At 68.3% G+C, this 56,262-nt stretch carries 51 protein-coding genes, 1 tRNA gene and 1 riboswitch (1 of these 53 only partly in view); of the genes, 34 read left to right on the top strand and 18 right to left on the bottom strand.

From position 1 onward, the window contains the following. Positions 1-19 carry the 5' portion of a YjiS-like domain-containing protein gene (locus AC1DSC_RS03325; protein WP_018906665.1) on the bottom strand. It extends 173 nt beyond the left edge of the window, so the window shows 19 of its 192 coding nt (coding positions 1-19); it begins with the start codon at positions 17-19; its stop codon lies beyond the left edge, outside the window. A gap of 90 nt (positions 20-109) precedes the next feature. Between AC1DSC_RS03325 and AC1DSC_RS03320 the strand changes: the two genes are divergently transcribed. After that, the gene (locus AC1DSC_RS03320) at positions 110-1,000 is read left to right on the top strand and encodes a LysR family transcriptional regulator (RefSeq protein ID WP_369663923.1); all 891 of its coding nucleotides are present in this window, start codon (positions 110-112) and stop codon (positions 998-1,000) included. 2 nt (positions 1,001-1,002) lie between these two features. Here AC1DSC_RS03320 and AC1DSC_RS03315 read toward each other — a convergent pair whose 3' ends face one another. The 7 genes from AC1DSC_RS03315 to AC1DSC_RS03285 all read right to left on the bottom strand — a co-directional run bounded on the left by AC1DSC_RS03315 (position 1,003) and on the right by AC1DSC_RS03285 (position 6,973). Next, complete coding sequence (locus AC1DSC_RS03315; RefSeq protein WP_436287082.1) at positions 1,003-2,037, bottom strand: aliphatic amidase; 1,035 nt, start codon at positions 2,035-2,037, stop codon at positions 1,003-1,005. Between the two features lie 164 nt (positions 2,038-2,201). Continuing rightward, entirely contained in the window at positions 2,202-2,702 is a 501-nt protein-coding gene (locus AC1DSC_RS03310; RefSeq protein ID WP_436287083.1) for a hypothetical protein, read from the bottom strand. 53 nt (positions 2,703-2,755) lie between these two features. Next, the gene (locus tag AC1DSC_RS03305; RefSeq protein ID WP_436287084.1) at positions 2,756-3,694 is read right to left on the bottom strand and encodes a glutaminase; all 939 of its coding nucleotides are present in this window, start codon (positions 3,692-3,694) and stop codon (positions 2,756-2,758) included. Beyond that, positions 3,691-4,590 (bottom strand): DMT family transporter, encoded by a 900-nt coding sequence (locus tag AC1DSC_RS03300; protein ID WP_012745303.1) that lies wholly within the window; start codon positions 4,588-4,590, stop codon positions 3,691-3,693. Before AC1DSC_RS03300 ends, AC1DSC_RS03305 begins: the two co-directional genes overlap by 4 nt. Positions 4,591-4,624: 34 nt before the next feature. Further along, positions 4,625-5,131: a BON domain-containing protein gene (locus tag AC1DSC_RS03295; RefSeq protein ID WP_436287085.1), complete on the bottom strand. Its 507-nt coding sequence runs from the start codon at positions 5,129-5,131 to the stop codon at positions 4,625-4,627. Then, positions 5,128-5,637, bottom strand: a complete 510-nt coding sequence (locus AC1DSC_RS03290; RefSeq protein WP_124961319.1) for a flavin reductase family protein — start codon at positions 5,635-5,637, stop codon at positions 5,128-5,130. The genes AC1DSC_RS03295 and AC1DSC_RS03290 overlap by 4 nt, the downstream gene beginning before the upstream one ends. A 106-nt stretch (positions 5,638-5,743) precedes the next feature. Next, positions 5,744-6,973, bottom strand: a complete 1,230-nt coding sequence (locus AC1DSC_RS03285; RefSeq protein ID WP_436287086.1) for a nucleoside recognition domain-containing protein — start codon at positions 6,971-6,973, stop codon at positions 5,744-5,746. 77 nt (positions 6,974-7,050) lie between these two features. On the opposite strand from AC1DSC_RS03285, the gene AC1DSC_RS03280 reads away from it, so the two are divergent. Further along, positions 7,051-8,634: a phospholipase D family protein gene (locus tag AC1DSC_RS03280; RefSeq protein WP_436287087.1), complete on the top strand. Its 1,584-nt coding sequence runs from the start codon at positions 7,051-7,053 to the stop codon at positions 8,632-8,634. A 272-nt stretch (positions 8,635-8,906) separates the two neighbouring features. On the opposite strand, the gene AC1DSC_RS03275 is transcribed toward AC1DSC_RS03280, so the two are convergent. Then, a tRNA-Gly gene (locus AC1DSC_RS03275) sits at positions 8,907-8,985 on the bottom strand. Here AC1DSC_RS03275 and AC1DSC_RS03270 point away from each other — a divergent pair. Together AC1DSC_RS03270 and AC1DSC_RS03265 are read left to right on the top strand one after the other, a co-directional pair. Then, on the top strand, positions 8,950-9,522 hold the full coding sequence (locus AC1DSC_RS03270) for a hypothetical protein (protein WP_478131773.1): 573 nt from the start codon (positions 8,950-8,952) through the stop codon (positions 9,520-9,522). The genes AC1DSC_RS03275 and AC1DSC_RS03270 overlap by 36 nt on opposite strands. Positions 9,523-9,582: 60 nt before the next feature. Continuing rightward, positions 9,583-9,756, top strand: a complete 174-nt coding sequence (locus tag AC1DSC_RS03265; protein ID WP_436287089.1) for a hypothetical protein — start codon at positions 9,583-9,585, stop codon at positions 9,754-9,756. Between the two features lie 10 nt (positions 9,757-9,766). Here the strand turns inward: AC1DSC_RS03265 and AC1DSC_RS03260 are convergent, their stop codons facing one another. After that, positions 9,767-10,747: a LysR family transcriptional regulator gene (locus AC1DSC_RS03260; protein ID WP_012745310.1), complete on the bottom strand. Its 981-nt coding sequence runs from the start codon at positions 10,745-10,747 to the stop codon at positions 9,767-9,769. Between the two features lie 107 nt (positions 10,748-10,854). On the opposite strand from AC1DSC_RS03260, the gene AC1DSC_RS03255 reads away from it, so the two are divergent. Continuing rightward, positions 10,855-11,403 (top strand): hypothetical protein, encoded by a 549-nt coding sequence (locus AC1DSC_RS03255; protein ID WP_436287090.1) that lies wholly within the window; start codon positions 10,855-10,857, stop codon positions 11,401-11,403. A 99-nt stretch (positions 11,404-11,502) separates the two neighbouring features. On the opposite strand, the gene AC1DSC_RS03250 is transcribed toward AC1DSC_RS03255, so the two are convergent. The 3 genes from AC1DSC_RS03250 to AC1DSC_RS03240 all read right to left on the bottom strand — a co-directional run bounded on the left by AC1DSC_RS03250 (position 11,503) and on the right by AC1DSC_RS03240 (position 14,973). After that, complete coding sequence (locus tag AC1DSC_RS03250) at positions 11,503-13,365, bottom strand: phosphoenolpyruvate carboxykinase (GTP) (RefSeq protein ID WP_018906657.1); 1,863 nt, start codon at positions 13,363-13,365, stop codon at positions 11,503-11,505. A gap of 146 nt (positions 13,366-13,511) precedes the next feature. Beyond that, positions 13,512-13,664 (bottom strand): hypothetical protein, encoded by a 153-nt coding sequence (locus AC1DSC_RS03245; protein WP_012745313.1) that lies wholly within the window; start codon positions 13,662-13,664, stop codon positions 13,512-13,514. An 88-nt stretch (positions 13,665-13,752) separates the two neighbouring features. Further along, positions 13,753-14,973 (bottom strand): threonine ammonia-lyase, encoded by a 1,221-nt coding sequence (locus AC1DSC_RS03240; RefSeq protein WP_027730607.1) that lies wholly within the window; start codon positions 14,971-14,973, stop codon positions 13,753-13,755. 116 nt (positions 14,974-15,089) lie between these two features. Between AC1DSC_RS03240 and AC1DSC_RS03235 the strand changes: the two genes are divergently transcribed. From AC1DSC_RS03235 to AC1DSC_RS03225, 3 genes are all read left to right on the top strand, one after another. Further along, positions 15,090-17,417: an ATP-binding protein gene (locus AC1DSC_RS03235; protein ID WP_012745315.1), complete on the top strand. Its 2,328-nt coding sequence runs from the start codon at positions 15,090-15,092 to the stop codon at positions 17,415-17,417. Between the two features lie 82 nt (positions 17,418-17,499). Then, positions 17,500-19,095 carry a S41 family peptidase gene (locus AC1DSC_RS03230; RefSeq protein ID WP_436287091.1) on the top strand — a complete coding sequence of 532 codons (1,596 nt, stop codon included), beginning with the start codon at positions 17,500-17,502 and terminating at the stop codon, positions 19,093-19,095. Positions 19,096-19,239: 144 nt separating this feature from the next. Beyond that, positions 19,240-20,424 carry a nucleoside hydrolase gene (locus tag AC1DSC_RS03225; RefSeq protein ID WP_436287092.1) on the top strand — a complete coding sequence of 395 codons (1,185 nt, stop codon included), beginning with the start codon at positions 19,240-19,242 and terminating at the stop codon, positions 20,422-20,424. A gap of 7 nt (positions 20,425-20,431) precedes the next feature. Here the strand turns inward: AC1DSC_RS03225 and recQ are convergent, their stop codons facing one another. Continuing rightward, positions 20,432-22,333: a DNA helicase RecQ gene (recQ, locus tag AC1DSC_RS03220; protein WP_436287093.1), complete on the bottom strand. Its 1,902-nt coding sequence runs from the start codon at positions 22,331-22,333 to the stop codon at positions 20,432-20,434. Between the two features lie 287 nt (positions 22,334-22,620). Between recQ and AC1DSC_RS03215 the strand changes: the two genes are divergently transcribed. The 15 genes from AC1DSC_RS03215 to AC1DSC_RS03145 all read left to right on the top strand — a co-directional run bounded on the left by AC1DSC_RS03215 (position 22,621) and on the right by AC1DSC_RS03145 (position 37,988). Continuing rightward, positions 22,621-23,592: an ABC transporter substrate-binding protein gene (locus tag AC1DSC_RS03215; RefSeq protein ID WP_436287094.1), complete on the top strand. Its 972-nt coding sequence runs from the start codon at positions 22,621-22,623 to the stop codon at positions 23,590-23,592. Further along, on the top strand, positions 23,573-24,451 hold the full coding sequence (locus tag AC1DSC_RS03210; RefSeq protein ID WP_278877433.1) for an ABC transporter permease: 879 nt from the start codon (positions 23,573-23,575) through the stop codon (positions 24,449-24,451). The genes AC1DSC_RS03215 and AC1DSC_RS03210 overlap by 20 nt, the downstream gene beginning before the upstream one ends. After that, positions 24,451-25,233: an ABC transporter ATP-binding protein gene (locus AC1DSC_RS03205; protein WP_307656119.1), complete on the top strand. Its 783-nt coding sequence runs from the start codon at positions 24,451-24,453 to the stop codon at positions 25,231-25,233. The genes AC1DSC_RS03210 and AC1DSC_RS03205 overlap by 1 nt, the downstream gene beginning before the upstream one ends. A 19-nt stretch (positions 25,234-25,252) precedes the next feature. Further along, a complete protein-coding gene (gene hutC / locus AC1DSC_RS03200; RefSeq protein ID WP_436287095.1) occupies positions 25,253-25,990 on the top strand; it encodes a histidine utilization repressor in 738 nt (245 codons plus the stop codon). 60 nt (positions 25,991-26,050) lie between these two features. Beyond that, positions 26,051-27,604 (top strand): histidine ammonia-lyase, encoded by a 1,554-nt coding sequence (gene hutH, locus AC1DSC_RS03195; protein ID WP_436287096.1) that lies wholly within the window; start codon positions 26,051-26,053, stop codon positions 27,602-27,604. Positions 27,605-27,628: 24 nt separating this feature from the next. Continuing rightward, the gene (gene hutU / locus AC1DSC_RS03190; protein ID WP_436287097.1) at positions 27,629-29,347 is read left to right on the top strand and encodes a urocanate hydratase; all 1,719 of its coding nucleotides are present in this window, start codon (positions 27,629-27,631) and stop codon (positions 29,345-29,347) included. A gap of 144 nt (positions 29,348-29,491) precedes the next feature. Continuing rightward, entirely contained in the window at positions 29,492-30,226 is a 735-nt protein-coding gene (locus AC1DSC_RS03185; RefSeq protein WP_436287098.1) for an IclR family transcriptional regulator, read from the top strand. A 54-nt stretch (positions 30,227-30,280) separates the two neighbouring features. Beyond that, the gene (locus AC1DSC_RS03180; protein ID WP_012745326.1) at positions 30,281-31,021 is read left to right on the top strand and encodes a transporter substrate-binding domain-containing protein; all 741 of its coding nucleotides are present in this window, start codon (positions 30,281-30,283) and stop codon (positions 31,019-31,021) included. A 110-nt stretch (positions 31,022-31,131) separates the two neighbouring features. Then, positions 31,132-31,800 (top strand): amino acid ABC transporter permease, encoded by a 669-nt coding sequence (locus tag AC1DSC_RS03175; protein ID WP_028256542.1) that lies wholly within the window; start codon positions 31,132-31,134, stop codon positions 31,798-31,800. Between the two features lie 151 nt (positions 31,801-31,951). Continuing rightward, positions 31,952-32,524 carry a HutD/Ves family protein gene (locus tag AC1DSC_RS03170; protein WP_018906645.1) on the top strand — a complete coding sequence of 191 codons (573 nt, stop codon included), beginning with the start codon at positions 31,952-31,954 and terminating at the stop codon, positions 32,522-32,524. Between the two features lie 23 nt (positions 32,525-32,547). Further along, positions 32,548-33,798 (top strand): imidazolonepropionase, encoded by a 1,251-nt coding sequence (gene hutI, locus AC1DSC_RS03165; RefSeq protein ID WP_436287099.1) that lies wholly within the window; start codon positions 32,548-32,550, stop codon positions 33,796-33,798. Further along, positions 33,795-35,204, top strand: coding sequence for a formimidoylglutamate deiminase (locus AC1DSC_RS03160; protein WP_436041991.1), 1,410 nt, complete (start codon positions 33,795-33,797; stop codon positions 35,202-35,204). The genes hutI and AC1DSC_RS03160 overlap by 4 nt, the downstream gene beginning before the upstream one ends. Positions 35,205-35,210: 6 nt before the next feature. Then, a complete protein-coding gene (gene hutG, locus AC1DSC_RS03155) occupies positions 35,211-36,026 on the top strand; it encodes an N-formylglutamate deformylase (protein WP_436287100.1) in 816 nt (271 codons plus the stop codon). A gap of 48 nt (positions 36,027-36,074) precedes the next feature. Then, entirely contained in the window at positions 36,075-37,121 is a 1,047-nt protein-coding gene (locus AC1DSC_RS03150; protein ID WP_436287101.1) for a homocysteine S-methyltransferase family protein, read from the top strand. Positions 37,122-37,205: 84 nt separating this feature from the next. Then, a complete protein-coding gene (locus AC1DSC_RS03145) occupies positions 37,206-37,988 on the top strand; it encodes an SH3 domain-containing protein (protein WP_436287102.1) in 783 nt (260 codons plus the stop codon). Here the strand turns inward: AC1DSC_RS03145 and AC1DSC_RS03140 are convergent, their stop codons facing one another. Continuing rightward, the gene (locus AC1DSC_RS03140; RefSeq protein WP_012745334.1) at positions 37,989-38,918 is read right to left on the bottom strand and encodes a LysR family transcriptional regulator; all 930 of its coding nucleotides are present in this window, start codon (positions 38,916-38,918) and stop codon (positions 37,989-37,991) included. Between the two features lie 98 nt (positions 38,919-39,016). On the opposite strand from AC1DSC_RS03140, the gene AC1DSC_RS03135 reads away from it, so the two are divergent. The 5 genes from AC1DSC_RS03135 (at position 39,017) to AC1DSC_RS03115 (ending at position 45,651) form a co-directional block, all read left to right on the top strand. Further along, entirely contained in the window at positions 39,017-39,478 is a 462-nt protein-coding gene (locus AC1DSC_RS03135; protein WP_436287103.1) for a PACE efflux transporter, read from the top strand. A gap of 48 nt (positions 39,479-39,526) precedes the next feature. Next, positions 39,527-39,635, top strand: a riboswitch (S-adenosyl-L-homocysteine riboswitch). A gap of 62 nt (positions 39,636-39,697) precedes the next feature. Continuing rightward, on the top strand, positions 39,698-42,412 hold the full coding sequence (metH, locus tag AC1DSC_RS03130) for a methionine synthase (RefSeq protein ID WP_436045201.1): 2,715 nt from the start codon (positions 39,698-39,700) through the stop codon (positions 42,410-42,412). Between the two features lie 52 nt (positions 42,413-42,464). Further along, on the top strand, positions 42,465-44,273 hold the full coding sequence (locus tag AC1DSC_RS03125; RefSeq protein ID WP_436287104.1) for an ArnT family glycosyltransferase: 1,809 nt from the start codon (positions 42,465-42,467) through the stop codon (positions 44,271-44,273). Beyond that, a complete protein-coding gene (locus tag AC1DSC_RS03120) occupies positions 44,270-45,247 on the top strand; it encodes a glycosyltransferase family 2 protein (RefSeq protein ID WP_012745338.1) in 978 nt (325 codons plus the stop codon). Before AC1DSC_RS03125 ends, AC1DSC_RS03120 begins: the two co-directional genes overlap by 4 nt. After that, positions 45,244-45,651, top strand: coding sequence for a GtrA family protein (locus AC1DSC_RS03115; RefSeq protein WP_012745339.1), 408 nt, complete (start codon positions 45,244-45,246; stop codon positions 45,649-45,651). Before AC1DSC_RS03120 ends, AC1DSC_RS03115 begins: the two co-directional genes overlap by 4 nt. A gap of 12 nt (positions 45,652-45,663) precedes the next feature. Here the strand turns inward: AC1DSC_RS03115 and AC1DSC_RS03110 are convergent, their stop codons facing one another. From AC1DSC_RS03110 to AC1DSC_RS03100, 3 genes are read right to left on the bottom strand one after another with little or no spacing between them, the layout of a single operon-like run. Further along, on the bottom strand, positions 45,664-46,863 hold the full coding sequence (locus AC1DSC_RS03110; protein ID WP_028256314.1) for an amidohydrolase family protein: 1,200 nt from the start codon (positions 46,861-46,863) through the stop codon (positions 45,664-45,666). Between the two features lie 4 nt (positions 46,864-46,867). Continuing rightward, positions 46,868-47,659, bottom strand: coding sequence for a TetR/AcrR family transcriptional regulator (locus tag AC1DSC_RS03105; RefSeq protein WP_012745341.1), 792 nt, complete (start codon positions 47,657-47,659; stop codon positions 46,868-46,870). A 17-nt stretch (positions 47,660-47,676) separates the two neighbouring features. Beyond that, positions 47,677-48,450: a ferredoxin--NADP reductase gene (locus tag AC1DSC_RS03100; protein ID WP_028256313.1), complete on the bottom strand. Its 774-nt coding sequence runs from the start codon at positions 48,448-48,450 to the stop codon at positions 47,677-47,679. Between the two features lie 324 nt (positions 48,451-48,774). Here AC1DSC_RS03100 and AC1DSC_RS03095 point away from each other — a divergent pair, with 324 nt between their 5' ends. The 6 genes from AC1DSC_RS03095 to AC1DSC_RS03070 all read left to right on the top strand — a co-directional run bounded on the left by AC1DSC_RS03095 (position 48,775) and on the right by AC1DSC_RS03070 (position 55,993). Next, positions 48,775-50,391 carry a 6-hydroxynicotinate reductase gene (locus AC1DSC_RS03095; protein WP_307593096.1) on the top strand — a complete coding sequence of 539 codons (1,617 nt, stop codon included), beginning with the start codon at positions 48,775-48,777 and terminating at the stop codon, positions 50,389-50,391. A 167-nt stretch (positions 50,392-50,558) separates the two neighbouring features. Continuing rightward, a complete protein-coding gene (locus tag AC1DSC_RS03090; protein WP_436287105.1) occupies positions 50,559-51,476 on the top strand; it encodes a UPF0280 family protein in 918 nt (305 codons plus the stop codon). A gap of 21 nt (positions 51,477-51,497) precedes the next feature. Beyond that, positions 51,498-52,139, top strand: a complete 642-nt coding sequence (locus AC1DSC_RS03085) for an amino acid synthesis family protein (RefSeq protein ID WP_012745345.1) — start codon at positions 51,498-51,500, stop codon at positions 52,137-52,139. 37 nt (positions 52,140-52,176) lie between these two features. After that, positions 52,177-52,761, top strand: coding sequence for an amino acid synthesis family protein (locus AC1DSC_RS03080; protein ID WP_012745346.1), 585 nt, complete (start codon positions 52,177-52,179; stop codon positions 52,759-52,761). A gap of 73 nt (positions 52,762-52,834) precedes the next feature. Next, the gene (locus AC1DSC_RS03075) at positions 52,835-54,040 is read left to right on the top strand and encodes an ABC transporter substrate-binding protein (RefSeq protein WP_436287106.1); all 1,206 of its coding nucleotides are present in this window, start codon (positions 52,835-52,837) and stop codon (positions 54,038-54,040) included. Positions 54,041-54,064: 24 nt separating this feature from the next. Then, a complete protein-coding gene (locus AC1DSC_RS03070; protein ID WP_436287107.1) occupies positions 54,065-55,993 on the top strand; it encodes an ABC transporter permease in 1,929 nt (642 codons plus the stop codon). Positions 55,994-56,262 lie beyond the last annotated feature (269 nt).

Here is a 56,262-nt window from a genome sequence, read left to right as displayed (position 1 = left end):
AGTGCGTCGGCGCTGTCACGATGGGTCTCCTTGTGGGGAGCGCTCATCTTGCGGCGGTGCGTGCTATTGTGGAAGTTGAGATTTCTGACACCTTCAATCAGCATTCCTGATGCGACAGCTCAACCTCGACCAACTCCGCACGCTCATCGCCATCGCCGATCTCGGCACCTTCTCGGCGGCGGCCAAGGCGCTGCACCTTGCGCAGCCCACGGTGAGCCTGCACATCAGCGAACTCGAATCGCGCCTCGATGCGCAGCTGGTGGTGCGCGGCAATCGCCGCGTCACGCCCACGGCGGCCGGCGCGGCGCTGGTCGAGCGCGGGCGCAAGCTGCTGCGCGACACCGACGATGCCGTCGAGGCCGTCAAGCGCCAGGCCGAAGGCCGCACGGGCCGCGTGCGGCTCGGCACGTCCACCGGCGTGGTGGTCGACCTGCTGCCGCAGGTGCTCGAAGCACTCGGCGCCCGGCATGCGGGCATCGACGTGGAGGTCAGCATCCTGGGCTCGTACGAGGCGATGGCGCGGCTGGCCGCCGGCACGCTCGACATCGGGCTGGTCGCCATGCCGCAGCCGCCGCTGCGCGAACTGGTCGTCACGCCCTGGTGCGACCAGGCCATGATGGCCTTCGTGCCGCAGCGCTGGAAGGCGCCCAGGCGCGTCACGCCGGCCTGGCTGGCCGCGCAGCCGCTGATCTTCAACGACGCCACCACCCACATGTACCGGCTCTCGATGGAGTGGTTCGCCGCGGCCGGCTTCGCGCCGCGTGCGCGCATCGAGCTCAACTACGACGCCGCGATCCGCAGCCTGGTGGCGGCCGGCTACGGCGCCGCACTGCTGCCGCTGCAGCAGACCACCGATGCGGCGCTGAACGAGCGCATGCAGGTCCTGCCGATCACGCCCAGGCTCACGCGCCGCTTGGGCATTGCGCACCGCCAGCGCGCCCTGCTCGACGGCGCCACGCAAAGCGTGCTGCAGGTGCTGACGGCCTTTCGCCAGGTCTGATTTCAGCTGCGGGCAGCTTCGTTCGGCAGGCCCTCGATCGGGCATTCCGCCGTGCCGATGGTGCTGCGCGTGAACGACTCCACCTGCTCGCGCGCGCCCTCGGGGTCGTTGATCCACTGCTTGTAGAAGTCGAACGGGCAGGCCGCCACGCCCTTGTCGCCGTCGCCCGAATGGATGACGCCGGTGTAGCCGCGGTGCATCAGCTTGAACAGGTGGTTCTGCGACTGGCCGTTCCTGCGCGCATCGCGGATCAGGCCCATCGAGAGTTCGGCGTAGTTGATGCCCATTTCCTCCTCGCCGCATTCGCCGAGCGTGCGGCCGTCGAAGCCAATGATGGCCGAGTGCCCGAAGTACGAGTACACGCCGTCGAAGCCCGCCGCATTGGCCACCGCCACGTAAGTGTTGTTCATGAAGGCCATGGCCTTGGACACCAGGATCTGCTGCTCCTTGGCCGGGTACATGTAGCCCTGGCAGCGGATGATGAGTTCGGCTCCGCGCATCGCGCAGTCGCGCCAGATCTCGGGGTAGTTGCCGTCGTCGCAGACGATCAGGCTGATCTTCATGCCCTTGGGGCCATCGCTCACATAGGTGCGGTCGCCCGGATACCAGCCCTCGATGGGCACCCACGGCATGATCTTGCGGTACTTCTGCACGATCTCGCCCTGGTTGTTCATGAGGATCAGCGTGTTGTAGGGCGCCTTGTCGGGATGCGCCTCGTGGCGCTCGCCGGTCAGCGAGAACACGCCCCACACGTTGGCGCGGCGGCAGGCGTCGGCAAAGATCGCGGTCTCCTCGCCGGGCACCGTCGCCGCGGTGTCGTACATCTCCTTCGTGTCGTACATGATCCCGTGCGTGGAATATTCGGGGAAGATCACCAGGTCCATGCCCGGCAGGCCCCTTTTCATGCCGACCAGCATCTCGCCGATCTTGCGCGCGTTGTCGAGCACCTCGGCCTTGGTGTGCAGGCGGGGCATCTTGTAGTTGACGACCGCGACGCCGACGCAATCGCTGCTGCTCGAAATATCACCATGTCTCATGACGCTGCTCCTGGAGGGTGGTTGAGAAAAAACAAGAAAGCCCGAGCCGGTGGTCGACCGGTTCGGGCTTGTTCCTGGGGGCAGCGGCGGGTGTCGTCGAAGCCGATTGTTCTCAATTCAACACGGGCTGCACATACGTCATTTCGCTGATTGCGAACGCGCGCTCAGCGCGGCCGCACGTAATCGGATTCGATCCAGGCGGCGGCGCTGCTTGCCGTGAGCCTGAAGGCGGGCGAGACATTGACGCTGGCGAGTTCCGAGTCGTCGGCATCGTCGTAGGCCGTGAGCGTGGCCGAGGGGCTGTCCTCGTCGGGCACGATGGCAAGGGCCACGCGCACGCGCTGGTCATTGCGCGCCGTCACGGTCACGCTCTTGTTGAGCGTGGCGTGCAGCTGCTGCTCATGGCGGCGGATCACCTCGGCGGCGGTCTTCACCAGCGTGGAGAAGGCGGGTCCGTCGAGCGGCTTCGGGTTCTTCTTGTCGCGGCCCATGGTCCAGGGGCCGACCAGCGCCGGCTCGGGGTCGCCGTGGCGCGTCATCTCGACGGCCCAGCCGTCGTCTTCCTCGTTCTTGATGACGCGGGCGGTCCATTGGCCGTCGCGCCAGAGGCGGGGTTCGTGCAGGGGGAGGGTGTCGGAGTCGGTGGAGTCTGTGGCTTCGGTCATTCGGATGCTCGGGTTCGTGCGTGGTCCATTTTCGCCTGCGCTGCACGCGCCGCTCAGAACACCGACAGCCCGGTCCGCGCCACGAACAGTTCGAGCGCCTTCATGCCGAGCAGCGAGTTGCCCGTCGCATCCAGCGCGGGCGACCACACGCACAGCGTGAGCCGGTCGGGCACCACGGCCACGATACCGCCGCCCACGCCGCTCTTGCAGGGCAGGCCGATCGAGAACGCCACGTCGCCCGCGGCGTCGTAGGTGCCGCAGGTGAGCATCAGCGCGTTGATGCGGCGCGTCTGGCGCTCGCCGGTCACCTCGGCCTGGCCGTCGATCGGATGCGCGCCGTCGCGGCACAGGAAGGCCGCCGCGCGCGCGAGCTGGCGGCAGCTCATGCGCAGCGCGCACTGGTGGAAGTAGGTGTCGAGCACCACGGCCACGTCGTTGTCGATCTTGCCGAAGCTCTTCATGAAGTTGGCGAGCGCGATGTTGCGAAAGCCGGTCGCGGCCTCGGAGCGCGCCACTTCGTCGTCGAACGCAATCGGCTCGCCGCACAGGCTCCCCATCAGCGCAAGGATGTCGGCCTTGGCGCTGCCGCCGGCCTGCAATGCCTGGCTCACGAGCCGGTCGGCCACTGCGATGGCGCCCGCATTGATGAAGGGATTGCGCGGCTTGCCCTGCTCGTTCTCCAGCTGCACCAGCGAGTTGAAGGGGTTGCCCGAAGGCTCGCGGCCGATGCGCTCCCACAGCGCGTCGCCCATGCGCTGCATGGCCAGCGTCAGCGTGAAGAGCTTGGACACGCTCTGGATCGAGAACGGCGTTTCGGCATCGCCCGCGAAGGCCTCGGCGCCGTCGCAGGTGCGCAGCGCAACGCCGAGCTGGCGCGCATCGATGCAGGCCAGCGCCGGGATGTAGCTGGCCACCGTGCCGGCGGTGCCCAGCAGCGGCCGCAGGGCGGCGACGATGTCGTCGAGCACCGGCTGGAAGTCCGCGTCCTTCATGCCCGTGCCTTTCGCCGGTTGACCATCACGATGCCCAGGCCCACGCCTGCCAGCGCAAGCATCAATTGCAGCGTGAGCGGTTCGCCGAGCAGCACCACGCCGAACACCAGCGCGAACAGCGGCGTCAAAAAGCTGAACGACGACATCTGCGTGGCCGGGTAGTGCCTCAGCAGCCACATCCAGGTGAGATAGCTCGCGAAGGCGCCGATCACGGTCTGCAGGCCGATCGAGGTCCAGGCCCAGGCCGAATACGAGAAGCCCCAGCTTTCGCCGAGCGCCAGCGACAGCAGCGGGCACACGGCCGCGGTCACGGCCACCTGGTAGAACAGGGCCTTCTCGGCGCTCGCGGTGGCGAGCCGCGTGGTGCGCAGCGCCAGCGTGGTCAGGCCCCAGAGCATGCCGCCGACGATCGCCATCGCATCGCCGAGCAGCTGGCCCGAGCTCGAGTGCCCGAAGCCTTCGCTGAACGCGAACAGCACTGCCGCAAAGGCGATGCCCAGGCCCAGCCACTGCAGGCCGCGCAGGCGCTCGGCGGGCACCCAGCGCGGCAGCAGCAGCGAGACCCAGAACGGTGCGGTGTAGAGAAACACCGTGAGCCTGGAGGCCGAGGTGTGCTGCAGCCCCAGGTAGATGCAGGCGAACTCGCCCGCGAACAACAGGCCCACGAGCAGCCCGCCCGGCAGCGTGCCGTCGCGCTCGAACAGCGGCACGCGGCGCCACAGGCACCAGAGCCACAGCAGCGCCACGGCGCCCGCCATGCGCACCGAGGCCTGCCAGAGCGGCGGCACTTCGGCGACGGTGGTCTTGATGAGGATCTGCTGCAGGCCCCAGAACGCGCAGCATGCGATCAGAAGGCCGATGGCGAGGGAGTCGAGATGGGTCTTGCGCTGGATCATTCGTCGCGTTGTTGTTGTTGATGCTGCTTGTTGCTCACCGGCCGGCCACCGGATACGGCGGCTTGCCCCGCGTGCCGACCATCAGGTCGCTCACCACGGTCTCGACATCGGGCACCGCGCGCGCGGCGCGTTCGAGTTTCCTGGCCACCGCGGCCGAGGGCACGCAGCCTTGCAGGTAGACCCAGCGCCGCTGGATCATCACCCACACGCTCGCCTTCTGCGCGCCCGGCACGGCCAAGAGCGCGGCGCGGACCTTGGGCGCGAGCGGCTTGTCGTAGCGGTAGGCGTTGCTGTCGGTGCATTGGCCGGCAAGCCAGCAGCTGGTGCCGCGCTCCAGCCGCGAATGAGTCTGGGCGCGGCGCTCCTCGGCGGTGTAGAACGGGCCTTCGGGCATGGCGCAGGCGGGCAGGCCGGCGGAAACCTGGAAGAAGGGATCGTCGAACCAGTTCTGCTTGAGCGGTGCGGCCGGCTCCTGCGCCGCCACGTTCTGCGCAGCCAGCAGCAGCAGCGACATGCACATGAACGCGGCGCCGCGGCTCACAAGGGATGTTCCGTGTAGAAGCGCCCGCCGTGGAACAGCAGCGGCGAGGCGCCGGCGTTGTGGGTGCAGCGCTCCACTTCGCCCACGAAGATCACGTGGTCGCCTTCGTCGTAGCGGCTGCGGTTGAAGCACTCGAAGCTCGCGGCCGCACCGGCCAGCACCGGCGCGCCGCCCAGGCCTTCGGTGAAGGCCACGTCGGCCCAGCGGTCGATGTTCTTGGTGGCGAAGCGCTCGGCCAGCCCCTTCTGGTTGGCGGCCAGGATGTTGATGGCGTAGTGCGAGCCGGTGCTGAGCGCCGGCATCGAACCGGCCGCGCGCGCCAGGCTCCACAGCACCAGCGGCGGCGCAAGCGACACCGAATTGAACGAGTTGGCCGTGAGGCCGACCAGCGTGCCCTCGGCCGAGCGCGCGGTGACGATGGTCACGCCGGTGGCGAACATGCCGAGCGCTTCGCGGAACTCGCTGGGCGAAAAGGTGGGCGGCTTGGCCCGGCGGGAGGTGGTCACGGAAGAGGCTGTGCGTTAGGCGGCGGAGGACCATTTTGGCTCAGCGCACGGCGCGCTGCTCGGCCGGGTGGCATCGCCCCGCCCGCGAGGGCCGGTTTCGCGGCGCTCAGCCGAAGAACCAGTAGCACACCGCAATCGCCGCCACCACGCCCGCCAGCTCAGCGAGCAGCGCGCAGGCCACCGCATGCCGCGCGCGCTGGATGCCGACCGCGCCGAAGTACACCGCCAGAACGTAGAAGGTGGTTTCGGTGCTGCCCTGGATGGTGGCCGCCACCAGCGCGGGGAAGCTGTCCACCCCCTGGGTCTTCATGGTCTCGATCAGCATCGCGCGCGCCGCGCTGCCCGAGAAGGGCTTGACCAGCGCGGTGGGCATGGCGTCGACGAAGCGCGCATCCCAGCCGCCCGCGCTCACCAGCCAGCGCAGGCCGCCGAGCACGAAGTCCAGCGCACCCGAGGCGCGCAGCACGCCGACCGCGCACAGCATTGCCACCAGGTAGGGCAGCAGGTTCTTCGCAATGTCGAAGCCTTCCTTCGCGCCCTCGATAAAACATTCGTACACCTTGATGCGGCGGATCGCGCCGGCCAGCAGGAACACGATGATCATGCCGAACAGCACAAGGTTGCCCATGAGCGAGGAGAGCGACGCAATCGCCGCCGCCGAGAGCGTGCCCAGAAGCGCCATGAACCCGCCCAGCAGCAGCGCGGCCGGCACCAGGTAGGCCAGCACCACCGGGTCCCACAGCCGCAGGCGCTGCGCCACGGCCACCGCGAGCAGGCCCACGAGCGTCGATGCGCTGGTGGCCAGCAGGATCGGCAGGAACACCATCGTCGGATCGCTCGCGCCCTGCTGCGCGCGGTACATGAAGATCGTCACGGGCAGCAGCGTGAGCGAAGACGCGTTGAGCACCAGGAACAGGATCTGCGCGTTGGTGGCCGTGACCGGGTCGGGGTTGAGCCGCTGCAATTCGCGCATGGCCTTGAGGCCGATGGGCGTGGCCGCGTTGTCCAGCCCGAGCGCGTTGGCCGCGAAGTTCATGGTGATGAGCCCCAGCGCCGGATGCCCCGCGGGCACGCCCGGCATGAGCCGCCTGAAGAGCGGGCCGAGCAGGCGCGCGAGCCAGCCGACCAGCCCCGCCGCCTCCGCGATGCGCAGGAAGCCGAGCCACAGCGTGAGCGTGCCGAACAGCAGCACCATCACCTCGACCGCGAGCCGCGCCATCGCGAACAGGCTTTCGACGATGGCCGCGAAGACCGCCGGGTCGCCGCCCACGAGCCAGCGCCCGAGCGCCGCCAGCATCGCCATCCCGAAGAAACCCAGCCACAAGCCGTTGAGCACGCGTGTCCTTTTCCTTTTTTTGTGAGGGCGATCATAGGGCTGCACCAGAGCCCGCCCCGCGGGCTACAGTGCGGGCCATGGCAGCCTCTTCCCCGATCCGCAGGCTCGCGGCCCTTGTCTGGGCTGCCGTGGCGCTGGCGTGGCTGGCGGGCTGTGCGGGCCTGCCGCCGCCGCAGCCTCGCGCGCCGGCCATGGCCATCACCGACGTCGCGGACACTGCGCTCGGCCAGCTGGCGCGGCAGCGCGCGTCGCAGGAGCCCGAATCGCTGTCGGGCTTTCGGCTGCTGCCGGAGGCGGCCTTTGCCTTCGACGCGCGCATTTCCCTTGCGCGGCATGCCGAGAAGTCGCTCGACGTGCAGTACTACCTGATCCAGAACGACGACGTCGGCCTGCTGCTGCTGCGCGAACTGCGCGAGGCCGCCGCACGCGGCGTGCGGGTGCGCCTCCTGGTGGACGATCTGTACACCGCCGGCGAAGACGAGGTGTTCAGCGCGCTCTCGGCTTTTCCCAACGTGGAGGTGCGGCTGTTCAACCCGCTGCCTTCGCGCGCCGACTCGTTCGCGCTGCGGCTGCTGTTCTCGCTGGGCGACTTCGGCCGCATCAACCACCGCATGCACAACAAGCTGCTGGTGGCCGACAACAGCTTTGCCGTCTCGGGCGGCCGCAACATCGCCAACGAATACTTCATGCGCGGCACGGCGGCGAACTTCATCGACATGGACGTGCTCTCCTGCGGACCGGTGGTGCGCCGGATGTCCGAAGGCTTCGACCGCTACTGGAACAGCGAGCATGCCTGGCCCATCGAGCGCATCGTGCCGCAGCGCATGGCGGCCGAAGAGGCGCACAAGCGCTTCGACACCCTCGCGGCCGCCGCGCTGCCCGACGTGCGCATTCGACCGCGCGACGTGCTGGACCATTCGCCCGTGGGCGAGCAGCTCGCCACCGGCAAGCTCGAGCTGCAATGGGCGACGTCCACGCTGTTCGTGGACGACCCCGCGAAGATCACGCGCACCTCCGAGGCGGCCTACGAGGGCAGCGTGACCGCCGGCGCGCTCGGCGTCATCAATTCGGCCAAGCGCGAAGTCAAGATCGGCTCGCCGTACTTCATTCCCGGCGCGCGCGGCATGGCGATGATGAAGCAGGCCATCGAGCGCGGCGGGCGCATCACCGTGGTGACCAACTCGCTCGGCGCCACCGACGAACCGCTGGCCTATGCGGGCTACGAACGCTACCGCGCCGACATGCTGAAGATCGGCGTCACCATCTACGAAATCGCGCCGATGCTCACCGGCCGCTCGGGCCGCTTCGGCGATTTCGGGCAGTCGATCAGCCGGCTGCACGCCAAGCTCGCGGTGATCGACGACGAGCGTTTCTTCATCGGCTCGATGAACCTCGATCGCCGCTCGGCCGCGGTGAACACCGAGATGGGCCTCGTGATCGACAGCCCGGCGCTCGTGGCCGACTACGAAAGGCTCATGAGCGGCGAGCGCGTGAGCCTGGGCTACCGGCTGCGGCTCGCGCCGGGCGGGCGCCGCGTGCAATGGCTCGAATACGACGACGCCGGCGGCGACATCGTCCACGAGGACGAGCCCGGCGAGTTTCTCTGGCTGCGCTTCAAGAACTGGCTGCTGCTGCCGATCGTGGGCGAGGAGCTGCTGTAGGGCCGCTGTAGCGCGCGCTCAGGGCACCTCGATCAGCAGCTCCGGGCGAAAGCCTTCCTGTTCGCCCTTGCCCTTGTAGCCCAGCGGGTTGGCGACCACGCGGCAGCCGTCCTTCACGTAGTCGAAGGGGCAGTGCAGGTGGCCGTGCAGCCACAGCCGGGCGCGCGGCAGCAGCGCATCGAGCGAATTGCAGAAGCCGGCCGTGCCGGGCGTGAGGCCGTAGCGCGGATCGGCGCTCGCCAGGCTGGGCGCGAAATGCGTGATGGCGACCGTGGTGCCGGCGAAAGGCTCGGCCAGCGCCTGTTCGAGCCAGGCTTGGCAGGCCAGCGCCTGCTCCCGCATGGCGCCGGCCATGAAGGGCTGGCCGTGGCGCACCGTGGCGGCTTTCTCCAGGTAGAAGTCGGCCGCGCGCATCGCCTTGCCGCGCTTCTTGAGCGCGTCGGCCAGGCCGTCGGTGGGCGCCACCAGCGCATCGAAGTCGGCCCAGAGCGTGGTGCCGACAAAGCGGATGCCATCGATCACCAGGGTCTCCCGCTCCAGCCAGAGGATGTCGAGTTCCTGGCACAGCGCGCGCAGGCGCTCGTGGGTCTGGTCGAAATCGGTGTTGTCGTACTCGTGGTTGCCCGGCACGTATATCACGGGCACCGGCCAGCCGTTGCGGGGCGAAAAGCGCCCCAGGCCGAAGTCGGGATCGGTCAGGCGCGAGCCTTCCTGGTAGGAGCCGATGTCGCCCGCCAGCACCAGCATGTCGGCGCCGGGCACGGGCTCGGCGTGGAAGCGGGGGTGGGACTCCAGGTGCAGGTCGGACAGCAGTTGCAGCTTCATTGGAACCAGTCTAGGGGAATCAGCCCATGCACAAAGCGCATGAAGTCGGGCTTTCAATATTAGGGATAACCCCTATTCTTGGAACATCAACCACTCCAGCGCAGCCAAGAGCCGCGCACTGTCATGTTCAGCCTCATTGCCCAAGTGGCCCGTTTCTTCCGTTCTTCCACCGCCAGCGCCCCGGCCAGCCACGCCGCCGCGCTGATGGAAAGCGCCGATGTCCGCGCCGGCCGCGGCGCGCACCACGCGCAGGAGCTGCGCGCAGCCGCCAGCGCCTGGCTCTCGGTCATCCGCTAAAAACCCGCGGTCATCCGGGCACCTTCTGCCCGAGGACCGAATCCGCAAAAGCCGCCGCGGCGGAGCGCAGCAGCGCGGTGCGCAGCCACTCGTGCGCATGCCCGTGCTGCGCGCGCCGGTGCCAGATGGCGTCGACGTGCACCATCGGCTGGTCGAAGGGCAGGTCGCGCAGCACCAGCTGCTCGTCGATGCCGGTCACGGTCACGAAATGGCGCGGCAGCACGGTGAGCAGGTCCGAATTGGCCACCACCCGGCCGGCCGTGAAGAACTGGTTCACGGTCACCACGATGCGCCGCTCGCGTCCCAGCGCGCCCAGCGTCTGGTCGATGAAGCCGTAGGGGCGCCCCGAAAAACTCACCAGCAGGTGCCGCGCGGCGCAATAGTCGTCCAGCGTGAGCGGCGCATTGGCCAGCGGATGGCCGCGCCGCATCACGCAGACGTACTGCCCCAGGTAGAGCCGCTGGGTCTCGAACGCCACGCCCACCCCCGACTGCCCGCGCGCCGCCAGGCTCGCGATCACGGCCGGAAAGTAGCCGATCGCCATGTCGACTTCCTCCTGCTCGAGCATCCGCCGCGGATCGCGGGTGGTCAGCGGCAGCACGCGCAGCGAGATAGCGGGCGCTTCCTTCTCCACGATCTGGACCAGCCCCGGAATGAGCTCGGCGGCGGTGGCGTCGGCCATGGCCAGCAGGAAAGTGGTGTCGGCGGTCGATGCGTCGAACTCGCCCGGCGCCAGCGTGTGCTGCAGCTGGCGCAGCGCGTCGCGCACCGTGGGCCAGAGCGCCAGCGCGCGCGGCGTGGGTTCCACGCCCGCGCCGGAGCGGCGCACCAGCTCGTCGCCGAGCACCTCGCGCAGGCGGCGCAGCGCATTGCTCACCGCGGGCTGGGTGATCGACAGGTTGCGCGCGGCGCGCGTGAGGTTGCGCTCCGCCATCACTTCGTCGAAGACGCGAAGCAGGTTGAGATCGAGTGTGCGGAAGTTGACGTCCATCAGTGATGTGAATGATAAACATCAGAAAGATAAAGTGGCAAAACACTAGGGCAAACCCTAATATCTCCCCATCGGCACTCGCCATTCATCCCACGGAGGGATTCATCATGACCAGCTTTGTCCACGTAGACCAACCCACTGTCCATCCCGGCGTGCAGCGCGCCGAGATCCTGTTCGGCCAGCTCAAGGCCGCACGCGCCGGCGCGAACGGTTCGCGTCCGCTGATCGCCCTGCTGATCGTCGCCGTTGCCGCGGCGGTGATGGTGGTGGCCGACAAGCTCGTTTCCAACTGGGACGAAGGCGCTCTGCTCGCAGCCTGGGCCGTGCTCTGCGCCGCCGCCTTCGGCATTGCCGCGCTGTTCGCCGGCTCGCTGCGCACTCCCCTGGCCCGCGTGGGCGCCGCCTGGAACGCAGCCGCCCAGCGCCGTGCCTCGGCCCGCGCCGATGCCCGTTTCCTGGAAACCGCCAGGAACGACCCGCGCGTGATGCAGGAACTGCAAGCCGCCACCTGGCGCGAGCAGTCCGAAGGCAAGGTTTCCGTCGCCACTGCCGCCAAGGTGGACGCACTGGCCCGCGTGGCCGCACGCTCCAGCGAAGCGCGCATGCCGACGCTCTACGAAGCCATGCGCCGCATGAACAGCTCGCGCTACTACTGATCGATCGGCGCCGGCCGCCGGCCGACCCATGAAAAAGCCGCCCATCCGGGCGGCTTTTTTGCGTGTGCGGACAGGCCGCACAAGACCTGGGGACCGGCGTCAGGCCGCCAGGCGCTGCTCGATGGCCGCCTTGGTTTCCGGCAGTTCCTTGGGCAGGTGGTGCGCCAGCTGCTGGAACAGCTCGGCATGCAGCTTGAGCTCGGCCTGCCAGGCGGCCTTGTCCATGCTGGTGACGGTGGCGAACTGCTCGGCGCTGAATTCCAGGCCGTTCCAGTTGAGGTCTTCGTAGCGCGGGCTTACGCCGGTGATGTGTTCGGTGCCCTTGGCGGTGCCTTCGACGCGGTCGATCATCCACTTGAGAACGCGCATGTTCTCGCCGTAGCCGGGCCAGGCGAACTTGCCGTCGGCACCCTTGCGGAACCAGTTGGTGGTGTAGATCTTCGGCAGCTTGGCGCCCGAGGCCTCGAGCTTCTTGCCCAGGTCGAGCCAGTGCTGGAAGTAGTCGCTCATGTTGTAGCCCGTGAACGGCAGCATCGCGAACGGGTCGCGGCGCACCACGCCCTGCTGGCCGGCGGCCGCGGCGGTGGTTTCGGAGCCCATGGTGGCGGCCATGTAGACGCCTTCGACCCAGTTGCGGGCCTCGGTCACGAGCGGCACGGTGGTCGAGCGGCGGCCGCCGAAGATGAAGGCGTCGATGGCCACGCCCTTCGGGTCGTCCCAGGCATCGTCGAGCGCCGGGTTGTTGGTGGCGGCCACGGTGAAGCGCGAATTCGGATGCGCGGCCTTGGCGCCGGTTTCCTTGGCGATCTGCGGCGTCCAGTCCTTGCCCTGCCAGTCGATCAGGTGCGCGGGCAGCGAGCCGGTGTCCTGCTCCATGCCTTCCCACCAGACGTCGCCGTCGTCGGTGAGCGCGACGTTGGTGAAGATCACGTCATGGTCCAGGCTGTCCATGCAGTTCGGATTGGTCAGCATGTTGGTGCCGGGCGCCACGCCGAAGTAGCCCGCCTCGGGGTTGATCGCGTAGAGGCGGCCGTCCTTGCCGGGCTTGATCCAGGCGATGTCGTCGCCGATGGTCGTGACCTTCCAGCCCTCGAAGCCGGCGGGCGGCACCAGCATCGAGAAGTTGGTCTTGCCGCAGGCGCTCGGGAAGGCCGCGGCCACGTGGTATTTCTTGCCCTGGGGATTGGTCACGCCCAGGATGAGCATGTGCTCGGCCAGCCAGCCTTCGTCGCGGCCCATGTTGGAGGCGATGCGCAGCGCGAAGCACTTCTTGCCCAGCAGCGCATTGCCGCCGTAGCCCGAGCCGTAGCTCCAGATCTCGCGCGTTTCGGGGTAGTGGACGATGTACTTGGTCTTGTTGCAGGGCCAGGCCACGTCCTTCTGGCCCGCTTCCAGCGGCGCACCCACGGTGTGCACGCAGGGCACGAATTCGCCGTCGGCGCCGAGCACCTCGTACACGGCCTTGCCCATGCGGGTCATGATGCGCATGTTGACCGCCACGTAGGGGCTGTCGGAAAGCTCGATGCCGATGTGGGCAATCGGCGAGCCCAGCGGGCCCATGCTGAACGGCACCACGTACATCGTGCGGCCCTTCATGCAGCCGTCGAACAGCGGCTGCAGCGTGGCGCGCATTTCGGCCGGGGCCATCCAGTTGTTGGTGGGGCCGGCGTTTTCCTTCTTTTCGGAGCAGATGAAGGTGCGGTCCTCGACGCGCGCCACGTCGCTCGGATCGGACACCGCGAGGAAGGAGTTGGGGCGCTTGGCCGGATTGAGCTTCTTGAAGGTGCCCGCGTCGACCAGTTGCTGGCAGAGGCGGTCGTACTCTTCCTTGCTGCCGTCGCACCAGTGGATGGCCTGGGGTTTGCAAAGCGCGGCCATGTCGGCCACCCAGGCAATCAGTTTTGCGTTCTTGACGTACGAGGGTGCCTGGATGGCGAGGCCCTGCATCGTGGGTGCGTTCATCGGAAATCTCCTAAGTTGAAAAAATCGTCTTTCCGAACGGGACGCCGCGCCTGCTGGCGCGGAGGTCCGTTTGAGAAAACGTTTTCGCTTCGGGAGACTGCGTCAACGCGGGCCGCACGACCCGCGGACGAAGACGCAAATGGCTGTCAGGCCAAGTAGACGGCGATGGATGCCAGGAGCAGCATCAGCACGCCGCCAGCCAGCGGGAGCACGAGCGGCATCAGGTGCACGATCGATTCGACGGCGTCTTTTTCAACGGCGGCGGCGTGGCCGGGCTCGACGGGAGTAGGGTTGGACATTGATTACCTCGAATACTCAAATACGGAAAAACTGCGGCCATTTTACCGGCGGCCCCCGGCGCCGCGGTCTAGGGGGTTGCGAGCCCCTTCAGTGCTGCTCCTCGGCCTCGAAGCCGGCGTCGTGCAATGCGCCCAGCACGCTGGCCAGGTGGGCCCGCCCGCGGGTCTGCAGCACCAGCTCGATGTCGACGTTCTGGGCTGCCAGCATGGTAAACGCTCTTTGATGATGAACCTCATCGACGTTAGCGCCCGCTTCTGCCACAGTGGCCGTGATCTGGGCCAAGGAGCCCGGCACGTCGCGCGCACTCACGCGCACGCGCGCCAGCCGGCCGGCCCGCACCATGCCGCGTTCGATGATGGCCGCCAGCAGCAGCGGGTCGATGTTGCCGCCCGACAGCACCAGGCCCACGCGCTTGCCCTTGAAGCGCGCCGGATGCCGGATCAGCGCCGCCAGGCCGGCCGCGCCTGCGCCCTCGACCAGGGTCTTTTCGATCTCGAGCAGCATCAGCACGCCCTGCTCGATGTCGCCTTCGTCGACCAGCAGCAGGTCGTCCACGTGCTGGGCGATGATTTCCCGCGTCAGCACGCCGGGCGTTCCGACCGCGATGCCTTCGGCGATGGTGCTCTTGCCCTGCAGGTGCTGGGTGCCCTTGACGGCATTCACCATGCCCGGAAAGCGCGTGGTCTGCACGCCGACGATCTCGATGCCGGGCTTGCGCTCGCGCGCCGCGATCGCCATGCCCGCGATCAGCCCGCCGCCGCCGACCGACACCACCAGCGTGTCGAGGTCCGGCACCGCATCGAGCATTTCGAGCGCCACCGTGCCCTGGCCCGCGATGATGGCCTCGTCGTCGTAGGGGTGGACGAAGGTCAGCCCCTCGCGTTCGGCCAGCTCCAGCGCATGCGCGCGCGCCGCGTCGAGCGTGTCGCCGTGCAGCACCACCTCGGCGCCGAAGCCGCGCGTGCGCTCGATCTTCACGCCAGGCGTGAAGCGCGGCATCACGATGAGCGCGCGCAGGCCGAGCCGCTGCGCGTGGTAGGCCACGCCCTGGGCATGGTTGCCGGCCGACATGGCCACCACGCCCCGCGTCGCTTCCTGGCCGCCGCGCGTGTCGGCTTCCAGGAGATCGACCAGCTTGTTGCACGCCCCCCGCTCCTTGAACGAGGATGTGAACTGCAGATTCTCGAACTTCAGGTAGACCTGCGCGCCCACGATCTCGGAGAGCGTGCGCGATTCGACGCAGGGCGTGTTGAGCACCTGACCCTCGAGACGCGCCGCGGCGCGCCGGATTTCTTCGATTCCGACCATGGCGGGCATTGTGGCTGGAATCGCCTCATCAGGGTTTTTACCGCTCCCGCGTCTTCCCGAAGCCAAAAGTCTGCGTTATGGTCGCCCCAAGAAGTTCCTCGTCTGGAGGTTGTCCGATGGTCAAGCGTGCGGGTGTCGATGTAGTGGCTGCTGCGGTACGCGGGCAGGCATTGCCGTCGCCTGGGCTCAAGGGTGCGCCGGTGCTCGAACTCATGTGCTCGCACTTCGTGCTCACGCTGGCCGCCAAGCAGGGGCCGCGCTTCAACGTGCGCCGCGACATCAACGGCCTGCTCTCGCTCACCGGCCGCCACCTGGTGTGGCCGGCCGCGGTGCTGCAGCGGTTGCGCGAATTCCTGGGCCGGCGCTGCGCCGGCAACGAGGCCTGGAAGGGCGTCGAGAATTTCGACGGCCGCACGCTGCTCGAGCGGCATGGCGTGTGGCGCGGACCTTACGAGGAAGGCACGCTGTTCTTCTACCTCGACGAATACGCCAAGGACTACCCCAAGGACCTGCTCTCGGTGCTGGCCGTCACGCGCGACTGGCTCACGCATGCGCTGCGCAAGCAGTCGACGTTGGTCGAGAAGAACATCGACGCGCTCGCGGGCCTCCTGCAGCTCAACAAGGCCGAACGCGCGCTGCTGCTCTACGGCACGCTCGCGCGCTACCAGCGCGACCTGCGCTCGCTGCTGGTCGAGTTCAAGGTCAACAACGCGCCCGAGGCCTATGCCGCCATTGCCGACATCGCGGGCGTCAACGCCACCGAAGTGGGCGAGGCCCTGCGCGCGGGCTCGCGGCTGGAGCGCATCGGCCTGGTCGAGAACCTGATCTCCGAGCACAACATCACCGACCTGGCCGACCTCATGAAGGTCAGCGAGAAGCTGCCGCCGGTGCTGATGCGCGAGTACCGCGACCACAACGAACTGATGGCCGTGTTCACGCGGCCCTCGGCCAAGAGCGCGCTCACCACGCACGACTTCTCCTTCGTCGAGGAAGACGCGCAGATGCTGGTCACGCTGCTGCGCGCCGCGGTGGCGCGCAAGGAACCCGGCGTCAACGTGCTGCTCTACGGGCCGCCCGGCACCGGCAAGACCGAGCTCGCCAAGGTGGTGGCGCAGGCGGCGGGCCTGGAGCTGTTCGAGGTCGAATATGCCGACCGCGACGGCAATTCGCTGAGCGGCCGCGACCGCTACCGCTCGCTGCAGATCGCGCAGGTGTTCCTCAAGGGCAGCGCGCAGGCCGCGCTGCTGTTCGACGAGGTCGAGGACGTGTTCCCGCCCATCAGCACCGAGGCCGCGCAGTTCATGGCGCGCGCCGAGCAGATTCCGGCGCCCACCAGCGGCAGCGTGAGCGGCAAGGCCTGGGTCAACCAGATCCTCGAGGCCAACCCCGTGCCCACGCTGTGGGTCACCAACCGCATCGAGCAGATCGACCCGGCGTTCCGGCGCCGCTTCGCCTACCACCTGGAGCTCAAGTCGCCGCCGCCCGGTGCGCGCGAGCAGCTCGTGAAGAAGACGCTCGAAGGCATCGTCGTGTCCGAGGCCTTCACCGCCAAGCTGGCCGAGCGCAAGGGCCTCACGCCCGCGCAGATCCGCACCGCGGTGCGCTTTGCGGGGCTCGCGCAGACGGAGGACGGCGCCTCGATGGAAGCGCTGATCGAGCGCCAGCTCAAGAACGCCGACCTCGCGCTCGGCACGCTCGACACCGGCCCGGGCGAGCGGCGCAGCGTCACCACCTACGACCTCGACATGCTCAATGTCGAGACCCGCTTCGAGATCCCGCGCATCGTGGCGGCCATCAAGGCGCGCGGCCACGGCACGCTGTGCTTCTACGGCGCACCCGGCACCGGCAAGACCGCGCTGGCCGAGCACATCGCCAAGGCCATCGGCCGGCCGCTGATCATCAAGCAGGCCAGCGACCTCATGAGCAAGTACGTCGGCGAGACCGAGCAGAACATGGCCGCCATGTTCAAGGAAGCCGAGGCCGAGAAGGCCGTGCTGCTGCTCGACGAGGCCGACAGCTTCCTGCAGGACCGGCGCGGCGCGCAGCGCACCTACGAAGTGACCGAGGTCAACGAGATGCTGCAGGGCATGGAGCGCTTCAACGGCGTCTTCATCTGCACCACCAACCTGCTCGACCGGCTCGACCAGGCGGCGCTTCGGCGCTTCACCTTCAAGATCAAGTTCATGCCGCTCACCGCGCCGCAGCGCGAGCGCATGTTCGTGACCGAGGCACTGGCGGGCGACGCCGCGCTGCTCACCGCAGGCATCAAGGCGCGGCTGGCGCAATTGCAGCAGCTGTGCCCGGGGGATTTCGCGGCCGTGAAGCGGCAGACGGATATTCTTGCGGTCGAGTTCTCGGCCGCCGAATTCCTGGACCAGCTCGAGGCCGAGCACCGCATCAAGCCCGAGGTGCGCGAATCGCGCGGCATCGGCTTCATGCAATAGCGCACAGCAGGCAAGACCGCGGGAGCGCGGCGGCAGACAAGAAAGAAAACCGTCCGCCGCGGCGGGCACGAGGAGGATCTCGATGAGCTTGGGCAATGGACATGCGCGGGCGAGGCCGCGCTTCACCGCATCGGCTGCGGCCGCATTCGCGTTGGCCGGCATCGTCTGCGTGCTGGCGGGCTGTGGCGGTGGGGGAGGAGGGGGTGGCGGCGGCGGCGGCGGATTTCCGATCGTCGCGCCGCCCGGCACCACGCCGCCTCCCACCAGCAGCGGCGACGATGACGCCATCGTCGCCTCGTCCACCGTGGCCGGCCTGTGCGCCGCGCCGCGGCCCGGCACCAACCCCGAGACGGGAATCGCCTACCCCGACAAGCCCGGCACGCTGACCGACGAGAAGCGCTGGGTGCGCGGATGGATCGACGAAACCTACCTCTGGTACGGCGAGGTGCCCACCACCCTCAAGGCGGCCGACTACGCCACGCCGGTAGCCTACTTCAGCGTGCTCAAGACCCCGGCTCTCACGGCATCGGGCCGCGCGAAGGACCGCTTCCACTACGTGTACGACACCGAGCGCTACCGGCAGCTCTCGGAGAACGGCGTGGCGCCGGGCTACGGCATGGAGTTCGCGTTCGTGCGCAACTCGCGCCCGCGCGACCTGCGCATCGCGTTCACCGAGCCCGGCTCGCCCGCGGCCACGGCAGGCATCGCGCGCGGCGCCAAGGTGCTCGAGGTCGACGGCGTCGACGTGGTCAACGGCACCAACACCGCCGTGATCAACCGCGGCATCGCGCCCACGGCCATCGGCGAATCGCACAGCTTCAAGCTGCAGGAAGGCAGTGCGACGCGCACCGTCACGCTGGCCGCGGCGAGCATCACGCGCACGCCGGTGCAGAACGTCAAGAGCATCGACACCGGCAGCGGCCGCGTCGGCTACCTGCTCTTCAACGACCACATCACGACCTCCGAGTCGCAGCTCATCAGCGCCTTCAACCAGTTCAGGCAGGACGGCGTGCAGGACCTCGTGCTCGACATGCGCTACAACGGCGGCGGCCAGCTCAACATCGCGAACCGCCTCGCCTCCATGGTGTCCTCGTCGGCCACCACCTCGGGCAAGGTCTTCGAGCGCCTGTCCTTCAACGACAAGAATCCGTTCCACCTGACGCCGGCGCAGACCATCTATCCGTTCTACGGCACCAGCCGCACGGGCGCGACGCTGCCAAGGCTGGGCCTCTCGCAGGTCACGGTGCTGGTCGGCCCCGACACCTGCTCGGCGAGCGAATCGGTGGTCAATGGCCTGCGCGGCATCGACGTCAAGGTCAACCTCGTGGGCGGCGCCACCTGCGGCAAGCCCTACGGCTTCTCTCCGCAGGACAACTGCGGCACCAGCTATTTCGCGATCCAGTTCCAGGGCGTCAACGCCAAGAACTTCGGCGACTACGGCGATGGCTTCGCGCCCGACTGCACCGTGGCCGACGATTTCGACCACCCGCTCGGCGACCCGGCCGAGGCGCGGCTGGCGGCCGCACTGGCCATGCGCAGCGGCGGCGCCTGCCCCGTTTCGGCCAAGACCGGAGCGGGGCTCGAGAAATCCGGGACGGCCGGCGAACAGCCCTACCTGCTCGACCGTACGCCGCTGCGCGAAATGCGCCTGCTCGAAGCCGCGCCATCGCCGGGCTGAACCGCTTCGGCGCCGGCCTCGGTTACCCCTTGAAACCTTGCGCTTTGCCACACCCGTGGCATGCGCTTTAGAGTTAGAGCAAACGTTTGCGCAAACGTTTGGCATTTAGTTCTACATGGCAAAAGCACTCGAAAAGGAGCCGGGATGACGATTCGGATTCAGCGACGCAGGTGGATGGCGGCAGCCTTGCTCGCCACGGCGCTCTCGGCCTGCGGGGGCGGCGGCAACGGCAACAGCGGCATCGGGCTCGCACCGGGCTTCGGCGCGGCGCCGCCGCCAGCGCAGAAGATCATCATCGACAGCGACTACAACACCATGAGCGACGACGGCCAGCTCGGCGTCATGGCCGCGCAGCTGCAGGCCCAGGGCAAGGTGCAGGTCATGGGCATCAGCGTGGTGTCGGGCAACCAGTGGCTCAAGCAGGGCGTGGCCGACGCGCTGAAGTCGGTCGAGCGGCTCGGCGTGGGCGACCGCATCGGCATCTATGCGGGCGCGAACTACGCCTTCAACCACGACTACGCAACCATCGAGGCCGAGATGGCGGCCGGCTCCGGCGGCGACGGCTACCTGGGTGCCTGGAGTTCGCCCGAGCCCAAGACCGACGCCGACCTGAAGCCCTCGCCCGACGGCTTTGCCACCCACACGGTACTCCAGCGCAGGAGCGCGGCCGACTTCATCGTCGACACCGTGAAGGCCAACCCGAACGAGATCACCATCCTGGCCATCGGGCCGCTCACCAACATTGCACTCGCGGTCAAGCAGAACCCCGAGATCGTGCCGCTGATCAAGAAGATCATCTACATGGGCGGCGCGGTCGACGTGCCGGGCAACACCACCAAGTTCGCCGAGTTCAACTGGTGGTTCGACCCCGAGGCCGCGCAGTTCGTGGTGCGGCTGCCGATTCCGCAGGTGGTGGTGCCGCTGGACGTGACCGACACCGTGTTCCTGACCAAGCCGATCTACGACCGCATCGCGCATCCGGCCACGCCCACCGCCGTGACCGAGGTGTTCCGCCAGCTCAACGGCTACGGCTTCAGCGGCACCAACGGCTTCGAGAACAACCCGGCCTACACGCAGAACATCTGGGACACGCTCACGCTCGCCTACCTCATCGATCCGGCCTATGCCACCGAAACCGTCGAGCGCTACGTCGACGTGGTCGCCAAGCCCGGCGCCGCCGACAACGGCCGCTCCATCGGCTACGCCTCGCAGCCCGCGGGCCCGGCGCTGCAGAAGATGACGGTGGTGAAGAAGTTCGACAACGCGCGCTTCTTCGAGCTGTACGTCGACCTGCTCACGCGGCCCGTGCCGATCGCGCTGCGGCCCTGAAGCTCAACTAGAACGCGCTGCAGACGCGCAGCACCTCGGCGCCGTAGGCCTCGAGCTTCTTGGTGCCGATGCCGCTGATGCCCTGCAGGTCCTCGAGCGTCGCGGGCGCGCGCTCGGCAATGGCCGCCAGCGTGGCGTCGTGGAAGATCACGTAGGCCGGCAGGTTGTGCTCGCGCGCCACTTCCGCGCGCCAGGCCTTGAGCGCCTCGAAGCGCTTCTGACCGTCGGCATCGAGTGCCGCGGCCGCCGGAGACGGGGCGCCGCGCGCCGCCTTTTCGCGCCGGGGCTTGCCGCCGCGCGCGGCCGGCGACGAAACCGACTCGCGCAGCGTCACGTTCGCTTCGCCCTTGAGCACCGCGCGCGAGCCTTCCGTGAGCTTCAGCGTGTTGAAGGCTTCGGCATCGACCGCCAGCGCACCCGTGGCGATGAGCTGGCGCAGCACGCCGCGCAGCTGCACTTCGCTGAACTCCGCGCCAATGCCGAAGGTGCTGATGCGCTCGTGCCCGAACTGCTTGACCTTCTCGGTTTCCTTGCCGCGCAGGATGTCCATGATGTGGCCCGCGCCAAAGCTGATGCCGCTCAGTTGCTGCACGCGGTAGATGGTGGAGAGCAGCTTGCGCGCGGCATCGGTGCCATCCCACACCTGCGGTGGGTTCAAACAGTTGTCGCAGTTGCCGCAGGGGGTGCTCTTCTCGCCGAAGTAGCCCAAGAGACGCACGCGGCGGCAGTCGCTTGCCTCGGCCAATGAGAGCAGCGCGTCGAGCTTGCCGCGCATCACCTGCTTGAACTCTTCGCCCGCGGGGCTCTCGTCGATCATGCGGCGCTGGTTCACCACGTCCTGCAGGCCGTAGGCCATCCAGGCATCGGCCGGTGCGCCGTCGCGGCCCGCGCGGCCGGTTTCCTGGTAGTAGCCCTCGATGTTCTTGGGCATGTCGAGGTGGCCGACAAAGCGCACGTCGGGCTTGTCGATGCCCATGCCGAAGGCAATGGTCGCGACCATCACCACGCCTTCTTCGCGCAGGAACCGGTCCTGGTGCTTCTGGCGCACCGCCGCGTCCAGGCCCGCGTGGTAGGGCAGCGCGTTGATGCCCGCGCCCTTCAGCATCACGGCCACGTCTTCCACGCGCTTGCGCGACTGGCAATAGACCACGCCCGCATCGCCTTCGTGCTCGCGCTCGATGAAGCGCAGCAGCTGCGTGGTCGCGTCCTTCTTCTCGACGATGGTGTAGCGGATGTTCGGCCGGTCGAAGCTGGAGACGAACTGGCGCGCCTCCTCCAGCTGCAGCCGCTCGACGATGTCGGCGCGCGTGAGCGCATCGGCCGTGGCGGTGAGCGCGATGCGCGGCACGCCCGGGTAGCGCTCGTGCAGCACCGTGAGCGCGCGGTATTCGGGGCGGAAGTCGTGGCCCCACTGGCTCACGCAATGCGCCTCGTCGATCGCGAACAGCGAGAGCTTGCCGCGTTCCTTCAGCGAATCGAGCTGCGAGAGAAAGCGCGGCGTGTTCACGCGCTCGGGTGCGGCGTACAGCAGCGTGATCTCGCCGCGCAGCATGCGGCGCTCGACGTCCTGCGTCTGTTCCCAGTCGAGCGTTGAATTGAGAAAGGCCGCGTTCACGCCGGCTTCGTGCAGCGCGCCGACCTGGTCGTGCATCAGCGCGATCAGCGGCGACACCACCACCGAGACGCCGCGCCCCGCGCGCTGCCGCGCAATGGCCGGGATCTGGTAGCACAGCGACTTGCCGCCGCCCGTGGGCATCAGCACCAGCGCATCGCCGCCGCCCACCACGTGCTCGACGATGTCCTGCTGCGGCCCGCGGAACTGCGAATAGCCAAAGACTTCGTGAAGGATGTCGGCGGGTGCGCTGCTGCTGCCGGGGGCGTCGAGGGGGAGGGGAGCGAGCGAGGACACAGGCAGCGGATGCGAAGGGTGGGTGGGCGAAAAGGGGGAAACGCCGATTGTCCCCCAGCGGCACCGGCAGGACTGTGGCACGAGGTTTGCAATGGTGAAGCCCGCCTTGCCGCCTTCCTGTATAGACAGCAATCTGGTGCATTTTGCTGAAGAAATGCACCGAAACGGTCCTTTCGGGTTATCCTGTATATACAAGTTGGGGCGCTTGGCAACAATGCGAGGTGCGCGCAGCCCGTGGTCGGGAGCGCATCGCTGCGTTTTTTTAAAGATCAGAACCAGGAGTACCCATGGTCGTCAAGACGGTAGTTGTGAAAGTCGCTTCGCTGCTGGCAGCAGGTGCGTGTGCAGCAGGCATGGCCCAGACGGCCGCCGCGCAGGAAACCAAGATTGCGCTCGGCATGTCGGGCTGGACCGGCTTTGCGCCGCTCTCGCTGGCCGACAAGGCCGGCATCTTCAAGAAGAACGGCCTGGACGTCGAACTCAAGATGATTCCGCAGAAGGACCGGCACCTCGCGCTGGCCTCCGGCGCCATCCAGTGCGCCGCCACCACGGTGGAAACGCATGTGGCCTGGAACGCCAACGGCGTGCCCATCGTGCAGATCTTCCAGATGGACAAGTCCTACGGCGCCGACGGCCTCGCGGTGCGCAACGACGTGAAGGGCTTTGCCGACCTCAAGGGCAAGACCGTCGGCGTGAGCGCGCCGGGAACCGCGCCTTACTTCGGCCTCGCCTGGATGCTCAACAAGAACGGCATGACGCTGAAGGACGTGAAGCTGGTCTCGCTCGAGCCGCAGCCCGCGGCCCAGGCCTTCGTGGCCGGCCAGAACGACGCCGCCATGACCTACGAGCCGTATCTTTCGACCGTGCGCGCCAACCCCACTGCCGGCAAGATCCTGGCCACCACGCTCGACTACCCGATGGTGATGGACACCGTGGGCTGCGCGCCCACCTGGCTCAAGGCCAACGCCAAGGCGGCGCAGGCGCTCGCGCAGTCGTACTTCGAGGCGCTCGACATGATCAAGGCCGACCCGGCCAAGGCCAACGAGCTCATGGGTTCGGCCGTCAAGCAGACCGGCGAGCAGTTCGCCAAGTCGTCGGCCTACCTGCGCTGGCAGGACAAGGCCGCCAACCAGAAGTTCTTCGCGGGCGAACTCACCGGCTTCATGAAGGAAGCCGCGCCCATCCTGCTGGAGGCCGGCGTGATCCGCAAGGCGCCGGAAGACTACACGGCCATGTTCGATGCAAGCTTCGTCAAGTAAGGCCCTGCCGCAGGTGGCGCCGCGCGCGGCGGCGCCTGCATCGGCCGCAACCCCCCAGGCCGCCGCGCTCGCGCGGCGCCGTTCGCTCGCGCCGCTCGAGCCCGTCAGCGGGCGCGCCCGCGTGCTGCTCGGCCTCGGCTTCTTCGTGGCCTTCGTGCTCGTGTGGTCCGTTGCCACGCTCGGCGGCTTCGTGCCGCCGACCTTCCTGGCCAGCCCCGTGACCATGCTGAAGGAAGGCTGGATGCTGTTCGCCGAATTCGGCTTCATCGGCGACGTGGGCATGACCGTGTGGCGCGTGTTCGGCGGCTTCCTGCTGGCGGCCGTGCTGGCGGTGCCGCTGGGCATTGCCATGGGCACCTGGAAGGCCGTGGAGGCCTTCTTCGAGCCCTTCGTCTCGTTCTGCCGCTACCTGCCGGCCTCGGCCTTCATTCCGCTGCTCATCCTGTGGGCGGGCCTGGGCGAGATGCAGAAGCTCTTGGTGATCTTCATCGGCTCGTTCTTCCAGATCGTGCTGATGGTGGCCGTGACGGTGGGCGGCGCGCGGCGCGACCTCGTCGAGGCGGCCTACACGCTGGGTGCCAAGAGCCGCGGCATCGTGGCGCGCGTGCTCATCCCGGGCGCTGCGCCCGGCATTGCCGAGACGCTGCGCCTGGTGCTCGGCTGGGCCTGGACCTACGTGATCGTGGCGGAACTCATCGGCTCCTCGTCGGGCATCGGCCACATGATCACCGACAGCCAGGCGCTCCTGAACACCGGGCAGATCATCTTCGGGATCATCGTGATCGGCGTCATCGGGCTGGTGTCCGACTTCGCTTTCAAGGCGCTCAACCGCCGCATGTTCGCCTGGGCTGCACTCTGATGAACGACCAACTTTCCATCCAGGGCGTCTCGCGCGTCTTCACCGGCACCAAGGGCCAGCGCACGCAGGCATTGCTGCCGATCGACTTCGAGGTGCGCGAGAACGATTTCGTCACCATCCTCGGCCCCTCGGGCTGCGGCAAGTCGACGCTGCTGCGCATCGTCGCGGGGCTCGACTTCCCGACCACCGGCCAGGTGCTGCTCGACGGCGAGCGCATCGAAGGCCCGGGCGCGGACCGCGGCGTGGTGTTCCAGAGCTACACGCTCTTTCCGTGGCTCACGGTGGCGCAGAACATCCGCTTCGGCCTGCGCGAGCGCGGCATGAGCGAGGCCGACCAGAAGGAGCGCAGCGAGTTCTTCATTGCCAAGGTGGGGCTGCGCGGCTTCGAGCACCATTTTCCGAAGCAGCTCTCGGGTGGCATGCAGCAGCGCACCGCGATTGCGCGCGCGCTCGCCAACGACCCCAAGATGCTGCTGCTCGACGAGCCCTTCGGCGCGCTCGACAACCAGACCCGCGTGCTGATGCAGGAGCTCTTGCTCGGCATCTGGGAGTCGGCGCGCAAGACGGTGCTGTTCGTCACGCACGACATCGACGAGGCGATCTTCATGGCCAACCGCGTGGCGGTGTTCAGCGCGCGGCCGGGCCGCATCAAGACCGAGATCGCGGTCGACTTTCCGCATCCGCGCAGCTACACCATCAAGACCTCGCCGGAGTTCATGGAAATCAAGGCGCGGCTGACCGAAGAGATCCGCGCCGAGTCGATGGCCGCGGCCGAGCACTGACACGAGCCCCACGCCCGACATGAAACGCGACCTGCCGTCCCTCGCGCTCTATGCGCAAGTCAAGGATCACATCTCCCGCAAGATCCAGGACGGCACCTGGCCGGCCGGCCACCGCCTGCCGTCCGAGAGCGAGTTGGTCGCGCAGTTCGGCATTTCGCGCATGACGGTGAATCGCGCGCTGCGCGAGCTGATGGAGCAGGGCCGCATCGTGCGCGTGGCCGGCGTCGGCAGCTTCGTGGCCGAGAACAAGCCACAGTCCACGCTGCTGCAGATCGCCAACATCGCGAGCGAGATCCGACAGCGCGGGCACGACTACCGCTGCCAGATGCTCGCGGTCGAACGCCTGGCCGCCTCGCCCGACGTGGCCGCCTGGCTCGACATGCGCGCGGGCACCTCGGTGTTCCACAGCGTCTGCCTGCACCTGGAGAACGACACGCCGGTGCAGCTGGAGGAGCGCTACGTCAACCCGCTGGTCGTGCCCGATTTCCTCGAGCAGGACTTCGCCGCCGTGCCGCCCAGCGAGTACCTGGTGCGCCACGTGCCCTTCGACCAGATCGAGCACGTGGTCGACGCCGTGCTGCCCACCGCCGAGCAGGCGGCCCGGCTCGCGATGGAGCCCACCGATCCCTGCCTGCTGCTCACGCGCCGCACCTGGACGCGCAACACGCCGGTCACCTGGGTGCGCTGCCTGCATCCGGCGTCGCGCTACAGCCTGGGCAGCCGCTTCAAGGCCGACGGCAACCCCAGCTTCGGCTGACCTTTTTTGTCACGGAAACCGAAGGTTTTCTCTCGCAACCACTTGTATAGACAGGTTCACATGCCAACAAGCAAACACACCGCCATCCCCCTGACCCTCACGCCCGGCAAGGTGGACCTCGCCATGCTGCGCCGCATCCAGGCCGGCGGCGTGCGGCTGGCGCTCGATCCTTCGGTGCAGGAGGGCATGGCGCGCGCCGAAGCGGCGGTGCGCCACATCGTCGAGAACGACCAGGTGGTCTACGGCATCAACACCGGCTTCGGCAAGCTCGCGAGCACGCGCATCGGCAACGACCACCTGGCCGAGCTGCAGCGCAACCTCGTGCTCTCGCACAGCGTGGGCACGGGCGAGCCGCTGGCCGCGCCGGTGGTGCGCATGGTGCTCGCGACCAAGGCCGTGAGCCTGGCGCGCGGCCACTCGGGCGTGCGGCCCGCGCTGGCCGATGCGCTGCTGGCGCTGTTCAATGCGGGCGTCATGCCGCGCATTCCGTGCAAGGGCTCGGTCGGCGCATCCGGCGACCTCGCACCGCTCGCGCACATGGCCTGCGTGCTGATCGGCGAGGGCGAGGCCACCACGGCCGACGGCGCCGTGGTCAGCGGCGCAGAGGCCATGCGCCTCGTCGGGCTCGAACCTTTCGTGCTCGGCCCGAAGGAAGGCCTGGCGCTGCTCAACGGCACGCAGGTGTCGACTGCGCTCGCGCTCGCCGGCCTGTTCGGCGCCGAGGACGTGTTCGCTTCGGCCCTGATGTCGGGCGCGCTCTCGCTCGAAGCCATCCAGGGTTCGATCAAGCCCTTCGACGCGCGCATCCATGCCGCGCGCGGCCAGCCGGGGCAGATCGCGGTGGCGGGCGCGGTGCGCACGCTGCTCGAAGGCAGCGAGATCGTGCCGTCGCATGCCGACTGCGGCCGCGTGCAGGACCCGTATTCGGTGCGCTGCATTCCGCAGGTGATGGGCGCCTGCCTCGACAACCTCGCGCATGCCGCGCGCGTGCTGGTGATCGAGGCCAATGCCGCTTCGGACAATCCGCTGGTGTTCACCGACACCGGCGAAGTGATCTCGGGCGGCAACTTCCACGCCGAACCGGTGGCCTTTGCGGCCGACATCATTGCGCTGGCCGTGAGCGAAGTGGGCGCCATTGCCGAGCGCCGCATCGCGCTGCTGCTCGACACCGGCCTCTCGGGCCTGCCGCCGTTCCTGGTGCGCGATGGCGGCCTGAACTCGGGCTTCATGATCGCGCAGGTCACGGCCGCGGCCCTTGCGTCGGAGAACAAGTCGCTCGCGCATCCCGCGAGCGTCGACAGCCTGCCCACCTCCGCCAACCAGGAGGACCATGTGTCGATGGCGACCTTCGCGGCGCGCCGGCTCGGCGACATGGTCAACAACACGGCGGTGGTCATCGGCATCGAAGCGATGGCCGCGGCGCAAGGCATCGAACTCAAACGCGGGCTCAAGAGCTCCCCGCTCGTGGAAGCCGAATTCGCCGCCATCCGCAAGAAGGTCGCTTTTCTCGAACGCGACCGCTACCTTGCGCCCGACATCGAAGCGATGCGCCAGTGGGCGCTGAAGGCCGAACTGCCGGCCGCGCTCTTGAACATCCTGCCCAGCCACGCCTGAACACCGAACAAGGAGAACCTCGCCATGAACGCACCTGAAAAGCTTCCTTTGCAAAACACCGACCCGCGCCACGACCCCACGCGCGTGATCCGCGCCCCGCGCGGCAGCACGCTCAACTGCAAGAGCTGGCTCACCGAGGCGCCGTTCCGCATGCTGCAGAACAACCTCGACGCCGAGGTGGCCGAGCGCCCGCAGGACCTCGTGGTGTACGGCGGCATCGGCCGCGCCGCGCGCAACTGGGCCTGCTACGACCAGATCCTCGCGTCGCTGAAAGAGCTGAACGACGACGAGACCTTGCTCATCCAGTCGGGCAAGCCGGTCGGCGTGTTCAAGACGCACGAGAACGCACCGCGCGTGCTGCTCGCCAATTCGAACCTCGTGCCCAAGTGGGCCAACTGGGAGCACTTCAACGAGCTCGACCGCCAGGGCCTCTTCATGTACGGCCAGATGACGGCCGGCAGCTGGATCTACATCGGCAGCCAGGGCATCGTGCAGGGCACCTTCGAGACCTTTGTCGAAGCCGGCCGCCAGCACTACAACAACAGCCTCGCGGGCAAGTGGATCCTCACGGCCGGCTTGGGCGGCATGGGCGGTGCGCAGCCGCTCGCGGCCACGCTCGCGGGCGCGGTGTCGCTCAACATCGAGTGCCAGCAGACCAGCATCGACTTCCGCCTGCGCACGCGCTATGTCGACAAGCAGGCGCGCGACATCGACCATGCGCTCGAGCTCATCCAGCAGCATTGCGACGCGAAGGAAGCCGTGTCGATCGCGCTGCTCGGCAACGCGGCCGACATCCTGCCCGAGCTCGTGAAGCGCGCCAAGGCCGGCGGCATCAAGCCCGACCTCGTGACCGACCAGACCTCCGCGCACGACCTCATCAACGGCTACCTGCCCTCGGGCTGGAGCGTTGCGCAATGGCAGGCCGCGATGAAGGACGTCTCGCAGCACGATGCGCTCAAGAAGGCCGCCGCCAAGTCGTGCGCCGTGCACGTGCAGGCCATGCTCGACTTCCAGGCCATGGGCATCCCCACGGTCGACTACGGCAACAACATCCGCCAGGTCGCCTTCGACGAGGGCGTGCAGAACGCCTTCGACTTCCCGGGCTTCGTGCCGGCCTACATCCGCCCGCTGTTCTGCGAAGGCAAGGGCCCGTTCCGCTGGGTGGCGCTCTCGGGCGACCCCGAGGACATCTACAAGACCGACGCCAAGATCAAGGAGCTGTTCCCCGAGAACACCCACACGCACCGCTGGCTCGACATGGCGCGCGAGCGCATCGCCTTCCAGGGCCTGCCGGCGCGCATCTGCTGGCTGGGCCTGGGCGAGCGCCACATCGCCGGCCTGGCCTTCAACGAGATGGTGAAGAACGGCGAGCTCAAGGCGCCCATCGTGATCGGCCGCGACCACCTCGACACCGGCTCGGTGGCGAGCCCCAACCGCGAAACCGAGGCCATGAAGGACGGCACCGATGCGGTGAGCGACTGGCCGCTGCTCAACGCGCTGCTCAACACCGCGGGCGGCGCCACCTGGGTCAGCCTGCACCATGGCGGCGGCGTGGGCATGGGCTATTCGCAGCACTCCGGCGTGGTGATCGTGTGCGACGGCACCGAGGCTGCCGCCAAGCGCATCGAACGCGTGCTCTGGAACGACCCGGCCACCGGCGTGATGCGCCATGCGGACGCGGGCTACGACATTGCCGTGGCCACGGCGAAGAAGCAGGGCCTCAATCTGCCGATGGTGCGCTGACCGGCGCATGAAACAGCGGTAAGCCAAAGGTAGAAAGAAAAAGCGCGCCCATTCCCACTCAGTGGGAATGAAGGCTTGGATGTGGGAACGGTGGGCAAGATACTGCACACCGCATCCACTTTCGACGCCCCGCGATTGGCCCAGATGACGTCCATGCCCGAAGCTTCCGCCCACAACGACCGCGCCCTGCGCGTGCTGTCGGTGCTGGCGCAGAGCAAGTCGGCGATGAGCGCGGCCGAACTCGCCGAAGCCACGGGCCTCGTCAAGAGCACGCTGTACCGGCAGATCGCGGTGCTGCGGCGCTGGGGCTTCGTGATGGAGACCGACGGACGCTATTCGCCCGGCCCCGTGAGCGTGCAGCTCGCGAGCGGCTTCGACGGCAACTCCGATCTCGTCATGGCCGCGCGCGCCGACATGCGCGCGCTCGCGCAGCAAAGCCATGAAAGCGTGGCGCTGGTCACGCTGGTCAACGACCGCGTCGTGTGCCTGGAGATGATCGACAGCGAGCAGTCGCTGCGCTGCTCGTTCGACCGCGGCCGCAGCGTGCCGGCGCGCGACGGCGCCAGCGCCAAATGCCTGCTGGCCCATTTGCCGCCCGATCAGCGCGACGCCCTGCTCGACAGCCTTGGCGACAACCCCGGCCGCCGCGCCGAGCGTGCCGCCGAGCTCGACGCGATCCGCGAGGCCGGCCATGCCGTGACCCATGGCGAGGTCGACGCGGGCGTCTGGGGCGCGAGCGCACCGGTGCTCGGCCCGGGCCGGCGGCTGCGCGGCGCGATCACGCTCATGGCGCCGCTCACGCGCGCCGGGGGCATGGAAGCTGCATGGGCCGCCCTCACCGTCGTCACCGCGGCGCGCATCTCGCGCGCGCTGCAATAGCCGATCGCTGCCTTTCTTTCCCTCTTTCTTTTTCAAACCCACGGAAGCCTTCACATGAACACCCGCCGTACCCTCGTTGCCGCCGCACTCTCCAGCCTCGCCTTCTTCGGCTTTGCCGCCACCGCGCAGGCGCAGGGCGAGCCGCTGCGCGTGGCCACCGACGCCACCTTCCCGCCGATGGAGTTCGTGGAGAACGGCAAGCGCACGGGCTTCGACGTGGAGCTGGTCGAGGCCATCGGCAAGACGCTGGGCCGCAAGATCGAATGGATCGACATCGACTTCAAGGGGCTCGTGCCGGGCCTCATTTCCAAGCGCTTCGACATGGCGGTTTCGGCCATCTACATCACCGACGAGCGCAGGAAGGTCGTCGACTTCACCGTGCCCTACTACGCGGGCGGCCTCGTGGTGATGGTGAAGGACGGCAACACGGCCATCAAGGCGCCGGCCGACATCAACGGCAAGAAGGTCAGCGTGCAGGTGGGCACCAAGTCGGTCGCCTACACCAAGGAGAAATTCCCGCAGGTGCAGCTGATGGAAGTCGAGAAGAACCAGGAGATGTTCAACCTCGTCGACATCGGCCGCGCCGATGCCGCCGTGACCGGCAAGCCCGCCGCCTACCAGTACGTGCGCACGCGCGGCGGCCTCAAGGTGCTGCCCGAGCAGATCACCACCGAGGAATACGGCATGGCCATCCGCAAGGACACGCCCGAACTCACCAAGGCGGTGAACGGCGCCATCGAGAAGCTCAAGGCCGACGGCACCTACGCGCAGATCGTCGCCAAGTGGTTCAAGTAATGTCAGCCCCCCGGCTTTTCACGCGCTGCGCGCGTGTAACTCCACCCCCCATGGGGGAGGCGCGGCCGGCTTGGGGCGGCCCGGCGCTCGGCCGCCGAAAAGGCTGACCCATGGATCTCGATTTTTCGCCGGTCTGGCAGGGCTGGCCCGACCTGCTGCGCGGCGCGCTGGTCACGGTGGAGATCACCGCCTGCGCGCTCGCGCTCGGCTGCGTGCTGGGCCTGCTGGTGGGCATCGGCCGGCTCAACCCGAAGCGGCGCTGGCTCTACGGCGCGTGCACGGCGTACGTGGCAGCGATCCGTGGCACGCCGCTGCTGGTGCAGCTTTTCATTTTGTTCTTCGGACTGCCGCACTTCGGCATCCTGCTGCCGGCCTTCCTGTGCGGCGTGCTGGGGCTCGGCGTGTATTCGGGTGCCTACGTGTCGGAGATCGTGCGTGGCGCGATCCAGTCGATCGACAAGGGCCAGACCATGGCGGCGCAGTCGCTGGGCATGACGCCCGGCACCGCGATGCGCGAGATCGTGCTGCCGCAGGCCGTGGTGCGCATGATTCCGCCGCTGGGCAACGAGTTCATTGCGCTCATCAAGAACTCGGCGCTGGTGTCTCTGTTGACGATCCACGACGTGATGCATGAAGGGCAGAAGATCATCAGCGTGTCGTACCGCTCGCTCGAGGTCTACCTGGCGATTGCGCTCGTGTATTTCGTGCTCACGGGCACGATGACGCTGGTCCTCAGGCACTTCGAGCAGAAGCTGCGCCAAGGCGGGTTGATGCGATGAGCGGCGCTGCATTCGCATTTGCATTTCTCCCTCCCCTCCCGGGGGAGGGCCGGGGTGGGGGCGCGACGGCCTTGCCCTTCGCACAGCGCTCGTTGGGCGCGGCCCCCATCCCAGCCTTCCCCCGGAAGGGGAAGGGGCAAGAGGACCGGTCATGAATAACGTGCAGCGCTTCTCTCGCAGCTCTCTTCCGGCCATGCCCTGGAAGAACGGCGGCGGCACCACGCAGGAGATCGCGAGCTGGCCGCAGGGCGCGGGGCTCGATGGCTTCGGCTGGCGCGCGAGCATCGCGACCATCGCGGCGGCCGGACCGTTCTCGACTTTCGCGGGCGTGGACCGCAGCATCATGCTGCTCGAAGGCGACGGCGTGCGGCTGTTCACGCACGACGGGCGCATCGAGCACCGGCTCGACGTGCCGCACCGGCCGTTCGCATTCAGCGGCGACGACGCGATCGACTGCACGCTGCTCGGCGGCGCATCGAACGACTTCAACATCATGACGCGCCATGGCCAGTGGCGCGCCGACGTGCAGGTGCTAGACCACGCATCGGCCGTCGAGGCCGCACCGCACGGCGTGCTGCTCGCGCTTGGCGGCGCATGGCGCCTGAACGGCGAGCCCTGCCGCGAGGGCGAAGGCCTGTACTGGACCGACAGTGCGCAGGCATGGCAGGCCGAGCCCGCGCAGGAAGGCGCGCGGCTGGCTGCGATCCGCATCGTGCCGGCGTAAGCTGTGCAAACACCAGACAAGACATGACATCCGCAAGCACATTCCCATCGGCCGACGGCCTTTGGACGGGGCTCCGCCTGGTGCCCGGCGCCGCGCCCGGCACAACCCCGGACGCCGACACCGAAGCCGCCATCGCGGTGGCCGAAGGCACGGTCCGCTGGGTCGGCGCACGCAGCGCCCTGCCGGCCGAGTTCGCAGGCCTGCCGCCGCACGATGGCCGCGGCGCGCTCGTCACGCCCGGCCTGGTCGATTGCCACACGCACCTGGTCTACGGCGGCCAGCGCGCCAACGAGTTCGCGATGCGGCTCGCGGGCGCCAGCTACGAAGAAGTGGCGAAGGCCGGCGGCGGCATCGTCTCGTCGGTGCGCGCCACGCGCGAGGCCGATGAAGACGCGCTCTTCGCGCAGGCCGCGCCGCGGCTCGAACAGCTGCTGGCCGACGGCGTCTGCGCGATCGAGATCAAGTCGGGCTATGGCCTGGCGCTCGAGCATGAGCGCAAGCAGCTGCGCGTGGCGCGGCGCCTGGGCGAGGCTTATGGCGTCACGGTGCGCACCACCTTCCTGGGCGCGCATGCGCTGCCGCCCGAGTACGCGGGCCGCAGCGGCGACTACATCGATCTCGTCTGCAATGAGATGCTGCCCGCGCTCGCGGCCGAGGGGCTGGTCGATGCGGTCGACGTGTTCTGCGAACGCATCGCCTTCACGCTCGCGGAAACCGAGCAGGTGTTCCAGGCCGCGAAGGCGCTGGGCCTGCCGGTCAAGCTGCATGCCGAGCAGCTCTCCGACATGGGCGGCGCCGCGCTCGCCGCGCGCTACGGCGCGCTCTCGTGCGACCACATCGAGCACCTGTCGGCCCAAGGCATCGAGGCCATGCGCCAATCAGGCACCGTGGCCGTGCTGCTGCCCGGCGCCTACTACACGCTGCGCGACACGCACCTGCCACCGATCGAGGCGCTGCGCGCGGCCGGCGTGCCGATGGCCGTGTCGACCGACCACAACCCCGGCACCTCGCCCGCGCTGAGCCTGCTGCTGATGATGAACATGGCCTGCACGCTGTTCCGCCTCACGGTGCCCGAGGCGCTGGCGGGCGTCACCGTGCATGCGGCGCGCGCGCTGGGCCTGCAGAAAACGCACGGCGCGATCGCCGAAGGCATGCCCGCCAACTTCGTGCTCTGGAACGTGCGCGACGCAGCCGAGCTCGCCTACTGGTTCGGCCAGCGCCCGGTGCGCACCGTCGTGCGCCAGGGCCGCATCGCCGTGGGAGCTGCCCAATGAACACGCTGTTCGCGGCCGATGCGCTGCTGCCCGGCGGATGGGCAAAGAACGTGCGGCTGTCGTGGAACGAGGCCGGCCAGCTCACGCAGGTGCAGCCCGCGGCCCCGCCGGCAGCGGGCGCGCAGGTGGCAAAAGGCCCCGTGATCCCCGGCATGCCCAACCTGCATTCGCATGCCTTCCAGCGTGCCTTCGCGGGACTCACCGAATACCGCGCCCAGCAGCAGGACAGTTTCTGGAGCTGGCGCACGCTGATGTACCGCTTTGCCGCGCGCCTCGGCCCGCAGCAGATGGAGGCCATCGCGACCTGGCTCTATGCCGAGATGCTCGAGGCGGGCTACACCAGCGTGTGCGAGTTCCAGTACGTGCACCACGATGCCGATGGCCGCCCCTATGCCGACGATGCGACGCTGAGCCTCGCGCTGCTGCGCGCCGCGAAGAAGGCCGGCATCGGTTTCACGCTCTTGCCCGTGCTCTACCAGGCCAGCGGCTTCGGCGGACTGCCGCCCAACGAGGGCCAGCGCCGCTTCATCCGCTCGACGGATTCGATGCTGCGCCTGCTCGACACCCTCAAGCCCGCATGCGAGGCGCAGGGTGCACCCGGACCGCAAGGCGGTCCTTCGGCCCGCCTGGGGCTCGCGCCGCATTCGCTGCGCGCCGTGCCGCCCGATGCGCTGCGCGAAGCCGTGGCGGGGCTCGAGGCCATCGACCCGGGCGCGCCGATCCACATCCACATCGCCGAACAGACCAAGGAGGTCGACGACTGCGTGGCCTGGAGCGGCCAGCGGCCCGTGGCCTGGCTGCTCGACCATGCGCCGGTCGATGCGCGCTGGTGCCTGGTGCATGCCACGCACATGGACGCGGCCGAATACGAGCGTGCCGCAAAGAGCGGCGCGGTCGCCGGCCTGTGCCCGACCACCGAGGCCAACCTGGGCGACGGCATCTTCGATTTTTCCGCCTGGCGCCACCACGGCGGCGCCTGGGGCCTGGGCTCCGACAGCCATGCCACGGTCAATGCCGCGGAAGAGCTGCTGATGCTCGAATACAGCCAGCGCCTGGCCTGGCGGCAGCGCAACGTCGGCGCCAGCGCGGCGCAGCCGCATGTGGCCACCGCGCTCACGCTCGAAGCGGTGCGCGGCGGCGCGCAGGCCTCGGGCCGGGCCATCGGCGGCCTGGCCGCGGGGCAGCAGGCCGACTTCGTCGTGCTCGATGCCGCGCAGCTTGCGCTGCAGGGCCTGCCGGCGCCCGACATGCTGTCGTCGCACGTCTTTGCGAGCCACCGCACCTCGGCCATCGACACCGTCTGGGTCGCGGGCCAGCCGCGCGTGGCGGCCGGCCGCCATGCCCTGCACGCCGAGGCCGCCGCCGCCTTCGTCGCGGCGCGCAGCCAGCTTCTCCTTGAAAATTAGAGTCCCATGAGCTTCACCACCACCGAACCCGCCTTCCGCTTCCGCCAGGGCACGCGTCCCTTGCTGATCTCCATGCCGCACGTCGGCACCTACGTGCCGCCCGCGCTCGCCGCCCGCCTGACCGACGAGGCGCGCCAGGTGCCCGACACCGACTGGCACCTCGAACGGCTCTACGACTTTGCCGACGAACTCGGCGCCTCGGTGCTCGTTGCCACGCATTCGCGCTACGTGGTCGACCTGAACCGCCCGCCGGATGGCGCCAGCCTCTACCCGGGCCAGAGCGTCACGGGCCTGTGCCCGGTCGACACCTTCGACGACACGCCGGTCTACGCGTCCGCCGACGACCTGCCCAACGACGCGGAAATCGCCGCGCGCCGCGACGCCATCTGGCAGCCCTACCACCGGCAGCTGCAGGCCGAGCTCGACCGCCTGAAGGCCGCGCACGGCACCATCGCGCTGTGGGACGCGCACTCGATCCGCTCGGTGCTGCCGCGCTTCTTCGAGGGCAAGCTGCCCGACCTGAACCTGGGCACCGGCAAGGGCAGCAGCTGCGATCCGGCGCTGGCCGCCACGCTGCTGGGCATTGCCGAATCGGCCACCGGCTACACGGGCGTGCTCAACGGCCGCTTCACCGGCGGCTACATCACGCGCCAGTACGGCAACCCCGCGGCCGGCGTGCACGCGGTGCAGCTGGAGATGACGCAGTCGAGCTACATGCAGGAGAAGCTGCCCTTCGACTACCTGCCCGAGGTCGCGGCCGGCGTGCAGCCGCATGTGCGGCGCATGATCGAGGCGGTGCTGGAATTCGTCGAACGCCGCTAAAGCACCGACGCCGGCCAGGGGCAGCCCCGCTTCCTACAATCGGGGGCTATGAAGCCCGTCATCTATACCCGCGGCCAGGCGCTTGCCGGCATCCTCGAAAAGCGCATCGCCATCCTCGATGGCGCGATGGGCACGATGATCCAGCGCTTCAAGCTCACCGAGGAGCAGTACCGCGGCGAGCGCTTCAAGGACTTCGAGCGCGACGTCAAGGGCAACAACGAGCTGCTCTCGCTGACGCGGCCCGACGTGATCCGCGACATCCACGAGGGCTACCTCGCGGCCGGCGCCGACCTGATCGAGACCAACACCTTCGGCGCGACCACCATCGCGCAGGAGGACTACAAGATGGCCCACCTCGCACGCGAGATGAACCTCGAATCGGCGAAGCTCGCGCGTGCGGCCTGCGACAAGTTCAGCACGCCGGACAAGCCGCGCTTCGTGGCCGGCGCCCTCGGCCCGACGCCCAAGACCGCGAGCATCAGCCCCGACGTGAACGACCCCGGCGCGCGCAACATCGACTTCGAGCAATTGCGCGCGGCCTACTACGAGCAGACCGAGGCATTGGTCGAGGGCGGTTCGGACCTGATCCTGGTCGAGACCATCTTCGACACGCTCAATGCCAAGGCCGCGCTGTTCGCGGTCGACGAGTATTTCGACAACAGCGGCCAGCGCCTGCCGCTGATCATCAGCGGCACCGTGACCGACGCCTCGGGCCGCATCCTGAGCGGCCAGACCGTCACCGCGTTCTGGCACAGCGTGCGCCATGCGCAGCCGCTGGCCATCGGGCTCAACTGCGCGCTGGGCGCGGCGCTGATGCGGCCCTACATCCAGGAACTGGCCAAGGTGGCGGGCGACACCTTCATCAGCTGCTATCCGAACGCGGGCCTGCCCAATCCGATGAGCGAGACCGGCTTCGACGAGACGCCCGACGTCACCTCGCGGCTGCTGCACGAGTTCGCGGCCGAAGGGCTGGTCAACATCGTGGGCGGCTGCTGCGGCACCACGCCGGACCATATCGCGGCCATCGGCAAAGCCGTGGCGCCGATGACAGGCCGGCTGTTGAACAACAACGGCTTCTACCGCGAAGCAGCCTGACCGGCGCCCGGCGCTGTCGCGCTCCCGGCTGATTGACGGCATCCGGGCCGCCGCCTAGGCTGGCGGCGCAAAGGAAGCCTCGTCATGAACAACAAACTCTCCATGCGCTGGATCGGCATCGGCGCCGTTGCGCTCGCCCTGCCGATGGCCGCCGCGGCGCAGCAGGCCTTCACGCGCGGCGCGGTCAACCTGCGGGCCGGGCCCTCGGGCGACTATCCGCTGGTGGCGCGGCTCGGCCCGGGCCAGCCGCTCGACGTGATCGGCTGTACCGGCGGCTACAGCTGGTGCGACGTGGTGCTGCCCGACGGCGGGCGCGGCTGGGTCTGGGCCCGGAGCCTGGACTACGCCTACCAGGAGCGGCGCGTGCCGCTGGCCAGCTACGCCGCGGTGATTGGCGTGCCCGTCGTCACCTTCGTGATCGGCAGCTACTGGGCCGACTACTACCGCGACCGGCCCTGGTACGGCGAGCGCCGCTGGTGGGGCGGCCGGCCGCCGCCGCCGCCGATGCCCGGCTGGCGTCCCCCGCCGCCGGTGCGGCCGGCCTGGCAGCCGAGGCCGTGGCCGGGCCCGGGGTTCAAGCCCGCGCCGGGGCCCGGCTTCCATCCGCAACCGGGACCGGGCTACCGCCCGCCACGGCCGGGGCCGGGCTATCGCCCGCCGGCCGACCCGGGCATCAAGCCGCCGCGGCCCCAGCCGGCCTTCCGGCCCGGACCGCCGCCCGGCCAGCCGCAGATGCATCCGGGCGGTGGCCGGCCCGGCGCCGGTGGCGGCGGACGCCCGCATGGCGGCGGTGAAGGCGGCGGCAGGGGTGGCGGCCACGGCCATGGTGGCGGTGGAAAGGGCGGTGGTCACGGCCACCGCGACTGATCAGCCCCGCGGATCGTCGGCGGCGGAAATGCCCGCCGCGGCCTGCCGGTCGCGCGCAATCAGCGCCACGAAGCGCTGCGCGCCGAGGCCCAGCGGCCGCTCGCGCGACCACACCACGTCGACCCACAGGTCGAGCCCGTTGCTGAGGTTCTCGAACGGAATCTCGACCAGCGCGCCGGCGGCCACGTGCGGCCTGGCGAAATTGCGCGGCAGCCAGCCCCAGCCAAGGCCGGCCGTGATCAGGCTCAGCGCGGCCAGCGCGTTGTCGGTGCGCCAGACGTGGCGCGCGAACACGAAGCGCGGGTCGCTGGTGGCGAGATCGCGCCCCGCCACCACGATCTGCCGGGTGTTCGTCAAGTGCTCCTCGCGCAGCCGCTCGCCGGCGGCCGCCAGCAGCACCGGGTGGCCGGGCGCCATCACGGCCACCATGGTGTCGCTGCCGACTTCCTGGAACCCCTCGCGCCCGTCGAGGCTCGGGCGCTCGAACACCAGCGCCAGCTGTGCGCGGCCGCTGTGCAGCAGCGCCAGCGCATCGGCCTGCGGCGCGGCCAGCACCTCGACCTGCAGCAGCGGATATTCCTCGGCCAGCGCGGCCAGCGGCCCGCTCCAGGGCGCGGCCAGCAGCTCGGGCGCAATGGCCAGCGTGAGGCGGTTTTCCAGGCCCTGCGTGAGCGCCAGGGCCTGCACCTGAAGCTGCTTCAGCTGCGCCGCCAGGAGGCGCGCCTGCGGCTCCAGCGAGCGGGCGGCGGCGGTCGGCTGCGGCTCGCGGCCGCTGCGGTCGAACAGCGGCAGGGCCAGTTCGGCCTCGAGGTTGGCAATGGCCATGCTGACGGCCGAGGGCACCTTGCGCAGCGCGCGCGCCGCGGCCGAGAAGGAGCCGTGGTCGATCACGGCCAGGAAGACCTCGACGTTGTCGCTGGAGAAAGCCATCGGCTGATCTATCAATAAAACTGAAACAAGTTGACTTTTTATATCAGCAAACAGCAAATAAAGTCCAGCCATCGTTTTCATTTGCCAGGGGAAAAGCCATGCAGGGGTTTCAGCGCCGCGTCGTCTACATCAGCCTTTACGAAGGCATCGCCATCGTGGCCGCAAGTGCCGGGCTGGCGCTGATGACCGACGCCGGGCTCGGCCATTCGGGCGTGCTCGCGGTGGCCGCCTCGGTCATCGCCGTGATCTGGAACCTGGTTTTCAACGCCCTGTTCGAGCGCTGGGAGTCGCGCCAGGCGGTGCGTGGGCGCAGCGTGCGCCGGCGCATGGCGCATGCCATCGGCTTCGAGGGCGGGTTGATCGCGGTGCTGGTGCCGCTGTTCGCCTGGGGCCTGGGCGTGACGCTGTGGCAGGCGCTGGTGATGGACCTGGGCCTGGTGGTGTTCTTCCTGGTCTACACCTTCGTCTTCAACTGGGGCTTCGACCGGGTGTTCGGGCTGCCGGCCTCGGCCGCGCCCGCCAAGGCCGGCTCGGCAGCGGCGGCCGGGCAGGGCGCCTGAACGCCCCTGGCGGCCGCGGCCCTTGTCGCAGCCGGTAAAATTGCGCTCCCTTCCAAGGAGCGTTGCAGCGGCGGCCCGCATCAAGAGGCCCGCCGTCAGGCTTGGAAGGCGCCCCGCCGGCCGGGGCGCAAGCCGCAACAAACGACGCTCACCTGACGTTTTTTCCTGCCCAGGTGAGCCCCCATGAGCGAAGAAGTTTCCACGCCCCGCGTCCCCCCGATGAAGCTGTCCGGCCTCGAGCCCGTGGCCATCGATGCCGGGTCGCTGTTCGTCAACATCGGTGAGCGCACCAACGTCACCGGCTCCAAGGCCTTCGCGCGGATGATCCTGAACGGCCAGTTCGAGGACGCCCTGGCCGTGGCGCGCCAGCAGGTGGAGAACGGCGCGCAGGTGATCGACATCAACATGGACGAGGCCATGCTCGACAGCAAGGCCGCCATGGTGCGCTTCCTGAACCTGATCGCCAGCGAGCCCGACATCGCGCGCGTGCCGGTGATGGTCGACAGCTCCAAGTGGGAGGTGATCGAGGCCGGCCTGCGCTGCATCCAGGGCAAGGGCATCGTCAACTCCATCTCCATGAAGGAAGGCGTCGACAAGTTCAAGCACGAGGCCAAGCTCGTGAGGCGCTACGGCGCCGCCGCGGTGGTGATGGCCTTCGACGAGAAAGGCCAGGCCGACACCTACCAGCGCAAGATCGAGATCTGCGAGCGCGCCTACCGCATCCTGGTGGACGAGGTGGGCTTTCCGCCCGAGGACATCATCTTCGACCCCAACATCTTCGCGATTGCCACCGGCATCGAGGAGCATGACAACTACGCGGTCGACTTCATCAATGCCGTGCGCTGGATCAAAGAGAACCTGCCAGGCGCCAAGGTGTCGGGCGGCGTGAGCAACGTGAGCTTCAGCTTCCGCGGCAACGACCCGGTGCGCGAAGCGATCCATACCGTGTTCCTGTACCACGCGATCCAGGCCGGCATGGACATGGGCATCGTCAATGCCGGCATGGTGGGCGTGTACGACGACCTCGAGCCCACGCTGCGCGAGCGCGTGGAAGACGTGGTGCTCAACCGCCGCCCCGATGCGGGAGAGCGCCTCGTCGAAGTGGCCGAGACCGCCAAGAGCGGCGCCAAGGACGACAGCAAGAAGCTCGAATGGCGCGGCACGCCGGAGCACCCGGTGCACGTCAACCAGCGCCTCTCGCACGCGATGGTGCACGGCATCACCGACTTCATCGTCGAGGACACCGAGGAGGCCTACCGGCAGATCCTTGCCAAGGGCGGGCGGCCGCTGCACGTGATCGAGGGGCCGCTGATGGACGGCATGAACATCGTGGGCGACCTGTTCGGCCAGGGCAAGATGTTCCTGCCGCAGGTGGTGAAGTCGGCGCGCGTGATGAAGTCGGCCGTGGCCCACCTCATTCCCTACATCGAGGAAGAAAAGCGCCAGGACGAGGCCGCGGGCCGCGACGTGCGCACCAAGGGCAAGATCATCATCGCCACCGTGAAGGGCGACGTGCACGACATCGGCAAGAACATCGTCACCGTCGTGCTCCAGTGCAACAACTTCGAAGTGGTGAACATGGGCGTGATGGTCCCGTGCCACGAGATCCTCGCCAAGGCGAAGGTCGAGGGCGCGGACATCGTGGGCCTGTCGGGCCTCATCACGCCGAGCCTCGAAGAAATGCAGTACGTGGCCGGCGAGATGCAGAAGGACGACCACTTCCGCATCCGGAAGATTCCGCTCCTAATCGGCGGCGCCACCACCAGCCGCGTGCACACCGCAGTCAAGATTGCGCCGCACTACGAAGGCCCGGTGGTCTACGTGCCCGACGCTTCCCGCAGCGTGAGCGTGGCGCAGAGCCTGCTGAGCGACCAGGCCACCGCGTACATCGACGAGATCAACGCCGACTACGAGAAGGTGCGCACGCAGCATGCCAACAAGAAGCAGGTGCCGCTGTGGCCGCTGGCCAAGGCGCGCGCCAACAAGACGCCGGTCGACTGGTCCGGCTACACGCCGCCGGTGCCCAAGTTCATTGGCCGGCGCCTGTTCAAGAACTTCGACCTGACCGAACTCGCGAAGTACATCGACTGGGGCCCGTTCTTCCAGACCTGGGATCTCGCGGGCCCGTTCCCGGCCATCCTGAAGGACGAAGTGGTCGGCACCGAGGCCGTGCGCGTGTACGCCGACGGCCAGCGCATGCTCAAGCGCCTGATCGAGGGCCGCTGGCTCAGCGCGAGCGGCGTGGTCGGCTTCTGGCCCGCCAACACGGTGAACGACGACGACATCGAGCTCTACACCGACGAGACGCGCAGCGAAGTCGCGCTCACCTGGTACGGCATGCGCCAGCAGACCGAGAAGCAGGTGATCGACGGCGTGATGCGCCCGAGCCGCTGCCTGGCCGACTTCGTCGCGCCCAAGGACAGCGGGCTGAAAGACTACGTGGGCGTGTTCGCAGTGACGGCGGGCCTGGGCGTCGAGAAGAAGGAGAAGTACTTCATCGACGACCTCGACGACTATTCCGCCATCATGCTCAAGGCGCTGGCCGACCGGCTGGCCGAGGCCTTTGCCGAATCGCTGCACCACCGCGCGCGCACCGACCTCTGGGGCTATGCGCCCGATGAGGGCCTCAGCAACGAGGACATGATCGCCGAGAAATACCGCGGCATCCGCCCCGCGCCTGGCTACCCGGCCTGCCCCGACCACAGCGTGAAGCGCCCGATGTTCGACCTTCTGGGTTGCGCGGACATTGGCATGACGCTGACCGAAAGCCTCGCTATGATGCCCGCCGCCAGCGTGAGCGGCTTCTACCTGAGCCATCCCGAGTCGACCTACTTCAACGTCGGCAAGATCGGGCACGACCAGTTGCAGGACCAGGCGGCGCGCCGCCGGACCAGCGAATCCGAACTCGAGCGCCTGCTGGCGCCGAACCTTTGAACCTGCCGGCCGGCGTGGCCGCCCGGCGCCGGGAGTTGTTATTCAGAAGCTGATGTTTGCTGCCGCGCACTATGCGGCACTGGCGGTCTTTGTGCTTGGCTGCTGGGGCTTCGGCCGCGCGCTGCTGGCGCGCCTGGCGCCGCCGCCGCGCCGGGACGCGGGGCTGGAGGCGGCCATGGCGGCGGCCCTGGGCGTGGGCCTTTTCATCTGCGCCTTCCAGCTGCTCGCGATCTTCGGCGCATTCAAGCCGGGCGCCACCGTGGCACTGATCGCTGCCGGCGTGCTGGCGGCCGCACTGCAGCTGCGGCCCTGGTGGCGGGAAGCGCGGGCGCTGCACGTCGCTGGTGCCCCCGCCGCGCCATGGACCCGCGCCGAAAGGATCGCCGCCATCGCGCTGGCGCTGGTGGCGCTGCCCGCGCTGGTCGCGCCGCTCGCGCCGCCCGCCGCCTTCGACGAGCTGATGTACCACCTGCCCTATGCGCGGCTGGTGGCGCAGCAGGGCTCGCTGGGCATCCACGAGTGGCTGCGCTACCCCTGGTTCCCCTACAACTACAACCTGCTCTACGCGGCCGCGCTGCAGCTGGGCGACGACGTGCTGCCGCACTTCCTCAATGCGCTGGCCGGAGTGATTTCGGCGGTGATGGTCTACCGCCTCGGCATCCAGCATGCGAACCGGCTCACGGCCTGCATCGGCGCGGCCATCTGGATCGGCATCGGCGACTATTCGAACGCGCTGATCGACATGGGCGTGGCGCTCTTCGTGCTCAGTGCCTGCGTGGCGCTGTGGTGGTGGCGTGAATCAGAGCCGCTGCCGGGCGGCACGCGCTGGCTCGGGCTGGCGGCGTTCTGCCTGGGCGTGGCCGCGGGATCCAAGTACCAGGCGCTCACCTTCCTGCCGCTGGTGGCGCTGTTCGTGGTGTGGCACGAGCGCCGGCCCAAGGCCTGGGCGCTGGCGCTGCTCTGTTTCCTGGTTCCTTGCGTGTACTGGTACGCGCGCAACGCCATCATGACGGGCGATCCGTTCAACCCCATCGGCGCGCGCGTGTTCGGCTTCACCGACTGGATCCCGGCCGACTACGTGCAGCAGGTGGCCGACGTGCGCGACCATGCGGCGCGGCCCAACGCGCTGATCTGGGCCGTGTTCCTGGCACCGTTCAGCCTGCTGTGGAAGCGTTCGGCCGCGCTGCGCGCCGCGGGCTGGTTCTGCTTCTATTCGGTGGCCGTGTGGCTCTTGACTTCGCGCTATCCGCGCTACCTCACGGCCTCGTTCCCGCTGCTCGCGCTGATGGCGGCCATCGGCTGGCAGGTGCTGTTCGGCGGGATCGCTGCGGGCGTGCGCCGCGTCTTCGGGGCCAAGGGCGGGCCGGTGGAGGCCGCGCCTGCCGCCGCCGCACCCGCCGGACGCCTGGCCCTTGCCGGCGACTGGATCGTCGTGCTGCTGCTGGCCGCGCTGGCCGCGGTGTCGCTGCGCCAGACTGCGGGCAAGGTGACGATGATCTCGCCCACGCCCGAAACCCGCGAGGCTTTCCTGCGCCAGCATGTGCCGGGCTATGCCGCCATGGACTACCTGCGCCAGCATGCCGACGGGCGCGTCTACCAGATCGCGCTGAACGAGGCGATCTACTACGGGCCCAATCCGATCTGGGGCGATACGCTCGGCCCGTGGCGCTACCGCGATTTCCTGCTGCTGCTTCCGGGCGACATGGCGCGCAAGCTGGCCGCCAAGGGATTCACGGCCATCGTCATGCCGACCTCGATGGTGCCCACGCTGGCCACGCGGCCCGGCTTCGACGAACATTTCGCCCTGCTGTACGAAAAAGACGGTGGCCGGGTCTACCGCATTCTCTCGACCGCACCATGACCGACGACAACCCATCCGCCGCCGCCCGCGCCCCGATCCGCATCGCGGCGGTGATCCCCTGCTACAACGAGGCGCTGTCGATCGCGCAGGTGGTCGCGCAGTTCCGCGCGGCGCTGCCCGAGGCCGAGATCCACGTCTTCGACAACAACTCGACCGACGACACGGCCGCCATCGCACGCGCGAGCGGCGCCACGGTCACGCACGTGGCCGCGCCCGGCAAGGGCAACGTCGTGCGGCGCATGTTCGCCGACGTCGAGGCCGACGTGTACGTGACGGTCGACGGCGACGCCACCTACGACGTGGCCAGCGCGCCGCGGCTGGTGGATGCGCTGGTGGAGCGCAACCTCGACATGGTGGTGGGCTGCCGAGTCGACGATGGGCAGAACGCGCTCACCTACCGCGCCGGCCACCGCTTCGGCAACCGGCTGCTCACGGGCGCCGTGGCGCAGCTCTTCGGCGGCGGCCTGACCGACATGCTCTCGGGCTACCGCGTGTTCTCGCGCCGCTACGCCAAGTCGTTCCCGGCGCTCTCGCAGGGCTTCGAGATCGAGACCGAACTCACGGTGCACGCGCTCGAGCTGCGCATGCCCCATGCCGAGTTCGACACCGCCTACAGCACGCGGCCCGAAGGCTCGCACAGCAAGCTCTCGACCTACCGCGACGGCTGGCGCATCCTGAAGACCATCTGCAAGCTGTTCATCAGCGAGCGGCCGCTGCAGTTCTTCTCGATCCTTGCGGCAGTGCTCGCGGCGGGCGCGATCGCGCTGGCCATTCCGCTGCTGCTCACCTACCTGCACACCGGCCTGGTGCCCCGGCTCCCCACGGCGGTGCTGGCGACCGGCGCCATGCTGGCCGCCATGCTGTCGATGGTCTGCGGCGTCGTGATGCACGCGATCCGGCTCGCCCGCCGCGAAGCCAAGCGGCTGCGCTACCTCGCGATACCCGGCGTCGGGCAGTTCCGCCGCAAGCCATGAAGGCCGGCCGCGAGTTCCTGGCGTTTGCGGTGGTCGGGGTCATCGGGCTGGTGGTCGACGTGGCCGTGCTGTACCTTGCGGCGCCGCTTTTGGGCTGGTACGGCGCGCGCGTGCTGTCCTTCCTGGCGGCCGCCACCACCACCTGGGCGCTGAACCGGCGCTACACCTTCGCGGCGCGGCGCGCCCTGGGCGCGGCAACGCCGATCGTGCGCGAGTACCTCGGCTATCTCGCCACCATGCTGGGCGGCGCGGTCGTCAACTACGGCGCCTATGTGCTGGTGCTGCACTGGCTCGAAGGCCCGTGGGTGCCCGCACTCGGCGTTGCGGCCGGCAGCTGCGCGGGAATGGCGGTCAACTTCCTGGCCGCGCGGCACCTCGTCTTCAAGCCGCGGCGCAGCCCCTGAGCCGAAGGCGCCTCAGTGCGCCGCCGGCAGCACCACCGGAATCTCGGTCGCCGGCGGCGTGTTGCGGCTGCGGCCGCAGCGCACGATGCCGTCGATCATCACCATGCCCACGCCCGGGATGTCGCCGAGCTGCACGCTCTCGAGCAGGCCCGGCGCGGGCGAATGCTGCGCGCGGTCCATGAAGACGAAGTCGGCGTCGCGGCCCACTTCGACCAGCCCGCAGTTGAGCTTGCGGATCTTCGCCGTGTTGCCGGTGGCAAAGCAGAACACCAGCTCGGCCGGGATGTTTGCAATGGACGACAGCATGGCCACCATGCGCAGGATGCCCAGCGGCTGCACGCCCGAGCCCGCGGGCCCGTCGGTGCCGAGGATCACGCGGTGCGGGCACTTGAGCTCGAGCGCGGCCTTGGCCGCGGCAATGGCCACCTTCTCGTTGCCGTTGTGCACGATCTCGATCGCGCGCGAGCTCTTCTCGCACAGCTCGCACACATGCGCCTCGGGCAGCGAGGTGTGGCCGCCGTTGATGTGGCCGATGATGTCGGCGTCGGCCTCCAGCACCACGTCCTTGTCGATCAGGCCCGAGCCCGGGATCGACGGGCCGCCCGTGTGGATCGTGCTCTGGATGCCGTACTTGCGCGCCCAGGCCACCATCTCCTTGGCCTCGTAGCCGGCCTTCACCGAGCCCAGGCCCACTTCGCCGAGCAGGCCCACGCCGGCCTCGGCCAGTTCCTTGAAGTCGCTCTCGACCATGCCCTTCTCGATCACTGGCGCGCCGGCCAGCACCTTCACGCCGCCGGGGCGGAAGTTGTCGAAAGCGCGCTGCGCGGTGATGGCCAGCGCCTTCAGGCCCACGATGTCCTTGGGCCGGCCGGGCAGGTGCACCTCGCCGGCCGAGATCATGGTGGTGACGCCGCCGTGCATGGTGGAGTCGATCCAGCCGATCTGCCCCTGGCGCGGCGTCCAGTCGCCGAACACCGGGTGCACGTGGCTGTCGATCAGGCCGGGCGCCACGCAGGTCTTCTTCGCGTCGATGACGGTCTGCGCGCCTTCGAGGTCGCAGTCCTTTTCCTTGCCGACCGCCACGATCAGGCCGTCGTTCACCACGATGGTGTCGGCGTCCAGGATGGGCTTGTCGATGTCGCCCGAGAGCAGCAGCCCTATGTTCTTGATGACGACCTTGCCCGACTTTGCGCCGGCTGCGATTTCTGCCATTTGGTCAAGCCTCCCGCCGGGCCGCCCCAAGGGAGGCTTGCGCCCCCTTGGGGGGCCGCGAACGAACGTGAGCGATGGGGGTCATTTTTTCCTCGTCGTGGGGTGGGGAGTTGTTCTCTTGTTCCTGGATGTCGTCTGCGCGCACGGTGCGCAGCACGGTCTCGATCACGAAGTCTTCCCAATGCGTGATCGCCTCGGGCGACTCCAGCGGCTCGCCGAGGAAGGCCGTGAGCGTGTGCCGGTTCGAGGTGTAGAAGTAACCGGTGGACGCGATCAGCAGGTAGATGTCGCGCGCGTTCAGGTCGCGGCGGAACAGGCCCTGGGCCGCGCCGCTGGCCAGGATCTCGGCAATGATCGCCACCGCCCGCGACGAGTATTCGCGCGCCCGCAGCGACTTCGAGATGTGCCGGCCCTTGTGCAGGTTCTCGGTGTTCAGCAGCGTCACGAACTCGGGGTTCTTGCGGTAGTAGCCGAGCACGAAGCGGATCACTTCGGTGAGCGCCTCCACGGGCCGCGAGGCGTCCAGCGCAATGGCGGCCTCGGCGTCGTCCATGCGCTTGTAGATGCCTTCGAGCACCGCGATGAACAGGCCTTCCTTGCTGCCGAAGTAGTAGTAGATCATGCGGTCGTACGACTTGGCGGCCTTGGAGATCTTCTCCACGCTGCCGCCGTCGTAGCCGTACTTCGCGAACACCTTGGTCGCCGACTTCAGGATGCTGTCGCGCGTGGCCTGCGCCGCGGCCTCGCGCACGCCGGTGCGGCGCTGGGGCTTGGCGGCGGTGCGGCTGTCGGCCATCGTGCGCGGTGCGGGGCTTATTTTTCGGCGAAGGCGCGTTCGACCACGAAATCGCCCGGCGTCGAGGTGTTGCCTTCCTTGAAGCCGCGCTTCTCCAGGATGTGCTTCAGGTCCACCAGGAGGCCCGGGCTGCCGCACAGCATCACGCGGTCTTCCACCGGGTTGATCGGCGGCAGGCCGAGGTCGTCGGTGAGCTTGTTGGTCTCGATCAGGTCGGTGATGCGGCCCTGGTTGCGGAATTCCTCGCGCGTGACCGTCGGGTAGTAGAGCAGCTGCTTCTCGACCATCTCGCCCAGGAACTCGTGCTTGGGCAGGTGGTCGGTCACGAGGTCGTGGTAGGCCAGCTCGTCGACCTGGCGCACGCCGTGCACCAGGATGACCTGCTCGAACTTCTCATACGTGTCCGGGTCGCGGATGATGCTCATGAATGGTGCGAGGCCGGTGCCGGTGCCGAACAGGTACAGGCGCTTGCCGGGCAGCGTGTAGTCGATCAGCAGCGTGCCGGTGGGCTTGCGGCCCACGATGATGGTGTCGCCCACCTGGATGTGCTGCAGCTTCGAGGTGAGCGGGCCTTCTTCCACCTTGATGCTCAGGAACTCGAGATGCTCCTCGTAGTTGGGGCTCACGATGCTGTAGGCGCGCAGCAGCGGCTTGTTGTTGACCTTCAGGCCGATCATCGTGAAATGGCCGTTCGAGAAGCGCAGCGCCGGGTCGCGCGTGGTGGTGAAGGTGAACAGGCGGTCGGTCCAGTGGTGGACGCTCAGGACGCGTTCTTCGCTGAAAGCACTCATACGGAACTCAAGAGTTGGTTGGAACAGTGGAAGGTGGCTCGGCCGGAGTGCACGCCCATGGGGCATGCAGCCGCCGGCCGGCTGCGAACCCTTCATTGTCGTTGGTCGGAAAAACCCCGATGAACACCGCGAGAAAACACCATTGCAAGCATCGGGCCTGTTTGCTACATTGACCTCGAATGTAGTGAACACAACATGAAAGTGTAGGGAATGCTACACAAACGGAAGGCGGTGCACAAGCGGGCAGGCGGCACGTTTGTTGCAACCCTCCGCTGACCGAGTTTCCCCGTGCCCGACCCGCATCACGCCCACGAGATCGCCCCGATGACAGAACACACCAAGACAGACGGACTGCCCGGCATGGACATGCCGGTGGCCTTCGAAACCGGCGCCGGCGCCTTCGGCAAGGCACCGCCGCGCAACGAGAAGATGAGCAGCGCCAAGGTCGAATGCAACGCCTGCCCGGTGCTGTGCCAGATCTCCGAGGGCCGCACCGGCGCCTGCGACCGCTATGCGAACAAGGAGGGCGTGCTGGTGCGCGTCGACCCGGTGCTGCTGCTGCGCCGCGAGATCGCGGGCGAGGCCCCGGTGCTGGTGCCCTTCGACCGGCCCGCCGCCGAGAAGGCCGAGGGCAGCGTGCCCGACTGGAACGGCGACCTGCTGCATGCCGACGAAGTCTTCGTGACCGGCGTGGGCTCGTCCACCACCTATCCCGACTACAAGCCGGCCCCGTTCATCGTCGCTTCCAAGGCCCAGGGCGTCGACATGGTCACCGTGGTCACCGAAGGCATCTTCAGCTACTGCAGCTTCAAGGTGAAGATCGACACCGACCGCTTCCTCGGCTCCGAGCAGGCCAATGTGCGCTACCGCGGCGAGGTGGTCGGCCATGTCACCACGGCCGAATACGGCTCGCAGATGCTGTCCCTTGGCGGCGTGCACCACCTCACCGGCGGCAGCAAGAAGGAAGGCCGCATGACGGCCGAGCTGATGCAGCTGCTGGGCAACAAGAAGGCCGTCGAATGCACCATCGACGGCGGCTCCACGCTCGTCATCCAGGCCGGAAAAGCGCCCATCGTCAATGGCGTGGAAGAGCAGCGCATGCGCGTGGGCTGCGGCTCGGCGGCCGTGGGCATCTTCGCGCGCCAGTTCGCGGGCGTGGCCGACGAGGTGGTGGTGGTGGACGACCACATCACCGGCGTGCTTACGGAGCACCAGGCCGGGCGCTGCCTCGACATGGCGCCTTCGGGCATCCAGATGCTGGGGCGCAAGTCCACGCCGGGGCGCTACTTCCAGGTGGCGAACCCGGGCAACGGCTGGGGCGGCACCGACATCGCCGATCCGCTCTCGATCATCGAGGGCTGGGAAGAAGGCGTGGCGCGGCCGGGCCTGCGCCTCCTGATGACCTCGACCACCGGCGAGCATGCCCAGTGGTACGTGCTCGACGAGGCGCTCAAGCCGGTCGAGCAGCCGATGCCGCCCGAGGTGCGCCGCATCGTCGAGCGCATCGGCGAGAACTGCGAACCATCGCTGTGCACCGTGCTGTTCCTCGGCGGTGCGGGCGGCAGCCTGCGTGCGGGCGTCACCGAAAACCCCGTGCTGCTCACGCGCGCCATCAAGCGCGCGCTGGTCAACGTGACCTGCGGCGGCGCGCCGGCCTATGTGTGGCCCGGCGGCGGCATCACCGTGATGGCGGACGTCATGCGCATGCCCGACAACAGCTTTGGCACCGTGCCCACGCCGGCCATCGTGGCGCCCATCGAGTTCAGCATGCGGCGCGACGACTACCTGGCACTCGGCGGTCACATGGAACACATCTTCCCGCTCGAGCAGGCGCTCGCGCGCGGCGCCTGGCAGGAAGACGGCGCGCCGCTGGCGCGGCAATGGGTCGTCATCGACGAGGCCAATCCGTGGCCGCTCGGCCACCCACCCATGCTGGGTTGAGCGATGCCCACATCAATGTGCGCCGTGGCTGTTGCTCCTTCCCCTTCCGGGGGAAGGCTGGGATGGGGGCGGGCAGAGCGCCCGATGGATGCGCCGCTTGCCCCCGCCCCGGCCCTCCCCCGGAAGGGGAGGGAGAAACACCGCGCCGTCCCCGCGCCCTTGCTGCCATGACCGCCCAACGCACCGCGCTCGACGCGAGCCGCTGGCACTTCAACCACGGCCCGATCGACATCGTGGCCGAGGCGCATGGCGACCCCTACGCCGTTGCGGCCGCGCACGACGCGGCCTGGGCGCGCTTCGGCCATGTGCTGGACGAGCTGGTGCGCGAGCTGCCGCTGCTGCGCCGGCCCACGAGCGACGGCGTGCGGCCGCGCGGCGTGGTCGGTGCGCGCATGTGGGATGCCTGCGCGGCGTTCTCGCCGATGTTCATCACGCCGATGGCGGCGGTGGCCGGCTCGGTGGCGCAGGAGCTGATCGCGTTCTACGACCGCCCGGGCATCGAGCGCGCCTGGATCAACAACGGCGGCGACATCGCGCTGCACCTTGCGCCGGGCCAGTCGGCGCGCGTGGGTGTCTATGCCGATCTCGCACGCTTCGACTGGCGCAAACATGTGGAGGGTGAAAGCGGCATTCTCACCACCGACGGCCAGTTCGAAATCAGCGCCGCACAGCCGGTGCGCGGCGTGGCCACCAGTGGCTGGCGCGGGCGCAGCTTCTCGCTGGGCATTGCCGACAGCGTGACGGTCCTGGCCGCCACCGCGGCCGAGGCCGATGCAGCCGCCACCGTGATTGCCAACGCCGTCGACGTGGACGATGCCGCCATCCGCCGGCGCCCCGCCAGCGAATGCAAGGACGATAGCGACCTGGGCGAGATGCTCGTCACGGTCGACGTGCCGCCGCTTTCGCCTGCGCAGGTGAAAAGCGCGCTCGACACCGGCGCCGTGTGCGCCAAGGTGCTGCAAAAAGAAGGGCTCGCCTGGGCCGCTCTGCTCGTTTGCCAGGGGCAGTGGCGACTTGTCGAACCCTTATGCTCGAAGTCGCTGGCCAGTGCGCCGGCCGATGCAGTTGGTTCAGTATTTGCTTAACGAAAAGCAAGGTTCCTTTACATGATCGATATACGCCGCGTCTTCACCCATGTCGAGCACATCCACCACGAGTTCGGCCCGCGCGCCGCAACGCCGCTGGTGCGCGGTGCCATCGGCGCGGTGCTGGCCAATCCCTTCGCGGGCCGCTACGAGCCCGACATCCTGCCGATGATGGCGCTGCTCGACCCGGTGGGCGTCGACATGGCGCACAGGCTGCACGCCGCCATGGACGTGCCGCTCGAGCAGATCGCCACCTACGGCAAGGGCGCCATCGTCGGCGCCGCCGGCGAGCTCGAGCACGGCGCGCTCTGGCATGTGCCCGGTGGCTACGCCATGCGCGAGCTGCTCGGCTGGAAGGGCGACCGCGCAGCCTACACCGCGGGCAAGGCGGAAGAGAAGACCGGCCAGCCCGGCAATGCGCTGTCCATCGTGCCCTCGACCAAGAAGGTCGGCCCGCCCGGCGCCGCGCTCGACGTGCCGCTCACCAACATCAACGCCAGCTACGTGCGCGGCCAGTTCGACGCCATCGAGGTGCGCGTACCCGGCGCGCCGGCGGCCGACGAGATCGTCTTCATCCTCGCGATGAGCACCGGCTACCGCGTGCATGCACGCGTGGGCGGCCTGCTCGCCAAGGACATCAGCAAATGGGACGGCCTGCGCTGACCTGATGAACAAGAGACACGAAGAAGGAACACAAGACATGACTGCCAACATCCGCAAGCTCGTCGTCCAGGTGGACGAAACCCGCAAGGAAATGGGTCGCGATATTTCGCCGCCCACGCGCCGCGCCGTCGCCATTGCGGTGATCGACAACCCCTACGCGGGCCGCTTCAGCGAGAACCTCGACGAGCTGATCGCCATCGGCGAAGAGCTTGGCGCGCTCTTGGGGCAGAAGGCCGTGAAGGCGCTGGGCATCGAGCCCGGCCAGGCGCAGAGCTACGGCAAGGCCGCCATCGTCGGCGAAAACGGCGAGCTCGAGCATGCCGCTGCCATCCTGCATCCCAAGCTCGGCGCACCGCTGCGCGTGGCCGTCGAAAAGGGCGCGGCGCTGGTGCCTTCGGCCAAGAAGCGCGGCACGCTGGGCACGGCCATCGACGTGCCGCTCGGCCACAAGGATGCGGCCTTCGTGCGCAGCCACTTCGACGCCGTCGAGGCGCGCGTGTCCGACGCGCCGCGCGCCAACGAGATCGTGGTGGCCGTGGCCGTCACCGACAGCGGCCGTCCGCTGCCGCGCATCGGCGGACTGCAGGCCAGCGAGATCAAGGGCGAGGACGGGCTGCGCTGAATCCATCCATCGCCGTTCGCGCGCCCCTCCATCCCCATTGCTTTTTCCTCTTTCGATTCCAAGGAGTTTCCCCATGAGCCCATTGCGTCACGTCTTCAGCGCCGCGGCCGTTGCCACGCTGGCCACCGCCCTCGTTCCTGCCCATGCCCAGGGCGTGATCAAGATCGGCGAGGTCAACAGCTACAAGGCGCAGCCCGCCTTCCTCGAGCCCTACAAGAAGGGCATGGAGCTGGCCGTGGAAGAGATCAACGCCAAGGGCGGCGTCAACGGCCGCAAGGTGGAGCTCATCACGCGTGACGACAACGCCAACCCCGGCGACGCCGTGCGCGTGGCCGAGGAACTGGTGGCGCGCGAGAAGATCGACGTGCTCACCGGCACCTTCCTCTCGAACACCGGCCTGGCCGTGGCCGACTTTGCCAAGCAGAAAAAAATCTTCTTCCTGGCCGGCGAGCCGCTGACCGACAAGATGACCTGGCAGGGCGGCAACGAATACACCTTCCGCCTGCGCCCCGGCACCTACATGCAGGCCGCGATGCTGGTGCCCGAGGCGGCCAAGCTCAAGAAGAAGCGCTGGGCCGTCGTCTACCCCAACTACGAATACGGCCAGTCGGCCGTGGCCGCGTTCAAGACGCTCCTGAAGGCCGCGCAGCCGGATGTCGAGTTCGTCGCCGAGCAGGCGCCGCCGCTCGGCAAGGTCGATGCGGGTGCCGTGGTGCAGGCGCTGGCCGATGCCAAGCCCGATGCGGTCTTCAACGTGCTGTTCGGCGCCGACCTTTCCAAGTTCGTGCGCGAAGGCAACACCCGCGGCCTCTTCAAGGACCGCACGGTGGTGAGCGTGCTGACCGGCGAGCCCGAGTACCTCGACCCGCTCAAGGACGAAACGCCCAACGGCTGGATCGTGACCGGCTACCCCTGGTACGGCATCCAGACGCCCGAGCACAAGGCCTTCTTCCTGGCCTACCACGCCAAGTACAAGGACTACCCGCGCCTGGGTTCGGTGGTGGGCTACAGCATGATCAAGTCGGTGGCGGCCGGCGTCGACAAGGCCAAGAGCACCGAGACGCCGAAGCTCGTCGCCGCCTTCAAGGGCCTGCAGGTCGACACCCCGTTCGGCAAGATCAGCTACCGCGCCGAAGACCATCAATCCACGATGGGTGCCTTCGTCGGCAAGACGAAGAACGAGAACGGCAAGGGCGTGATGGTCGACTACACGTATTTCGACGGCGCCAAGTTCCAGCCGAGCGCCGCCGACGTCAAGAAGTCCCGCGCCGCCGACTGACCTTTTTCCGGAACGCTTGCACCCATGAGCCTCTCGTCCCTGCTGCTTCAGTTCCTCACCGGGCTGTCGTCGGCTTCGTCGCTGTTCCTCGTGGGGGCCGGCCTTTCGTTGATCTTCGGCGTCACGCGCATCGTCAACTTTGCGCATGGCTCCTTCTTCATGGTGGGCATCTACCTTGCCTACACATTGGTCGACAAGCTCGGCACGCTCGGCTTCTGGCCGGCCGTGCTGATTGCCGCGCTGGCGGTGGGCGTGATCGGCGCGCTGATCGAGATGGTGCTGCTGCGCCGCATCTACAAGTCGCCCGAGCTGTTCCAGTTGCTGGCCACTTTTGCGCTGGTGCTCGTCATCAAGGATGCGGTGCTTTATTTCTGGGGGCCGGACGAATTGCTCGGCCCGCGCGCGCCGGGCCTGTCGGGCTCGGTCGACATCCTGGGCCGGCAGTTTCCGACCTACGACCTGTTCCTGATCGTGGTCGGTCCGGTGGTGCTCGGCCTCATGTGGCTGCTGCTCACGCGCACGCGCTGGGGCACGCTGGTGCGCGCCGCCACGCAGGACCGCGAGATGGTCAGCGCGCTGGGCGTGAACCAGGCCTGGCTGTTCACGGCGGTGTTTGCACTGGGCGCCACGCTCGCGGCATTGGGCGGTGCGCTGCAGCTGCCGCGCGAGCCGGCCACGCTGGCCATGGACCTCAACACCATTGGCGCGGCCTTCGTGGTGGTGGTGGTGGGCGGCATGGGCTCGATTCCCGGCGCGTACGTGGCGGCGCTGCTGCTGTCCGAGATCAAGGCGGTGTGCATCTGGCTTGGCGTGGTCGAGATCTTCGGCTATAGCGTGTCGTTCTCCAAGCTCACGCTGGTGGTCGATTTCATCGTGATGGCCATCGTGCTGGTGTGGCGCCCCTGGGGCCTGCTCGGCCGCCCGCAGGCGCCCAGCCGCTACGTGGGCATGCAGGAAAAGCCGCTGCGGCGCGCGAGCAAGGGCTACCTGTGGCTCGTTGCCGCGCTTGGCGTGGCGCTCATGGCGATGCCGCTGCTCACCGCCGATTCGCCCTACACCACGGTGCTGATGATCGACCTGCTGATCGCGGCGCTGTTCGCGGCCAGCCTGCACTTCATCATGGGGCCGGCCGGCATGCATTCGTTCGGGCATGCGGCCTACTTCGGGCTCGGTGCCTATGGCGCCGCCTTGCTGGTGCGCACTAGCGGCATGCCGATGGAGCTTGCGCTCATCGTCGCGCCGCTGGTGGCCGCCATCGGCGCGTTCGTCTACGGCTGGTTCGCGGTGCGGCTTTCGGGCGTGTACCTGGCGATGCTCACGCTGGCCTTCGCGCAGATCACCTGGGCCGTGGTCTACCAATGGGATTCGTTCACCGGCGGCAGCAACGGGCTCACCGGCGTGTGGCCTTCGGAGTGGCTGTCGGACAAGCGCACTTACTACTGGCTCACGCTGGTGCTGGTGGCCGCGGGCATTCTGATGCTGCGCCGCGTGCTGTTCTCGCCGTTCGGCTATGCACTGCGCGCGGGGCGCGATTCGGTGCTGCGCGCCGATGCGATCGGCATCGACGTCAAGCGCATGCAGTGGACGGCCTTTGTCATTGCGGGTGCGGCGGCGGGGTTGGCCGGGGCGCTCTATGCTTTTTCGAAGGGCAGCATCTCGCCTGAGAGCTTGAGCGTCGACAAGTCGGTGGACGGGCTGGTGATGGTGCTGCTGGGGGGCATCCAGACGCTCGCGGGGCCGGTGGTGGGGGCTGTCACTTTCAGCTGGCTGCATGACACGGTGGCGCGCAATACCGACTACTGGCGGGCGACGCTGGGGGCGATCATCCTGCTGCTGGTGCTGCTGTTTCCGCAGGGGATTGCTGGGTTTGCGAAGCAGCTCAGTGAACGTTTGCTGCGGGGGCGTCGTCGGCGTTCAGAAGTGGATGTTGCCTTGACGGAGAGGCGGACGTGAAGGGCGGTTGTCTTTCGTTCTTTGGGGGTTCTTTTTTTGGCGGGGGCCGGGTCTCGCCCCGGCGGGCGACCTACTTTTCTTTGCTTCGCCAAAGAAACGTAGGCAAAAGAAAGGCGACCCTACTGTCTGCGTCCCTCCGCTTCGCTGCGGGCAACCTGCGGTGCTCGATTACGGCGGGGGTCCGCAGAACTCGCTCCACTGCGTTGCGCTCAAACAGCTGCGGCCCTGATCCCGCCTCCATCTGCGCTCCTCGGCGCATACAGAAGGGG

The organism is Variovorax sp. 01N425, assembly GCF_056399465.1.
This window is presented reverse-complemented; position numbering and strand designations above follow the sequence as displayed.

Coding starts and splice junctions, on each gene's coding strand:
- AC1DSC_RS03320 (WP_369663923.1), top strand. CDS start 110: ATGCGACAGCTCAACCTCGACCAACTCCGCACGCTCATCGCCATCGCC.
- AC1DSC_RS03315 (WP_436287082.1), bottom strand. CDS start 2,037: ATGAGACATGGTGATATTTCGAGCAGCAGCGATTGCGTCGGCGTCGCG.
- AC1DSC_RS03310 (WP_436287083.1), bottom strand. CDS start 2,702: ATGACCGAAGCCACAGACTCCACCGACTCCGACACCCTCCCCCTGCAC.
- AC1DSC_RS03305 (WP_436287084.1), bottom strand. CDS start 3,694: ATGAAGGACGCGGACTTCCAGCCGGTGCTCGACGACATCGTCGCCGCC.
- AC1DSC_RS03300 (WP_012745303.1), bottom strand. CDS start 4,590: ATGATCCAGCGCAAGACCCATCTCGACTCCCTCGCCATCGGCCTTCTG.
- AC1DSC_RS03280 (WP_436287087.1), top strand. CDS start 7,051: ATGGCAGCCTCTTCCCCGATCCGCAGGCTCGCGGCCCTTGTCTGGGCT.
- AC1DSC_RS03265 (WP_436287089.1), top strand. CDS start 9,583: ATGTTCAGCCTCATTGCCCAAGTGGCCCGTTTCTTCCGTTCTTCCACC.
- AC1DSC_RS03260 (WP_012745310.1), bottom strand. CDS start 10,747: ATGGACGTCAACTTCCGCACACTCGATCTCAACCTGCTTCGCGTCTTC.
- AC1DSC_RS03255 (WP_436287090.1), top strand. CDS start 10,855: ATGACCAGCTTTGTCCACGTAGACCAACCCACTGTCCATCCCGGCGTG.
- AC1DSC_RS03250 (WP_018906657.1), bottom strand. CDS start 13,365: ATGAACGCACCCACGATGCAGGGCCTCGCCATCCAGGCACCCTCGTAC.
- AC1DSC_RS03245 (WP_012745313.1), bottom strand. CDS start 13,664: ATGTCCAACCCTACTCCCGTCGAGCCCGGCCACGCCGCCGCCGTTGAA.
- AC1DSC_RS03240 (WP_027730607.1), bottom strand. CDS start 14,973: ATGGTCGGAATCGAAGAAATCCGGCGCGCCGCGGCGCGTCTCGAGGGT.
- AC1DSC_RS03235 (WP_012745315.1), top strand. CDS start 15,090: ATGGTCAAGCGTGCGGGTGTCGATGTAGTGGCTGCTGCGGTACGCGGG.
- AC1DSC_RS03230 (WP_436287091.1), top strand. CDS start 17,500: ATGAGCTTGGGCAATGGACATGCGCGGGCGAGGCCGCGCTTCACCGCA.
- AC1DSC_RS03225 (WP_436287092.1), top strand. CDS start 19,240: ATGACGATTCGGATTCAGCGACGCAGGTGGATGGCGGCAGCCTTGCTC.
- AC1DSC_RS03215 (WP_436287094.1), top strand. CDS start 22,621: ATGGTCGTCAAGACGGTAGTTGTGAAAGTCGCTTCGCTGCTGGCAGCA.
- AC1DSC_RS03210 (WP_278877433.1), top strand. CDS start 23,573: ATGCAAGCTTCGTCAAGTAAGGCCCTGCCGCAGGTGGCGCCGCGCGCG.
- AC1DSC_RS03205 (WP_307656119.1), top strand. CDS start 24,451: ATGAACGACCAACTTTCCATCCAGGGCGTCTCGCGCGTCTTCACCGGC.
- hutC (WP_436287095.1), top strand. CDS start 25,253: ATGAAACGCGACCTGCCGTCCCTCGCGCTCTATGCGCAAGTCAAGGAT.
- hutH (WP_436287096.1), top strand. CDS start 26,051: ATGCCAACAAGCAAACACACCGCCATCCCCCTGACCCTCACGCCCGGC.
- hutU (WP_436287097.1), top strand. CDS start 27,629: ATGAACGCACCTGAAAAGCTTCCTTTGCAAAACACCGACCCGCGCCAC.
- AC1DSC_RS03185 (WP_436287098.1), top strand. CDS start 29,492: ATGACGTCCATGCCCGAAGCTTCCGCCCACAACGACCGCGCCCTGCGC.
- AC1DSC_RS03180 (WP_012745326.1), top strand. CDS start 30,281: ATGAACACCCGCCGTACCCTCGTTGCCGCCGCACTCTCCAGCCTCGCC.
- AC1DSC_RS03175 (WP_028256542.1), top strand. CDS start 31,132: ATGGATCTCGATTTTTCGCCGGTCTGGCAGGGCTGGCCCGACCTGCTG.
- AC1DSC_RS03170 (WP_018906645.1), top strand. CDS start 31,952: ATGAATAACGTGCAGCGCTTCTCTCGCAGCTCTCTTCCGGCCATGCCC.
- hutI (WP_436287099.1), top strand. CDS start 32,548: ATGACATCCGCAAGCACATTCCCATCGGCCGACGGCCTTTGGACGGGG.
- AC1DSC_RS03160 (WP_436041991.1), top strand. CDS start 33,795: ATGAACACGCTGTTCGCGGCCGATGCGCTGCTGCCCGGCGGATGGGCA.
- hutG (WP_436287100.1), top strand. CDS start 35,211: ATGAGCTTCACCACCACCGAACCCGCCTTCCGCTTCCGCCAGGGCACG.
- AC1DSC_RS03150 (WP_436287101.1), top strand. CDS start 36,075: ATGAAGCCCGTCATCTATACCCGCGGCCAGGCGCTTGCCGGCATCCTC.
- AC1DSC_RS03145 (WP_436287102.1), top strand. CDS start 37,206: ATGAACAACAAACTCTCCATGCGCTGGATCGGCATCGGCGCCGTTGCG.
- AC1DSC_RS03140 (WP_012745334.1), bottom strand. CDS start 38,918: ATGGCTTTCTCCAGCGACAACGTCGAGGTCTTCCTGGCCGTGATCGAC.
- AC1DSC_RS03135 (WP_436287103.1), top strand. CDS start 39,017: ATGCAGGGGTTTCAGCGCCGCGTCGTCTACATCAGCCTTTACGAAGGC.
- metH (WP_436045201.1), top strand. CDS start 39,698: ATGAAGCTGTCCGGCCTCGAGCCCGTGGCCATCGATGCCGGGTCGCTG.
- AC1DSC_RS03125 (WP_436287104.1), top strand. CDS start 42,465: ATGTTTGCTGCCGCGCACTATGCGGCACTGGCGGTCTTTGTGCTTGGC.
- AC1DSC_RS03120 (WP_012745338.1), top strand. CDS start 44,270: ATGACCGACGACAACCCATCCGCCGCCGCCCGCGCCCCGATCCGCATC.
- AC1DSC_RS03115 (WP_012745339.1), top strand. CDS start 45,244: ATGAAGGCCGGCCGCGAGTTCCTGGCGTTTGCGGTGGTCGGGGTCATC.
- AC1DSC_RS03110 (WP_028256314.1), bottom strand. CDS start 46,863: ATGGCAGAAATCGCAGCCGGCGCAAAGTCGGGCAAGGTCGTCATCAAG.
- AC1DSC_RS03105 (WP_012745341.1), bottom strand. CDS start 47,659: ATGGCCGACAGCCGCACCGCCGCCAAGCCCCAGCGCCGCACCGGCGTG.
- AC1DSC_RS03100 (WP_028256313.1), bottom strand. CDS start 48,450: ATGAGTGCTTTCAGCGAAGAACGCGTCCTGAGCGTCCACCACTGGACC.
- AC1DSC_RS03095 (WP_307593096.1), top strand. CDS start 48,775: ATGACAGAACACACCAAGACAGACGGACTGCCCGGCATGGACATGCCG.
- AC1DSC_RS03090 (WP_436287105.1), top strand. CDS start 50,559: ATGACCGCCCAACGCACCGCGCTCGACGCGAGCCGCTGGCACTTCAAC.
- AC1DSC_RS03085 (WP_012745345.1), top strand. CDS start 51,498: ATGATCGATATACGCCGCGTCTTCACCCATGTCGAGCACATCCACCAC.
- AC1DSC_RS03080 (WP_012745346.1), top strand. CDS start 52,177: ATGACTGCCAACATCCGCAAGCTCGTCGTCCAGGTGGACGAAACCCGC.
- AC1DSC_RS03075 (WP_436287106.1), top strand. CDS start 52,835: ATGAGCCCATTGCGTCACGTCTTCAGCGCCGCGGCCGTTGCCACGCTG.
- AC1DSC_RS03070 (WP_436287107.1), top strand. CDS start 54,065: ATGAGCCTCTCGTCCCTGCTGCTTCAGTTCCTCACCGGGCTGTCGTCG.